At 73.7% G+C, this 43,910-nt stretch carries 38 protein-coding genes and 1 pseudogene (1 of these 39 only partly in view); 14 read left to right on the top strand and 25 right to left on the bottom strand.

Annotated elements, in window-relative coordinates; translation table 11 throughout:
• A pseudogene (locus ABZ793_RS15780) lies at positions 1–1,440 on the top strand (transposase); the annotation flags it as partial.
• A gap of 129 nt (positions 1,441–1,569) precedes the next feature.
• Positions 1,570–2,793, top strand: coding sequence for an ABC transporter substrate-binding protein (locus tag ABZ793_RS15775; RefSeq protein ID WP_357457340.1), 1,224 nt, complete (start codon positions 1,570–1,572; stop codon positions 2,791–2,793).
• An 88-nt stretch (positions 2,794–2,881) separates the two neighbouring features.
• Here the strand turns inward: ABZ793_RS15775 and ABZ793_RS15770 are convergent, their stop codons facing one another.
• The 4 genes from ABZ793_RS15770 to ABZ793_RS15755 all read right to left on the bottom strand — a co-directional run bounded on the left by ABZ793_RS15770 (position 2,882) and on the right by ABZ793_RS15755 (position 7,963).
• Positions 2,882–3,475, bottom strand: a complete 594-nt coding sequence (locus tag ABZ793_RS15770; protein ID WP_242796714.1) for an ATP/GTP-binding protein — start codon at positions 3,473–3,475, stop codon at positions 2,882–2,884.
• Position 3,476: 1 nt separating this feature from the next.
• Complete coding sequence (locus ABZ793_RS15765; protein WP_030329021.1) at positions 3,477–3,854, bottom strand: DUF742 domain-containing protein; 378 nt, start codon at positions 3,852–3,854, stop codon at positions 3,477–3,479.
• Positions 3,855–3,947: 93 nt separating this feature from the next.
• Positions 3,948–4,352, bottom strand: coding sequence for a roadblock/LC7 domain-containing protein (locus ABZ793_RS15760; RefSeq protein ID WP_007455462.1), 405 nt, complete (start codon positions 4,350–4,352; stop codon positions 3,948–3,950).
• Positions 4,349–7,963 carry a nitrate- and nitrite sensing domain-containing protein gene (locus ABZ793_RS15755; RefSeq protein ID WP_357457338.1) on the bottom strand — a complete coding sequence of 1,205 codons (3,615 nt, stop codon included), beginning with the start codon at positions 7,961–7,963 and terminating at the stop codon, positions 4,349–4,351. Before ABZ793_RS15755 ends, ABZ793_RS15760 begins: the two co-directional genes overlap by 4 nt.
• Positions 7,964–8,155: 192 nt before the next feature.
• On the opposite strand from ABZ793_RS15755, the gene ABZ793_RS15750 reads away from it, so the two are divergent.
• Entirely contained in the window at positions 8,156–8,761 is a 606-nt protein-coding gene (locus tag ABZ793_RS15750) for an ATP-binding protein (protein ID WP_357457336.1), read from the top strand.
• Positions 8,762–8,782: 21 nt separating this feature from the next.
• Here ABZ793_RS15750 and ABZ793_RS15745 read toward each other — a convergent pair whose 3' ends face one another.
• Both ABZ793_RS15745 and ABZ793_RS15740 read right to left on the bottom strand, forming a co-directional pair.
• Positions 8,783–9,862 carry an adenosine deaminase gene (locus ABZ793_RS15745; RefSeq protein ID WP_357457334.1) on the bottom strand — a complete coding sequence of 360 codons (1,080 nt, stop codon included), beginning with the start codon at positions 9,860–9,862 and terminating at the stop codon, positions 8,783–8,785.
• A 110-nt stretch (positions 9,863–9,972) separates the two neighbouring features.
• Positions 9,973–10,386, bottom strand: a complete 414-nt coding sequence (locus ABZ793_RS15740; protein ID WP_357457332.1) for a PPOX class F420-dependent oxidoreductase — start codon at positions 10,384–10,386, stop codon at positions 9,973–9,975.
• 143 nt (positions 10,387–10,529) lie between these two features.
• Between ABZ793_RS15740 and ABZ793_RS15735 the strand changes: the two genes are divergently transcribed.
• The 5 genes from ABZ793_RS15735 to ABZ793_RS15715 all read left to right on the top strand — a co-directional run bounded on the left by ABZ793_RS15735 (position 10,530) and on the right by ABZ793_RS15715 (position 16,025).
• The gene (locus tag ABZ793_RS15735) at positions 10,530–11,003 is read left to right on the top strand and encodes a MarR family transcriptional regulator (RefSeq protein WP_357457330.1); all 474 of its coding nucleotides are present in this window, start codon (positions 10,530–10,532) and stop codon (positions 11,001–11,003) included.
• A gap of 115 nt (positions 11,004–11,118) precedes the next feature.
• Positions 11,119–13,302, top strand: coding sequence for an MMPL family transporter (locus ABZ793_RS15730; RefSeq protein WP_357457328.1), 2,184 nt, complete (start codon positions 11,119–11,121; stop codon positions 13,300–13,302).
• Positions 13,299–14,516: a sensor domain-containing protein gene (locus ABZ793_RS15725; protein WP_357457326.1), complete on the top strand. Its 1,218-nt coding sequence runs from the start codon at positions 13,299–13,301 to the stop codon at positions 14,514–14,516. The genes ABZ793_RS15730 and ABZ793_RS15725 overlap by 4 nt, the downstream gene beginning before the upstream one ends.
• Positions 14,504–15,148 (top strand): response regulator transcription factor, encoded by a 645-nt coding sequence (locus tag ABZ793_RS15720; protein ID WP_350712079.1) that lies wholly within the window; start codon positions 14,504–14,506, stop codon positions 15,146–15,148. The genes ABZ793_RS15725 and ABZ793_RS15720 overlap by 13 nt, the downstream gene beginning before the upstream one ends.
• A 1-nt stretch (position 15,149) precedes the next feature.
• Positions 15,150–16,025 carry a putative RNA methyltransferase gene (locus ABZ793_RS15715; protein WP_357457324.1) on the top strand — a complete coding sequence of 292 codons (876 nt, stop codon included), beginning with the start codon at positions 15,150–15,152 and terminating at the stop codon, positions 16,023–16,025.
• A 42-nt stretch (positions 16,026–16,067) separates the two neighbouring features.
• Here the strand turns inward: ABZ793_RS15715 and ABZ793_RS15710 are convergent, their stop codons facing one another.
• The 9 genes from ABZ793_RS15710 to ABZ793_RS15670 form a co-directional block, all read right to left on the bottom strand.
• Positions 16,068–16,748: a DUF4272 domain-containing protein gene (locus ABZ793_RS15710; protein WP_357457322.1), complete on the bottom strand. Its 681-nt coding sequence runs from the start codon at positions 16,746–16,748 to the stop codon at positions 16,068–16,070.
• A 110-nt stretch (positions 16,749–16,858) separates the two neighbouring features.
• Positions 16,859–18,139: a thymidine phosphorylase gene (locus tag ABZ793_RS15705; protein WP_357457320.1), complete on the bottom strand. Its 1,281-nt coding sequence runs from the start codon at positions 18,137–18,139 to the stop codon at positions 16,859–16,861.
• A gap of 139 nt (positions 18,140–18,278) precedes the next feature.
• A complete protein-coding gene (locus ABZ793_RS15700; RefSeq protein ID WP_357457317.1) occupies positions 18,279–18,983 on the bottom strand; it encodes a cytidine deaminase in 705 nt (234 codons plus the stop codon).
• Between the two features lie 14 nt (positions 18,984–18,997).
• Entirely contained in the window at positions 18,998–20,278 is a 1,281-nt protein-coding gene (locus tag ABZ793_RS15695; protein WP_357457315.1) for an ABC transporter permease, read from the bottom strand.
• Between the two features lie 3 nt (positions 20,279–20,281).
• Positions 20,282–21,613 carry an ABC transporter permease gene (locus tag ABZ793_RS15690; protein ID WP_357457313.1) on the bottom strand — a complete coding sequence of 444 codons (1,332 nt, stop codon included), beginning with the start codon at positions 21,611–21,613 and terminating at the stop codon, positions 20,282–20,284.
• 76 nt (positions 21,614–21,689) lie between these two features.
• Positions 21,690–23,180 carry an ABC transporter ATP-binding protein gene (locus ABZ793_RS15685; protein ID WP_357457355.1) on the bottom strand — a complete coding sequence of 497 codons (1,491 nt, stop codon included), beginning with the start codon at positions 23,178–23,180 and terminating at the stop codon, positions 21,690–21,692.
• A 265-nt stretch (positions 23,181–23,445) separates the two neighbouring features.
• The gene (locus ABZ793_RS15680) at positions 23,446–24,510 is read right to left on the bottom strand and encodes a BMP family ABC transporter substrate-binding protein (protein WP_357457311.1); all 1,065 of its coding nucleotides are present in this window, start codon (positions 24,508–24,510) and stop codon (positions 23,446–23,448) included.
• Between the two features lie 277 nt (positions 24,511–24,787).
• Positions 24,788–25,129 (bottom strand): hypothetical protein, encoded by a 342-nt coding sequence (locus ABZ793_RS15675; protein WP_350712072.1) that lies wholly within the window; start codon positions 25,127–25,129, stop codon positions 24,788–24,790.
• Between the two features lie 46 nt (positions 25,130–25,175).
• Entirely contained in the window at positions 25,176–26,228 is a 1,053-nt protein-coding gene (locus ABZ793_RS15670) for a hypothetical protein (RefSeq protein WP_357457308.1), read from the bottom strand.
• 89 nt (positions 26,229–26,317) lie between these two features.
• Here ABZ793_RS15670 and ABZ793_RS15665 point away from each other — a divergent pair, with 89 nt between their 5' ends.
• Positions 26,318–26,917, top strand: a complete 600-nt coding sequence (locus tag ABZ793_RS15665; RefSeq protein ID WP_357457306.1) for a TetR/AcrR family transcriptional regulator — start codon at positions 26,318–26,320, stop codon at positions 26,915–26,917.
• Positions 26,918–26,987: 70 nt separating this feature from the next.
• Here the strand turns inward: ABZ793_RS15665 and ABZ793_RS15660 are convergent, their stop codons facing one another.
• The 4 genes from ABZ793_RS15660 to ABZ793_RS15645 form a co-directional block, all read right to left on the bottom strand.
• Positions 26,988–28,799 carry a glycoside hydrolase family 13 protein gene (locus ABZ793_RS15660; RefSeq protein WP_357457304.1) on the bottom strand — a complete coding sequence of 604 codons (1,812 nt, stop codon included), beginning with the start codon at positions 28,797–28,799 and terminating at the stop codon, positions 26,988–26,990.
• A 215-nt stretch (positions 28,800–29,014) separates the two neighbouring features.
• Positions 29,015–29,926: a sugar ABC transporter permease gene (locus ABZ793_RS15655; RefSeq protein ID WP_357457353.1), complete on the bottom strand. Its 912-nt coding sequence runs from the start codon at positions 29,924–29,926 to the stop codon at positions 29,015–29,017.
• A 5-nt stretch (positions 29,927–29,931) separates the two neighbouring features.
• Positions 29,932–31,572 (bottom strand): ABC transporter permease subunit, encoded by a 1,641-nt coding sequence (locus ABZ793_RS15650; protein ID WP_357457302.1) that lies wholly within the window; start codon positions 31,570–31,572, stop codon positions 29,932–29,934.
• On the bottom strand, positions 31,572–32,825 hold the full coding sequence (locus ABZ793_RS15645; protein WP_357457300.1) for a maltose ABC transporter substrate-binding protein: 1,254 nt from the start codon (positions 32,823–32,825) through the stop codon (positions 31,572–31,574). The genes ABZ793_RS15650 and ABZ793_RS15645 overlap by 1 nt, the downstream gene beginning before the upstream one ends.
• 201 nt (positions 32,826–33,026) lie before the next feature.
• Between ABZ793_RS15645 and ABZ793_RS15640 the strand changes: the two genes are divergently transcribed.
• Positions 33,027–34,118 carry a LacI family DNA-binding transcriptional regulator gene (locus ABZ793_RS15640; RefSeq protein ID WP_357457298.1) on the top strand — a complete coding sequence of 364 codons (1,092 nt, stop codon included), beginning with the start codon at positions 33,027–33,029 and terminating at the stop codon, positions 34,116–34,118.
• A 199-nt stretch (positions 34,119–34,317) separates the two neighbouring features.
• On the top strand, positions 34,318–35,952 hold the full coding sequence (locus ABZ793_RS15635; protein WP_357457296.1) for a glycoside hydrolase family 13 protein: 1,635 nt from the start codon (positions 34,318–34,320) through the stop codon (positions 35,950–35,952).
• Between the two features lie 181 nt (positions 35,953–36,133).
• On the opposite strand, the gene ABZ793_RS15630 is transcribed toward ABZ793_RS15635, so the two are convergent.
• From ABZ793_RS15630 to ABZ793_RS15605, 6 genes are all read right to left on the bottom strand, one after another.
• Positions 36,134–36,577, bottom strand: coding sequence for a hypothetical protein (locus ABZ793_RS15630; protein ID WP_357457294.1), 444 nt, complete (start codon positions 36,575–36,577; stop codon positions 36,134–36,136).
• Positions 36,578–36,690: 113 nt separating this feature from the next.
• Positions 36,691–37,077, bottom strand: coding sequence for a GntR family transcriptional regulator (locus ABZ793_RS15625; protein WP_357457292.1), 387 nt, complete (start codon positions 37,075–37,077; stop codon positions 36,691–36,693).
• Positions 37,074–37,997 carry a YhjD/YihY/BrkB family envelope integrity protein gene (locus tag ABZ793_RS15620; RefSeq protein WP_357457290.1) on the bottom strand — a complete coding sequence of 308 codons (924 nt, stop codon included), beginning with the start codon at positions 37,995–37,997 and terminating at the stop codon, positions 37,074–37,076. The genes ABZ793_RS15625 and ABZ793_RS15620 overlap by 4 nt, the downstream gene beginning before the upstream one ends.
• A gap of 121 nt (positions 37,998–38,118) precedes the next feature.
• Positions 38,119–38,676: a 2'-5' RNA ligase family protein gene (locus tag ABZ793_RS15615; protein ID WP_357457351.1), complete on the bottom strand. Its 558-nt coding sequence runs from the start codon at positions 38,674–38,676 to the stop codon at positions 38,119–38,121.
• A gap of 46 nt (positions 38,677–38,722) precedes the next feature.
• Positions 38,723–39,748 carry a tryptophan--tRNA ligase gene (gene trpS, locus ABZ793_RS15610; protein WP_357457288.1) on the bottom strand — a complete coding sequence of 342 codons (1,026 nt, stop codon included), beginning with the start codon at positions 39,746–39,748 and terminating at the stop codon, positions 38,723–38,725.
• Positions 39,749–39,781: 33 nt separating this feature from the next.
• A complete protein-coding gene (locus tag ABZ793_RS15605; RefSeq protein ID WP_357457286.1) occupies positions 39,782–40,789 on the bottom strand; it encodes a hemolysin family protein in 1,008 nt (335 codons plus the stop codon).
• 173 nt (positions 40,790–40,962) lie between these two features.
• Here ABZ793_RS15605 and galE point away from each other — a divergent pair, with 173 nt between their 5' ends.
• From galE to ABZ793_RS15590, 3 genes are all read left to right on the top strand, one after another.
• A complete protein-coding gene (gene galE, locus ABZ793_RS15600; protein WP_357457283.1) occupies positions 40,963–41,946 on the top strand; it encodes a UDP-glucose 4-epimerase GalE in 984 nt (327 codons plus the stop codon).
• On the top strand, positions 41,943–43,103 hold the full coding sequence (gene galK, locus ABZ793_RS15595; RefSeq protein WP_357457281.1) for a galactokinase: 1,161 nt from the start codon (positions 41,943–41,945) through the stop codon (positions 43,101–43,103). The genes galE and galK overlap by 4 nt, the downstream gene beginning before the upstream one ends.
• A 77-nt stretch (positions 43,104–43,180) precedes the next feature.
• On the top strand, positions 43,181–43,910 hold the 5' portion of the coding sequence (locus ABZ793_RS15590) for a tetratricopeptide repeat protein (protein ID WP_357457279.1). It continues 485 nt past the right edge of the window; the window shows 730 of its 1,215 coding nt (coding positions 1–730); it begins with the start codon at positions 43,181–43,183; the stop codon falls past the right edge of the window.

Here is a 43,910-nt window from a genome sequence, read left to right as displayed (position 1 = left end):
GCCCCCCCCGCCCGACGGTGCGCGCCCCGACGCGGCGAGCCGGTCGGCGACCTTCCCGGCCTCGCCCCCACCGGAGCGGGCCTGCGTCCCGTCCGGGTGACGGAGCCCGAGCCGGCCCCGTCCGGCGGTCGCCGGAGCCGGCCGGAACCCGTTTCCGGCGCGACTCCGCCCCCGGCGCCGCGGCCACTCGGCCCGCCGCCGGTCGCCCCGGCGCCCGTCGCGCCGCCACCGGTCGCCCCGGCGCCGGTGACCCCGGCCGCGGTGGCCGGTCCGCCCGTCTCCGCGCCGCCCGCACGGCCGGCCTCGACGCCGAGCCGGATCGACGGCCCGACCAACCGCCCGGTCTCCGCGCCGCCGCCCCCGCCGCCCGGCATCACCCCGATCGCCCCGGCACAGCGCGGCACCGTGCCCCCGGCCGAGGCCGGGGAGCCGTTCCGGCCCACGCTGACCACCGCGGCGATCCAGAGCGCCCGCGCCGAGCGGCAGCGCACAGTGATCCCACCCCGGCCCAAGACCACCGGCGAGCCCCCCGCACCCACGGGCGGCTTCAGCGCCACCGACCACAGCGTGCCCGTGCCCACGCCGCGGCCCGACCAGGAGTCCGCTCCCCCCGGTTCCCGGGCCAACTGGCCACTGGTCAACAACCCGGAGGACCCGTCCGACAGCCCGGCCAAGAACCCGGTCGCCGGCTCCTACCGCGACCGGGGCGGGAGCGGCGTCGACGCGCCGACCGACCCGGGCGCCGAGCGTCGGGTCACCCCGCCCTGGCTCGCCGACGACCTGCCCCAGGAACCGCCGATGCTGCGCCTGGTCGAGCCGCCGCCGCTGGCCGACCGCGCGCTGCGCGGCGGGCCGGGCCAGGCCGCGGAGCCGGAGACGCCGCCGCTGCGGCTGGTCGACCGCGAGGAGCCCGGACGCAACGCTCGACCGGCCCCCCGCGCCGAACGCCCGGTGGCCGAGCATCGACCGGCGCCGCCCGTGGAGCGGCGGCCTCCGCCGGTCTCGGACGAGGGCGACGGCGACCTGCTGATCTTCGCCCAGGCGAAGTCCGCCTGGTTCGTCGGGCACGCCGAGGAGTCCGACCTGGACTGGTCCACCACGGCCGACACCGGCTGGCAGGCCGCCGAGCAGGCCGCCCGCCCGGCGGTCGGCGCGGAGACCGCGGCCGGCCTGCCCAGGCGGGTCCCGCAGGCCAACCTCGTCCCCGGGTCCCCGCTGCGGGACGAGCGTCCGCTGCGGATCGTCCGGGACGCGGCGAGCCTCGCCGAGAACACCACCGGATACTTCCGCGGCTGGCGCCGCGGGCAGGAGATCGGCGGGTTCGCGGTCGGCGGCCGACCCGGCCGGGAGGCCGCCGGGGGCTGGGACTTCAGCCGCGACACCGGCGACCGCGACGACGACCGGGAATACGAGTACCGCTCCGCCGGCTACCGCTCCTGAGTGGACAAACCGCCTTCCACCTGCGTGTTCCTGCCCACACCCGGATAATTTGACGCCGGGTCGCGGCGGCCGGGAGCATACCCGGCGGAACAGCCGGCGGCAGGGGTCGCCGGGGTGGGAAGGCGACTCGTGGCGACATCGGCAACCAACCCCTCCGTGCTCACCCGTCGCGGCCTGCTGGCCGCGGCGGCGGGCAGCCTGCTGCTCAGCGCCTGCGGGCGCGGCGATGCGGGCGAGCAGGATCCCGTCAGGACGGCCGCGCCGGGCGGTCACGAGCTGCTGATCGGGGCCAGCCTGGAGCTGACCGGGCCCGGTGCGGCACTCGGCGTACTTCAGCAGCGGGCGCTGGACATCACCGCCGAGGCGCTCAACGACAAGGGCGTGCCGGTCGGCAACCTGCGCCGCACCGTACGGCTGGAGGTGCGGGACAACGCCGGCGATCCCCGGCTGGCGGCCCGGCAGGCCACCGAGCTGGCCCGCGACACCGGCGTACACGCCCTGCTCGGCGGCACCATGGCCGAGACCTCGATCGCCCTCGCCGAGGTGGCGCAGCAGCAGCGGGTGCCGTTCCTCTCGCTCGGCTTCGGCGACGGCATCGTGCTGCCGCTGCCGCAGCGGACGTACGTCTACAAGCTCACCCCGGACGCCGGTGACATGGCCCGGCGGCTGGCCCGGTTGGTCGCCTCGCAGCGGCTGCGCCGGGTGGCGGTGCTGGCCGCGCACGGGCTGCACGGCGACTCCGGCGTACGGGCCATGACGGGGGCCCTGCGGACGGCCGGGATGGAGCCGGCGGCCAGCGTCCGGCTGCCCCGCACCGGCGAGGAATTCCGTCGCGCCGCCCGCTCGACGGCCGCCGCCCGCCCGGACGGCGTGGTGGTCTGGGCGACCGCCCCGGACTCGGCCGCCGCCGTCGGGGCGCTGCGCCGGGCCGGTTACGACGGGCCGGTGTTCCTCGACGCGGGCGCGGTCGCCGAGGAGACCCTGGAGGGCACCAACGCCTCCCTGATGGAGGGTGCGTACGCGGTCCACCCGGTCTCGCTGGGCGGCGCCATGCTCGCCAACACCACCATGTCGGCGCTGCAGCGCAAGGACTTCGTCTACCGCTACGTGCAGCTGCACGGCGGCTTCAGCGGCTTCGCCCCGTACGCGTCCGACGCCGTGCAGCTGATCGCCGACGCGGCCCGGCTCTCCACCAGCGTCGACCGTGGACGGCTGCGGGCGTTCCTGCAGAACCAGGTCACCGAGGGGATGGTGGGGATGTACTCCTTCACCCCCATCCGGCACGGTGGCATGGACCAGGGGTCGCTGGGCCTCTACACCGTCAGCTCGGGCGCCTGGACCCGGGTGTCCTGACGTCCGCCCGCGCCGGCCCGACCCGGACGCGGGCAACGACGAGCGCCCGGTGACGGCCGGAGCCGCCGCCGGGCGCTCGTCGAGGCGATCAGGCCGGGGCGACGGCGCGCGAGCGCCGCATGGTGAGCACGTACTCGACCAGCGAGATCAGCACGTGCTTCGTCGACTCCCGGTTCCGGGCGTCACAGGCCACCACCGGCACCTCGCTCGAGATCGCGAGCGCGTCCCGGACGTCCTGCGGGTCGTGGTACTGCATCCCGTCGAAGCAGTTGATGGCCACCAGGTACGGCAGCCGCCGGTGCTCGAAGAAGTCGATCGCCGCGAAGCAGTCGGCCAGCCGGCGGGTGTCCACCAGCACGACCGCGCCGATCGCGCCGCGCACCAGTTCGTCCCACATGAACCAGAACCGGGTCTGACCCGGCGTACCGAACAGGTACAGGATCAGATCGCGGTCGATCGAGATACGACCGAAGTCCATCGCCACCGTGGTCGTCGTCTTGCCCGGCACCTGCCGGGTGTCGTCGACGCCCACGCCGGCGGAGGTCATGATCGCCTCGGTCGTCAGCGGCGTGATCTCCGAGACCGAGCCGACCAGCGTCGTCTTGCCGACGCCGAATCCACCGGCGATAACGATCTTCGCCGACGTCACGCGCCCGCTCGGGGCCGGCGGCCGGTGCGACATGTCAGAGCCTGCGAAGTCCACTCAGCACCCTCTCCAGCAGTTCAGTGCCCACCGCGTCGTCCGAGTCGTCCAGAATGGTCGGCTCGTGGACCGCGACCAGGCCGTCCGTCGCCATGTCGGCGATGAGCACCCGGGCCACACCGAGCGGGAGCTGCATCCGCGCCGCGATCTCGGCGAGCGACTGCACACGTCCGTCACACAGCGCGGCGATGTACTGGTGCTCGCGACCCTGGCCGCCGTTGCCATTGGCAGCGGCCCGGCCGCGCACCGTCGTCTCGACGAGCGCCTCCAACGCGATGTCGAGACGGGGGCGGGTACGACCGCGGGTCACGGCGTATGGACGGACCAACGCTCCGGTCGGTTCGTCACGATCGGCCATGTCGCCGCTCACCTCCTTCGCACCCGGCACCGGCTCCGGATGGAGCCCGTCGTTGTCGTTGTCGCCCCGCCGACCTCACCGGCCAGCAGGTCGTCAGCCCAGCATGCCCGCGGCCGCACGCGGCTGCGGGGTCAACGCGTCGCCCACCCGGTCGACCAGCAGGGCCATCTCGTAGCCGACCTGCCCGACGTCGCTGCTGCGGGCGGCGAGCACCGCGAACGACGAGCCGTCCGAGATGGACATCAGGAACAGGAAGCCGTTGTCCATCTCGACCACCGTCTGCAGCACCGCGCCTCCCTCGAAGCAGCGGGCCGCGCCCTGGGTGAGGCTGACCAGGCCGGACGCGATCGCGGCCAACTGGTCGGCCCGGTCACGCGGGAGGTCCCGAGACGACGCGAGGAGCAGGCCGTCCGCGGAGACGGCGACCGCGTGCGCGACGCCGGGCACCCGGTCCGCGAAGTTGGCCAGCAGCCAACCGAGATCCTGCGTAGTTGTCATCCTTCTTGCTCCTTCTGCCTGCTCCCGGCCACCGGGCCTGAGCCAGACTGCGAGGATTGCTGCCCTCCCGGAGTCGCCTCCGGGTTGGTCGGGTTGCTGTCCGACGGATGCGTACGCCCCCGCTGCACGCCCCGGTGGTATGCCGAGAGCAGGCCACGGACCCCCTCCGGCGTGCGCCGCTGCACGGAGGTGGCGGGCTTCTCCACCGCGCCCGGCACCAACTGTGCCATGGGGGTGCGCTTGGGCAGCCCCGTCGAGGTGGTAGCCGCCACCGGCACCTCGGTCGCCGCCGAAGCCGCCCGCCACCCGTCGTCGGCGGCGGTCTGCCAGCCGCTGCCCTGTTGCTGCGAGGACCGGCGATAACCGAAGCTGTCGGCGACACCGGGGCGGGCAGCCCCGTTGACCGATCCGTTCTCGCGCGGCGCTCCTCCGGCCGTCGGCTTCTCTGCCATCGGTGCGTTACCTGTCCCGAGTGGTGTCTGCTGCGGGCCCGGACCGCCGGCGTCGACCCGGGCGAACTGCTGGGTCGCGGCGCCGTTGGCCGCCGTCTTCGCGGCGGGCGCTGCCGCCTCCTCCGGGCCCGGCCGACGGGTCCGGAACCAGGCCGACTCGAGCTCCCGGAAGATCGGCAGCTCCATCGTCTCGTCCGCGTACCGCTGCCGGTTCTGGGCCTGCTGCGGGGCGGTCGGCCGGGCCGGCGCGGCAGCCGGCTCCGGCGCCGGGGCGGCCGGGTGCTCCGCGCCGGGGCGCGGCACCCGCGGCAGCTCGGTGGTCATGTCCAGCGCGGCGGCGAGGCGCTCGGGCACCGGCGGGGTCACGGCGTCACGCTCCGCCCCGGCGACCGGCGGCCAGGCCGGCGGTGCCGGCGTGGCCGGGCCCTGCGCGCCGGGGACCGGGCGCTGCGGCAGCGGGCCGCTCGGCGGCGCCGAGACCGGCGGGCCGGAGAACGGCGCGGCGGAGACCGGGTGGCCGGAGACCGGCGACGCCGAGACAGGATGGCCGGAGACCGGCGACGCCGAGACCGGCATGCCGGAGACCGGCGGGCTGGACACCGGGGGCGCGGAGTAGGGAATCGGCGGGGTCGACACCGGCGGTCCCGCGTAGGGCGCCGGCGGCGCGGAGATCGGCGGGACCGGCGGAGCCGAGTAGGGCCGGGCCTCGGGGCTGCTGGGCAGCTGCCGCGGGACGGCGGACTGCTGGCCGGTCGCGTCCGGGTCGTCGCTGGACCGCCGCTGCGGCAGCGGGTCGATCGGCTGGCCGTTGGAGGTACGCGGCCGGAATGCCTCGCCGTTGGTGGTGCCGCTGGCGCCGGTCAGGTCGGACCAGGCCGGCATGGACCGCGTCCCACCCGTCGAGGCCGACGTGCCGGCCCCGTTACGCGGCGCCGGGTCGAACGGCCGACCGCCCAGGGTGACCTGGTTGCCGGACTCGCCGGGGCGTTGGGTCGGCGTCGGGTTGGCCGGGCGGCTGCCGAGCGCCGGCAGCGCGCCGAAGGCCGGGGCGGGGCCGGACGACGGCCCGCCGAACGCCGGGGCGGGACCGGAGGACGGCCCGCCGAATGCCGGGCCGGACGACGGGGCGCCGGAGGCGGGCAGGGCGGGCGACGACTGCACGCGGCCGGAGAGGGCCCGGGGCACGAGCACCGACGTGGGCATGACCACCTCGGCGACGGTGCCCCGGTCGGTGCCGGGACGCAGCTCGACCTTGACGCCGTGGCGGGACGCCAGCCGGGCGACCACGACCAGGCCCATCATCCGCGAAACCGCCACGTCCACCTGCGGCGGCGTGGCGAGACGCTCGTTGAGCTCGTTGAGCTGCTCGGGGCTGATGCCGATGCCCCGGTCCTCGACGTAGAGCGACGCGCGGTCGCCGACCCGGCGGGCCTCGACCATGACGTGCGAGTCCGGCGGCGAGAACGCGGTGGCATTGTCGAACAGCTCGGCGACCAGGTGCACCATGTCGTTGACGGCGTGCGCGGCGACCTCGATGTCCCGGTCGATCACCCCGAACTCGATCCGGGTGTAGTGCTCGACCTCGGACTGGGCGGCCCGGAGCACGTCGATCAGCGCGGCCGGCTCGCGCTGCACGCGGGTGGAGTCGGCGCCGGCGAGCACCAGCAGGTTCTCGTCGTTGCGGCGCATCCGGGTGGCCAGGTGGTCGAGCTGGAACAGCTCGGCCAGCCGGTCCGGGTCCTCCTCGCCGCGCTCCAGCCGGTCCAGGTGACCGATCAGGCGGTCGACCAGGATCTGCGACCGGCGGGCCAGGTTGACGAACATCGTGGCGACGGACGCGCGCAGCGCGGCCTGCTCGGCGGCGGTGCGGACGGCCTCCAGGTGGACCGCGTTGAACGCCTCCGTTACCTGGCCGAACTCGTCCTTGCTGCGCACCGGCAGCGGCTCGGCGATCTGGTTGGCGAGCTGCACCGGGGAGAGCTGGCCGGTGACCTGGGGGTCGCGCAGCCGGGCCACCGCCTGGGGCAGGCCGTACTGGGCGATCGAGAGGGCGCCCTGCCGCAGGTCGCGCAGCGAGCGGGCCATCGAGCGGGCGACGAGGTAGGCGAAGAGGATGGCCAGCAGCAGCATGCTGAGCAGCAGGCCGGTCTCCAGGAACACCTGGCGCTGCACGTCCGAGCGCAGGTCGTCGGCGACCGCGACGACGTCGCCGTCGATCTTCGACTCGACCGTGCGGATGAGCTTGGCGTTGGCCACCATGGCCGCGTCCCACTCGTCCGCGTCGAACGGCGCGCCGGTCAGGGTGTCGGCGGTGGTGATGCCGTTGAGCCAGCTGTTGTAGGTGTTCGCCTCGCGCAGGTCGGGGCCGGCGACCACCTGCGCGTAGTACTCCTGCTCGGACTGGGAGGCCACCACCCGGAAGCTCTGCAGCCACTGGCTGGAGCCGGTGCTGGCGGCGATGTACTCGTTGCGCAGGTTCGGCGTGAGCCGCTGCTGGATGAACGCGCGGTGCACCACGTCCCGGCGGCGGGACAGGAACTCCTTGTTCCGGGCGGTGGCGGTCGCGGCGCGCATCTGGTCGCTCAGCTCGTTGTCGCCGGCGAGCTGGGTGGCCGAGTCGCGGACGCTCAGCAGGTTGTCGATCAGGCCGTCGTACGCCTGCATCGCGGGGACGAGCCCGAGCTTGCCGTTGAAGACCTGGCTGCGGGTGCCGGAAAGGTCGGTCAGGGTCTGGTCGATCTCGCGCAGCAGGGTCTCGAGGTTGGCCGGGAGGTCCTCGACCTTGCCCCGCTGCTGGGAGTACGGCCCCCATGCCTTGTCGACCCGGCCGTTGGCCTCCTCGTACGCCTGCTTGAAGCGGGCCGCGTCCTGCCCCTTCGGCACGCCCAGCAGGCGCAGCGCGTTGGTCCGTTCGTCCTGGAGCGTGTCGACCAGGTCACCCGAGTAGCCGACGAGATTGGCCAGGTCACCGGCGCGGTTGGCATTGTTGAGGGTCTCCAGGTGGTCCACCAGACCGCTGGTGCCCACGACGACCGTGGCGATGGTCGGCACGATCATGATGAGACCGAGCTTGGACCAGATCGGCATGTCGCGGAGCCGACCGGCCGGCCGGCGCAGCCGCGACAGGAAGGAGCCCGCCGTCTTTGGCCGTTTGCTCACGTCACCGCCCTCGCGATTATGCGTCGGCGTCGCCCTCGGGCAACGCCCAGCGGCCGACCCGGCGGGTCGGACCATCCGAGATTCCATCACGCTACCCCTGAAAGAGAAAGCCCAGGTTGGCCGTCACTCGAGGTGTGATGAGATGTTGATGCAATTTGATCGCAGACCGTCTGGCCGGAGTCACTGAAGGTAATGGATCACCCCCACCGCGTTGTCCTGCTCGCCGGCCCTTCCGGCTCGGGAAAGTCGTACATAGCGCAGCGAACTGGCCTCCCGGTGCTCTGCCTGGACGACTTCTACAAGGACGGCGACGACCCTACATTGCCGCGACGCGACGGCCTGGTCGACTGGGAGTCACCCCGGTCCTGGGACGCCGAAGCGGCCGTGGAAACGATTGCCCGACTGGCCAGGGAGGGCAAGGCCGATGTGCCGGTTTATGCGATCGGTGAGGACCGCCGCGTGTCCACCCGGCCATTCGACATAGCTGGTTCGCCACTTTTCGTTGCCGAAGGGATTTTCGCTGCCGACATCGTCGAGGAGTGCCGCCGGCGGGGACTGCTCGCCGGGGCGTACGCCCTGCGCCGGCCGCGCGGCGCGACCTTCGTGCGCCGGCTGGCCCGCGACCTCGCCGAGCAGCGCAAGGCACCCCGGGTGCTGGTGCGCCGGGGGCTGACGCTGCTGCGCAGCGAGCCGGCCGTGCTGCGCCGGCAGACCGGCCTGGGCGCGGAGGCCGCCCGGGCGGGCGAGGTGTTGCGCCGGGTGGCCGGCCTGCTCGCCGGCCACCCGCACCGCCCGTGACGCCGGCCGCGCGGCCCGCGCTCAGCCCAGCAGCTTGGCGTACGCCGGCTTGATCACCTCGTCGATGATCTTCAGCCGCTCGTCGAACGGGATGAAGGCGCTCTTCATCGCGTTGATGGTGAACCACTGGAGTTCCTTCCAGCCGTAGCCGAAGGCGTCCGCCAGCAGGGCCATCTCCCGCGACATCGAGGTGCCGCTCATCAGCCGGTTGTCGGTGTTGACCGTCACCCGGAAGCGCAGGTCCCGCAGCAGCCCGATCGGGTGGTCGGCGATCGAGGCGGCGGCGCCGGTCTGCACGTTCGACGACGGGCACAGCTCCAGCGGGATGCGCTTGTCCCGCACATACGCGGCCAGCCGGCCGAGCACCGGCTCCGGGCCGGGGGTGATGTCGTCCACGATCCGCACCCCGTGACCGAGCCGGTCCGCCCCGCACCACTGGATCGCCTGCCAGATCGACGGCAGGCCGAACGCCTCGCCGGCGTGGATGGTGAAGTGGAAGTTCTCCCGCTGGAGGTACTCGAAGGCGTCCAGGTGCCGGGTGGGCGGGAAGCCGGCCTCGGCGCCGGCGATGTCGAAGCCGACCACCCCGGCGTCCCGGTGCCGGACGGCCAACTCGGCGATCTCCTGCGACCGGGCGGCGTGCCGCATGGCGGTGAGCAGGGTGCCGACCCGGATGGGGGTGCCCGCCTCGGCGGCCAGCGCGCTGCCCTCGGCGAAGCCGGCCAGCACCGCCTCCACCACCTCGTCCAGGGTCAGGTCCCGTTCCAGGTGCTGCTCGGGGGCGAACCGCACCTCGGCGTAGACGACCCCGTCGGCGGCCAGGTCCTGCGCGCACTCCCGGGCCACCCGGCGCAGCGCCGGCGCGGTCTGCATGACGGCGACGGTGTGCGCGAACGTCTCCAGGTAGCGCTCCAGGGAGCCGGAGTTGGCCGCCTCGACGAACCACCGGCCGAGCGCCTCGGGGTCGGCGGTGGGCAGCTCGTGGCCTGCCTCGGCGGCCAGCTCGACGATTGTCGCCGGCCGCAGGCCGCCGTCGAGGTGATCGTGCAGCAGCGCCTTCGGGACCTTGACGATGTCCTCGTACCGGATTGTCGCGACCATGCCCAGACCCTAGTCGGCCCCGCCCTCCCGGCCCACACGACCGGCGGGGGCCGGGGTCACGCCCCGGGAGGCCGCCGGTGCCACGGCCGGACCGGGCGACGCCGCGTCGGTCAGGGGCGCCAGCCGTAGAGCCGGTCGACGGTGAGCCGGAGCACCAGCCGGCCGTCGGCGACCATCGCCGCCCGGTAGTCGGCCCAGTCGGGGTGCTCGCCGCGGATCCGCCGGTAGACCTCGACCAGTTCCTCGACGGTGGCGTCGTCGGGCGCCGCCGCCGGCGGGGTGAGCGCGGCCGTCCCCTCCGCCACGGCGTACGCCCCGCCGTCGGCCGTGGTGACGTGGAAGCTGACCCGGGGGTCGCGGCGCAGGTTGCGCACCTTGGCCCGGCCGGCGGTGGTGGAGCACCGGATCAGGCCGGGCTCGGCCAGGTAGTCGACGTTGGAGAGCTGCGGTCGGCCGTCCCGGCGCAGGGTGACCAGCACGCCCCGGCCGCGTTCGCCGAACAACTCCCACAGGCGGGCGGTCACGCCGACACCCGCAGCGGGGCGCGGGCGGCTGTCAGCACGAGGCCGGTCAGCAGCCGGACCAGCCGGCCGGGCAATCTGGTTGACATGTCACGCACCCTAGGAGCGGGTTGGTGACATGTCAACCAGATGGCTACGATGACGGCATGGAGCAACCACGCTGGCTCGACGACCGGGAGCAGCGCGCCTGGCGGGGCTACCGGCGGATGCGCCGCCTGCTCGACCTGGAACTGGCCCGCGAGCTCGCGCGGGACGCGGGCCTGTCCGAGCCGGACTACGACGTCCTGTCCGACCTCTCGGAGACCCCCGACCAGCGGCTGCGGCTCAGCGAGCTGGCCGACCGGATGCTCTGGTCCCGCAGCCGGCTCTCCCACCACCTCACCCGGATGCAGCAGCGCGGCCTGGTCACCCGCGAGGAGTGCGCGACGGACGGCCGGGGCGCGGTCGTCGCGCTCACCCCCGAGGGCCGACGCGCGATCGAGGCCGCCGCCCCGGGCCACGTGGCGGCCGTCCGCCGGCACCTCATCGACCTGCTGACCCCCGACGAGGTCGCCGCGCTGGACGCGCTGACCCACCGCGTGGTCGACCACCTGACCGGGATGGACCGGGCCCGACGGTGAACCGATGGTGGTGCAGGCACCACCATCCGACCGGCGTGCGCGCACCATCGAAGTGACCCGTCCGGCTGCCTAGCGTCACTGGCGTCACCAGAAGCCGACGCGGGGAGAGTTGCACGTGTTCACGACATTGGCCACGGCGGTGGTCCGGCGTCCGGGGCGGGTGATCGCCGGCTGGCTGCTCGCCATCGCCGCGCTGACCGCCGCCACTTTCGTCGTCTACGGGCCGGAGGGACCTCGGCCCGCCGACAGCCAGGCCGAGTTCCTGCCCGACCGGTACGAGTCCGCGCGGGCCGCCGCGATCGGATCCCGGATCTTCCCCGAACCATCGGGCAGCAGCGCGGTGCTGGTCGTCCGACGGGCCGACGGGGCGGCACTGACCGCCGACGACAGCGCCCGGATCGACCGGCTGCCGCAGCAACTGCGGGTCGTCGGCGTCACCGGGGTGACCGCCGGCGCGACCGCCCCGGACGGGCGGCTCCGCCTGGCCGAGGCGCGCCTGCCCGACGCCGCGCACGCGGAGACGACCGTCCAGACGGTCAAGCGGCTGCGGGCGGCCACCGACGACGCGCTGGCGGGAACCGGCCTGGTCGGTGGCTGGACCGGGCAGGCCGCCGGCGCGGCCGACAGCTTCCTGCTCGACATGATCGTCCACGGCGCCATGATGCTGGTGATCCTGGTCCTGCTGCTGGTCGTCTTCCGCAGCCCGGCGATCGCGCTGCTCAACCTGTTCCTCGTGCTGCTGGTCGCGCAGGCCGCCGCCGGGCTGCTCGCCCTGGGCGGGAAGGTCTTCGGATACGCCCTGGACGCCTCCACCACGGGCCTGCTTCCGGTCGTGCTGCTCGGCATCGGCACCGACTACGCCGTCTTCCTGCTCTTCCGCTACCGGGAACGTCTCCGGGCCGGCGACGACCGCCGTACCGCGATGGTCCACGCGGCCAGCCGGATCGGCGGGGTGGTCACCGTGTCCGCGCTGGTCGTGGCGGTGGCGTTCGGCGCGCTGGTGCTCTCCCGGCTCGCCTCCTTCCAGGTGCTCGGCCCGGCGCTGGCCGTCGCCGTCCTGCTCATGGTGGCCGCCGCGCTGACCCTGTTCCCCGCGGTCTACTCACTGCTCGGCCGCCGGGGCTGGTGGCCGGCGAAGCTGGTCGCGCCGCGTGCCGGGTCGACGCCGGGCCACGGCGGCGACGAGGCGACCGGGCGGTCGGCCCGGACCGCCCGCCTGGTCGCCCGCCGGCCGGCCCGGGTCGCGCTGGCCACGGTCGCCGCCCTCCTACTGCTCGGTCTCGGCGCGCTCCAGCTCCGGCCCAGCTACGAACTCGACACGTTGCCACCCGGCTCCGAGTCGGCCCGGGCGCTGGAGTGGCTCCACTCGGGCCTGCCCGCCGGGACGCTCTCCCCGACGGTCGTGTACCTCACCGGCGCCGGGGTGGACGCGGCCACCACCGAACGGTTCGCCGCACGCCTCGCCGAGGTGCCGATCGTGGCGGCCCCGGGCGGGGTCGAGATCGAGGGGGACGTGGCCCGGGTGCGGCTGCTGCTCACCGAGCCGCCGTACTCGCAGCGGGCGATGGACGCGGTGGAGGACCAACTACGCCCGGCCGCGCACGCCGCCGCACCGCCCGGCACCCGGGCGTACGTCGGTGGGGAGACCGCCACCTTCGCCGACATCCGGACCGTGCTCGACGAGGACCTCCGGCTGATCCTCCCGGTGGCCGCCGGGCTGATCGGGCTGCTCCTGCTGCTGATGCTGCGCGGCCTGCTCGCCTCGCTGGGCCTGCTCGCGGCGGTCGCGCTCGGGTTCGCCGCCACCCTCGGCACCAGCGTGCTGGTGTTCCAGGTCCTCGGCGGCCAGTCGGGGCTCAACTTCCAACTGCCGCTGGTCGTGTTCCTCTTCGTCACCGCGATCGGGACCGACTACAACATCCTGATGATCGCCCGGTTCCGGGAGGAACTGCGCGCGGGACGGCCGCCCCGTCAGGCCGCCGCGGAGGCAGTACGCCGGGCCGGCCCGGCGGTCGCCGCCGCCGGGGTCATCCTGGCCGGCAGCTTCGGGGTGCTCGTGGCGTCGCCGATGCTGGCCCAGATCGGGCTCGCCGTCGCGGTCGGCGTGCTGATCTCGACGTTCGGGCTCTCCTGGCTCCTGGTGCCGGCGCTGGCCGCGCTCACCGGTCGGGCCGCCTTCTGGCCGGCCCGTACCCGCCCCCGCCCCGGCCCCGCTCCCCTGCCGGGCGTCGCGCCGGAGGCCGGACCGGTCCCCGCGCCGACGGGAGACGCCGCGCCGGCTGGGACAATGGCCCGATGAGTGGGGTGCGGCGGGCATGGCGGGAGCTGCACCAGTTGGCCGTCGCGGCGGGGCTGGCCGGGGCGGGCATCGGGTTCGCGCTGGCCACGCTCCTCACCGCCGGGCTCAGCCTGCTCGGCGTCGGCCTCCCCCTGCTCGACCGCACCCTCGCCGGCACCCGGACGCTGCTGGACCGGCAGCGCCGCCGGGTGCCGGGCCCACCGGTCCGGTCCCCGTACCGGCCGGTGACCGGCGGGCTGGCGGCCCGGTTGCGGACGGCGGCCGGGGATCCGGCCACCTATCGGGACCTGGCGTTCCTGTTCGCCCACTTCTGCCTCGCCCCGGTCGCCGTGGTGCTGTCCGTGGGGCTCTGGCTCGGCGTCGCGCAGGGCCTCGCCCTGCCGCTGATCCACACGGTGGCGCCCGGCGCGGTCGACAACTTCCTCGGCCTGCCGATCGACTCGCTGCGCAACGCCGCGCTGGCCGTGGTGCTCGCGCTGCTGGTGGGGGTCGGGGCGTACTGGCTGCCCCGGGGGCTGCTCCACCTGGAGCACCGGCTGACCCGGGCGCTGCTCGCGCCGACCGCCCGGGCGGCCCTCGCCGAGCGGGTGGAGGAACTGGCCGACACCCGCGCCCAAACCGTCGACGCCCAGGCGGCCGAGCTGCGCCGGATCGAGCGCGACCTGCACGACGGCGCGCAGGCGCGGCTGGTCGCGATGGCGATGAACCTCGGCCTCGCCGAGGAACTGCTGGCCCGGGACCCGGAGGCGGCCCGTGGGCTGGTCACCGAGGCCCGCTCCGCCGCCGGCACCGCCCTGTCCGAGCTGCGCGACGTCGTACGCGGCATCCACCCGCCGGTGCTGGCGGACCGGGGGCTCGCCGGGGGCGTCGCCGCCCTCGCCCTCGGCGCGGCCCTCCCGGTCGACCTGGACGTCGACCTGCCCGAGCGGCTGGCGCCCCCGCTGGAGTCGGCGCTCTACTTCACCGTCGCCGAGCTGATCACCAACGCCGCCCGGCACAGCGGCGCGGCCCGGGTGGCGGTGCGGCTGCACCGGGTCGACGGCACGGTCCGGCTGACCGTCTCCGACGACGGTCGGGGCGGCGCCGACCCGGCGCGGGGCACGGGCCTGGCCGGCATCCGGCGGCGGCTCGCGGTCTTCGACGGCCGGGTGCGGATCAGCTCCCCGGACGGTGGGCCTACCGTGGTCGACGTGGAGCTGCCGTGCGCATCGTGATCGCCGAGGACCTGGTGCTGCTGCGCGACGGGCTGATCCGGCTCTTCACCGCGTACGGCGACGAGGTGGTGGCCGCCGTGGAGACCGGCGACGACCTGCTCGCCGCCCTGCTGGAGCACCGCCCCGACGTCGCCGTGGTGGACGTCCGGCTGCCGCCCGGGCACACCGACGAGGGGCTGCGGGCGGCGCTGGCCGCCCGCGCCCGGGTGCCCGGCCTGCCGGTGCTGGTCCTCTCCCAGTACGTCGAGCAGCTCTACGCCCGGGAACTGCTCTCCGACGGCGCGGGCGCGGTGGGCTACCTGCTCAAGGACCGGGTGGCCGACGTGGCGCAGTTCGTCGCCGCGGTGCACCGGGTGGCCGGGGGCGGCATGGCGATGGACCCCGAGGTGGTCTCGCAGCTGCTCGCCCGGCCGGCCCACGCCGCGCCGCTGGGCCGGCTCACCCCGCGCGAGCACGAGGTGTTGGCGCTGATGGCCGAGGGACGCTCCAACGGCGCGATCGCGCAGCGCCTGGTGGTCACCGAGAAGGCGGTCAGCAAACACATCAACTCGATCTTCACGAAGCTCGACCTGCGCGACTGCGACGACGACCACCGGCGGGTACGCGCGGTGCTGACGTACCTGGACGCCTGACGTGGACACCCGCATCGTCGACCGGCTCCGCTGCCCGGTCTGCGCCGAGCCGCTGGCGGAGGCCGCCGCCGGCACCGCCACCGCGCTGCGCTGCCCGCGCCGGCACAGCTTCGACGTCGCCCGGCAGGGCTACGTCAACCTGCTCGCCGGCCGCGCCCCGCACGCCGGGGACACCGCCGAGATGGTGGCCGCCCGCGCCGACTTCCTGGCCGCCGGCCACTACGACCTGATCTCGACCGCGCTCGCCACCGCCGCGACGGAGGCCGCGGACCGGGTCCGCGCGGCGCGGCCCGAGGCGTACCCCCTGGTGGTGGACGCCGGTGCGGGGACCGGCCGGCACCTCGCGGCGGTGCTGGCGGCGCTGCCGGACGCGGTGGGCCTGGCCCTGGACGTGTCGAAGCCGGCACTGCGCCGGGCGGCGCGGGCGCATCCCCGCGCGGCGGCGGCGCTGGCCGACACCTGGCAGCGGCTGCCGCTGGCCGACGCCGGCACCGCCGTGCTGCTGAACGTCTTCGCCCCGCGCAACGGCGCGGAGTTCCACCGGGTCCTCGACCCGGCCGGCTCCCTGCTGGTGGTCACGCCGGCCGAGGACCACCTCGCCGAGCTGGTCGGCGCGCTCGGCCTGCTCCGGGTGGACCCGGCCAAGGCGGACCGGGTCGCCGAGAGTCTGGGCGGGCGCTTCGCGCAGGTGGCGTCGACCGGGCACCGGCGGGAGCTGGCGCTGACCGGGCCGGAGGTCGCGACGCTGGTCGGGATGGGCCCGAGCGCGTGGCACACCGACCCGGCCGGGCTCGCCGCCCGGGTCACCGCGCTGCCCGAGCCGGTCCGGGTGACCGTCGCGGTGGACCTCACCGTCTGGCGGCCGGCCCCGCGCTGACCCGGCAGGTCGGGGTGGCGAGGCCCCGGCCGACCCGGCGGGTCAGGTGGAGAGGTCGACCTCTTCCCAGCCGGGGGGCTCGTCGTGGTAGGGCCCCCGCAGGATCACCGCCCACTCCAGCGCCCACCGGCGCTGGCCGATGGCGTTGGCGTCGACCAGGCCGGGCGGCGTGCGGCCGGCCCGCTCCGTCTCCAGGTACGCCCAGTCCAGGCAGTAGTGCAGGTCGAGCAGCGCGGCCGCGTCGGCGGGGTGCTGCGGGGCCGCGAGGATCCGGGCACGCCACTGGCCGAAGGTCTCCCCGCCGGGGATGTGCGGCATCCGCTCCACCAGCCGCTCGTCCACCGGCAGGGTCGGGTCGAGCTGCTTGGTCAGGCCGAGCACCCAGGCCAGCGCGAAGAGCGCGTCGTGGTGCAGCACGAACGACCGGTGGTCGCCCTTGCCGCCGGTCACGAACTGGAACTCCGGCGGCGTGACCATCTCGACCAGGTGCGAGGTGAGCAGCCAGCTCATCGCGGCCTGTGGCGGCATCCCGAAGCAGCGCGCGAGGATCAGGTGCAGCACGGCGATCCGGGCCTCGATCTCCGCGGTGGGTCGCAGTTCGATCTGGTCGCCGGGCTCCCACACGAGCGGGAACTGGGGTGGCGGCAGCGGGAGACGCAGCCGGGACAACTCGTCCAGGCTCGCCTCACGCACCTCCCGTGGATCGGGGGCAGGTACGGTCACGGCGGAAATGTCCTGTCTCCTCGCGACGACTCGGCGCCGGTTGTCCCCCTGGCCAGGGAGGATAGCGCTCCGAGCCGGCCGGCACCATGCCGCCTCGGCGACCGCCCCGCTCAGCCGATGCGCTCGATGACCAACGGCGTCGCGGCGGGCGCGGTCGGCGAGATCCGCACCGCCCGCGCGGCGTCGTCCCGCGCCGCAGGGATCCGGGCGGCGTGCTCCGCGCGCAGCTCGTAGAGGGGGTCGCCGGCCCGCACCGGGTCGCCGGGCCGCTTGTGCAGCACCACCCCCGCCGGCACGCTGACCGGGTCCTCCTTGCGGGCCCGTCCGGCGCCGAGCCGCCAGGCGGCCACCCCCATGGCGTACGCGTCGACCGAGGCGACGAAGCCGTCCGCGTCCGCGCGGACCACCTCGACCTCGTTCGCGGTCGGCATCGGGGCGTCCGGGTCGCCGCCCTGGGCGCGGATCATCGCGCGCCAGGAGTCCATCGCCCGGCCGTCGCGCAGCGCGGCCTCCGGGTCGGCGTCCGGCAGCCCGGCCGCGTCGAGCATCTCGCGGGCCAGCGCCAGGGTCAGCTCGACCACGTCGGCGGGGCCGCCCCCGGCCAGCACCTCGACCGACTCGGTCACCTCGACGGCGTTGCCGATGGCCAGGCCGAGCGGGGTCGACATGTCGGTGAGCAGGGCGACGGTCCGCACGCCGTGCGCGCCGCCCAGCTCCACCATCGTCCGGGCCAGCTCGCGGGCGTGCTCGACGGACTTCATGAACGCGCCGGAGCCGACCTTCACGTCGAGCACCAGCGCCCCGGTGCCCTCGGCGATCTTCTTGCTCATGATCGAGCTGGCGATCAGCGGGATGGCCTCGACGGTGCCGGTCACGTCACGCAGCGCGTACAGCTTGCGGTCGGCCGGGGCGAGCCCCGCGCCGGCCGCGCAGATCACCGCCCCCACGTCCCGGAGCTGGGCGATGAACTCCTCGTTGCGCAGCGCCGCCCGCCAGCCGGGGATGGACTCCAGCTTGTCGAGCGTGCCGCCGGTGTGGCCGAGGCCACGACCGCTGAGCTGCGGCACGGCCGCGCCGCACGCCGCCACCAACGGGGTCAGCGGGAGGGTGATCTTGTCGCCGACGCCGCCGGTGGAGTGCTTGTCGACGGTCGGCCGGTCGACGGCGGAGAGGTCGAGCCGCTCCCCGCTGGCGATCATCGCGGCGGTCCACCGGGCGATCTCCGGCGCGGTCATGCCACGCAGCAGGATCGCCATGGCCAACGCCGACATCTGCTCGTCGGCGACCAGCCCCCGGGTGTACGCATCCACCACCCAGTCGATCTGCGCGTCGGAGAGCACACCCCCGTCCCGCTTGACCCGGATGACGTCAACCGCCGCAAAACCACTCATCACAAAAGATCTTCCCTAGTCGTGTGCAGATACCGATCCGCGGACCGCGACCACCGACGGCTGGGGCCTGCCGTGCCCGGCGGAGGGATCAAGCCTGACCGCCCGGAGCCGGGTACGGCAGGCCCCAGCCGCTCCGAGCTCAACCACCCCAGCGGACAGGGATCTCCATCGGCGGCTCGCCCTCGCCGGCCCAGAAGATCGTGCCCGAGGCGTCCACGACCACGACCCGGGGCGTGCGGGCGTGCCCCCAGGCGATCGCCTCCGCCGGGTCGTCCCAGCTCGGGCCCTCCTCGAGCACGCCGGTCTCGGCGCCCTCGCTGTCCCCCGCGGACCGCTCCCAGTAGGCCGTCCAGACCTGCTGGCCGGCGGACAGGTCGGGGTGCACGAAGACCGTGCCCCGGCCGCGCCAGGCCGCCAGCCGCTCCGGCACCACCGGCACCGGCGCCTCCCCGGTGACCGCCTCGAGGTCGGCCACGTCGAAGGCGTGCGGCAGCAGCTCGGCCATCCGCAGCGGGCCGCCCTTGGCCTCGATCAGGCACTCCGGGCCGCCCTGCTCCCACAGCAGCTGGCGGCACCGGCCGCACGGCATCAGCGGCTCGCCGGTGGCGTCGACGCAGGACAGGGCGACGATCCGGCCGCCGCCGGTGGCGTGCAGCGAGGAGACCACGCCGCACTCGGCGCAGAGCACCACGCCGTACGCGGCGTTCTCCACGTTGCAGCCGACCACCACGCGGCCGTCGTCGACCAGGGCGGCCGCCCCGACGGGGAACTTCGAGTACGGCACGTACGCGTGCCGCATCACGTCCGTGGCGGCGGCCCGCAGCCGCTCCCAGTCGATCTCCATGTCGTGCTCCCCCGTCAGCCCTTGATGTACGGCTTGCCGTCGGCGGCCGGCGCCCGGACCCGGCCGACCAGACCGGCCACCGCCAGGATCGTCGCCAGGTAGGGCAGCATGGCCAGGAACTGGCTCGGGATGGCGCTGTTGATCGCGCCCAGGTAGGTGGCGAGCTGGTCGGCGAAGCCGAAGAAGAGCGCCGCAAGCAGCGCCCCCGTCGGGCTCCACCGGCCGAAGATCAGTGCGGCCAGGGCGATGAAGCCCTTGCCGCCGATCATGTTCTTGGTGAACGAGTAGAGCGCCAGCGTGTACGAGGCGCCGCCGATGCCGGCGACCACCCCGGCGAGCAGCACGTTGCGGTAGCGCAGCCCGAGCACGCGGACGCCCAGCGTGTCGGCGGCGGTCGGGTGCTCGCCGACCGAGCGGGTCCGCAGGCCCCACCGGGTGCGGAACAGTGCGATGTGGATGACCAGCACCAGCAGCAGGCCGAGGTAGAGGAAGATGTTGCCCCGGAACAGCGCCGGCCCGATCAGCGGGATGTCCGACAACAGCGGGATCTCCCAGTTGCTGAACCGGGGCGCGCTGTTGTACTTCTGCGCGTTGGGCTGCATCAGCCGCTCGTAGAGGAAGCCGGTGACGCCGACCGCCAGCAGGTTGAGCACGATGCCCATGACCACCTGGTCGACCAGGTAGCGGATCGAGAAGACGGCCAGCAGCAGGGAGATGAACGCGCCGCCGAGCGCCGCCGCGACCAGGCCCACCCAGACGTTGCCGGAGAGGCTGCCGAAGAGCGCCCCGCTGAAGGCGCCCATCAGCAACTGCCCCTCGATGGCCACGTTGACCACGCCGGAGCGCTCGCACAGCACGCCGGCCAGGGCGCCGAAGATCAGCGGCAGGGCCAGGATGAACGTGCCCCGGACGATGTTGACCAGCGGCATGAAGTTCTGCCCGTTCGGCGCGGCCGAGACCTGCCAGCAGAGGAACGACAGCACGAAGCCGACCAGGCCGACGCCGAGCACGAGGGTGAACCAGCGCTTCGGCAGCCCGGCGAGCATCGCGACGCCGGCGGCCACGGCGACGATCCCGAACCCGATCGCGCCGAGCGTGCCGTCGATCTTCAGGGCGGCGCCGGCGGCGTCCTCGCTGAGGGTGAAGCGGGCCTGCTCGCCGGTGGCGAGCGCCCCGAACAGCACCGTCGCCAGCAGGCCGAGCCCGAGCAGCACGGCGCCGACCTTGCGGGTGCGGGTCCAGAACCCCAGGTCGACGGGGGCGACGGCGACGTCTTCGACAGCCATGGTGGACATGAGTTACCAGCCCTTCGCCAGGCTCGTCTGCAACCGGGCGGCGCGGGCGGCCCGGAGCTGGAAGATCGCCTTCACCAGGGCCGGCGCGGCGATGAAGATGACGATCAGCGCCTGGAGCACGGTGACCAGCTCCAGCGAGATCCCCGAGTACGACTGCATCCGGTTGCCGCCGGCCTGGAGCGCGCCGAAGAGCAGCGCGGCCAGCGCCACGCCCCACGGCTTCACCCGGCCGAGCAGCGCCACCAGGATGCCGTCGAAGCCGATCTGCGCGACCACCAGCGGGGTCAGCGCGCTGGCGGTGGTGCCGAGCACCATGTTCGAGCCGCCGAGGCCGGCCAGGATCCCGGCGAAGACCATGATCAGGACGTACGTCCGGGTGACGCTGATGCCGGCGGTCCGGGCGGCGTCCGGGTTGGCGCCCACCGCGCGCAGCTCGAAGCCGAGCGTGGAGCGGTTCAGCAGCCACCAGACGGCCCAGGTGGCCAGCACCGCCAGGATGATGCCGGCGTGCACCCGCAGCCCGTCGCCGAGCAGCCGGGGCAGCTGGGCCGACGGGTCGACCGGCTTGCTGATCGCGTCCGTACGGTTCGGGTCCTGGATGCCGTTCTGCACGATGATCCAGGTCAGGAAGTACGTGGCGATGTAGTTGAGCATGATCGTGTTGATCACCTCGTGGGCGCCGGCGCGCGCCTTGAGGATGCCCGGGATGAAGCCCCAGATCGCACCGCCGAGCGCGCCGGCGAGCACCGCGACGAGCAGGTGCAGGCCGGGCGGCAGCGGCAGCAGGAAGCCGGCCAGCGCGGCCAGGATCACGCCCATCGTGGCCTGGCCCTGGGCGCCGATGTTGAACAGGCCGCCCCGGAACGCCAGCGCCACCGACAGGCCGGTGAAGACCAGCGGCGCGGTGTAGGTGAGCGTCTCGGAGATCGGGCTCATCACGGCCTGGAAGCCGACCGCCTCGGGGTCGAAGACGGCGCCCTTGAACAGGTTGCCGTACGCCTCGCTGACCAGCGCCCAGCTCGCGTTGAGCGCGTCGGACGGCCGGGCGGTGATGTAGCTGTAGGTGGCCAGCACCTCGGGGTCGGAGACGATCATCAACACGGCGCCGACGAGCATCGCCAGGACCAGCGACAGCAGGGTCACCGTGAAGGTGTTGGCGGCCCAGAGGTTGTCCAGGAACAGCCGCCCCAGCGAGGGCTTCGCCTCCGGGGCCGGCTGCTTCGGGGAGGTGGCCGCCTCGGCGCGCTCGGTGTTGCCGAGCGCGGTCTGCGCGGCCTGCGCCTCGGTCGCCGGCTCCTTGTCCGGGGAGCCCGACGGGGGGTTCGGGTTGCTCATGCCGGCACTCCGCTTCGCTCCGTGCCGCCATGAGGCATCACCGCACAGAGCCTGATGATTCGCTCGCTTCGCTCGCTCATGCCTCGTCCTCGCTACCAGGGCCCTCGGCAGCCGCGGCCGTGTCGGGGGTGATGCCGGCCATCAGCAGGCCGATCTCCTCGCGCGGGGTGTCCGGGCCGACGATGCCGATGATCCGGCCGCGGTACATCACGGCGATCCGGTCGGCCAGGCCGATCACCTCGTCGAGTTCGCTGGAGACCACCATGACGGCGGTGCCGACGTCCCGCTCGCGGATGACCCGGCTGTGGATGAACTCGATGGACCCGACGTCGACGCCCCGGGTCGGCTGGGCGGCGATGAAGAGCTTCAGCGGCCGGGACAGCTCCCGGGCCACGATCACCTTCTGCTGGTTGCCGCCGGAGAGAGTGCCGACCGGCGCGTCGGCCGAGGAGGTGCGGACGTCGAACTGCGCGATCCGCTCCTTCGCCGACTTCACGATGGCGTCCGGCTTGAGCGCCAGACCCTTGCCGAAGGGCGGCCGGTCGTAGATGTCGAGCACCAGGTTCTCCGCGACGGAGAACTCCTTGACCACGCCGTCGACGCTGCGGTCCTCCGGCACGTAGCCGACGCCGGCGCGGAGCACCTTCTTGGTCGACCAGCCGTTGACCTGCTGCCCGTCGAGCGTGATCGTGCCGGCGAGCGTCGGGCGCAGCCCCATGATCGCCTCGATCAGCTCGGTCTGGCCGTTGCCCTGCACGCCCGCCACGCCGAGCACCTCGCCCGCGCGTACGGTCAGGTCGATCCCGTCGACCGCCCGGATCTGCCGGTCGTCGTCGACGACCAGGCCGGCGACCTCCAGGATCGGCTTGCCGGGGGTGGCCGGCTCCTTCTCCACGGTGAGCCGGACGCTGCGGCCGACCATGAGGGCGGCCAGCTCGTCCCGGCTGGCCTCGGGCGAGGCGGTGCCGACGGTCTTCCCGCGCCGGATGACGGTGATCCGGTCGGCGATCGCCTTGACCTCGCCCAGCTTGTGCGTGATGAAGACGATCGACTTGCCGGCGGCCTTGAGCGACCGCATGACGGTGAGCAGTTCCTCGGTCTCCTGCGGGGTGAGCACCGCCGTCGGCTCGTCGAGGATGAGCAGGTCGACGTCGCGGGTGAGCGCCTTGACGATCTCCACCCGCTGCTGGATGCCGACCGGCAGGTCCTCGATCACCGCGTCCGGGTCGACCCGCAGGTTGTAGCGCTCCGAGACCTCGGCGACCTCGCGCCGGGCCCGCCGCCGGTCCAGGAAGCCGGCGATGCCGCCCCGGACCTGCTCGGCGCCGAGCATGATGTTCTCGGCGACGGTGAAGACCGGCACCAGCATGAAGTGCTGGTGCACCATGCCGATCCCCGCCGCGATCGCGTCGGAGGGCCCCCGCAGCTTCAACGGCTCGCCGTCGACCAGGATCTCGCCCTCGTCGGGCTGGTAGAGCCCGTAGAGCACGTTCATCAGGGTCGACTTGCCCGCGCCGTTCTCGCCGAGCAGGGCGTGGATCTCTCCAGGCTCCACCGTCAGGTCGATGTGGTCGTTGGCGACCAGATCACCGAACCGCTTGGTGATGCCGCGCAGTTCGAGTCTCAGCGCAACCTCCTGGAGTGCGAAGCGATGGTGCAGCGTAGCTGCCGGGGGACCGCTCGCGGCGCGGGGCCGCCGTCGGGGGTGGAGCGGATCGGCCGCCCCGGCGCCGTGGGGGTTCCCCGCGACGCCGGGACGGCCGGAACGTCGTGCTGTACCGCTCGCCGGCCCTACCCGGGTGATCGTCTCACCGGGGTGGGCCGGCGGTGCCTCACTTCGGCTGGGCTGCGGAGGTGACGGTGACGGTGCCGGCGGCGATGTCCGCCTTCAGCTTGTCGATCTCCGCCTTCAGCTCGGCCGGGACCTTGCTGTCGAACTCGTGGTACGGGGCGAGCCCGACGCCGTTGTTGGCGAGGTTGCCCAGGTAGCCCGGGTCGTGCGAGAGCTTCTCGCCGTTGGCGGCCTTGACGACGGCCTCCTTGACGGCCTCCGGGATGTTCTTCTCGACGGTGGTGATGATGGCCGAGCAGTCCGGGGTGCTCTCGCAGCCGTCGACGTCCACCCAGATGGTGTTGTACTTGCCGCCCGACGCCTTGGCCGCGCCGGTGGTGCCGAGGCCAGAGCCGCCGGCGACCGGCATGATGATGTCGGCCTGCTGGGCGACCAGCGCGTCGCTGACCTTCTTGCCCTCGTCCTGCTTGACGAAGTCGTTGGTGAAGGAGCCGTTCTGGGTGGCCTTGTCCCAGCCGATGACCTTGACGGTCTTGCTCTTCGTCTTGTTGTAGTGGGCGACGCCGTCGACGTACCCGTCCATGAAGATGGTGACCGGCGGGATCTTCATGCCGCCGTAGGTGCCCACCGTGCCGGTCTTGGTCATGCCGGCGGCCAGGTAACCGGCGAGGAAGCCGGCCTGGGCGGTGTCGAACTGCATCGGGTAGACGTTGCTCTCCGGCAGCTTCGCGTCGACGATGCCGAACTGCTGGTTCGGGTTCGCCTTGGCGATCTTGGAGGTGGCGTCACCCATCAGGCCGCCGACGGCCAGGATGAAGTCGCACTTCTGGTTGACGTACTGGGTCAGGTTGACCTCGTAGTCGGCCTCGGCCTTCGACGCGACATACTTGATGTCGATGTTGTCGTTGGCCTTCTTGGCCGCCTCGAGGCCCTGCCACGCCGAGGTGTTGAACGACTTGTCGTCGATGCCGCCGACGTCGGTCACCATGCAGGCGCTGTACTTCTTGTCGCCGCTGCCGGCGTTGTTGCTGTCCTCGGGAGCCTCACCGCACGCGGCGGCGCTCAGCACGAGCCCACCCACCGCGAAGACCGAGGCAATCCGCATCCCACGCACCGAGCGCAAGACGTCTCCTTCCCATTGCACACCGCGTCCTGCACGGTGGCAGCCCTATGAGCCGGCTGCGCTGCGCCGCCGGCGTCCCACGTTACGGACGGGAGCGTACGCCCGCGCCCACCCACCGGCCGACAATCGTGCACGAACGTTGAGCGCCTGTTACCCCTACGTAACCCTTAGGTGGGGCAGATCACTCTGAGTGCTGGTAGGTGAGCACCGGGGCGTCGCGGAAACGTCCGTTTTTCCGGGGCGGCCCCTGGCGGAGACGTTACCGCCAGAAGACCGCCACTGCCGCGTTGACCAGGGTCAACCCGACGATCGCAAGGAAATGGCCGCGGTTGACCACGTCGCGCTTCCGGGAAAAGAAGACCATGACGAAGATCAGCAGGGCGAGCACCAACTTGGTAACAAGTTTGGCCGGGTCCGGCTCGTTGCCGTCGCGCAGCGGCGCGGAGAGGCCGATGCCGGTCAGCAGCATGATCACGGACCCCCAGAGCATGGCCGGGTTGATCCGCAGCTTTCCGCTGATGTACTGGACGATCGCGCCGCCGAGCAGCAGGGCGAAACCGATCAGATGGACGTAGCGCAGTATCAGTCTGAGAGCTTCCACGCGCACATCCTCCCCCACCAACGACGGACCGTAGTAGCGGGGCGGTTCAGGGCGTGTCAGCCACCGCCCGGGGGCCGACCGGGCGCGGCGACCCGGCGGCGACCGGGCGCGGCGATCCGGCGGCGACCGGGCGCGGCGATCCGGCCGCGGTGGCGCCGGAGGGCCGGCGGCCCACCAGGACCAGCACCAGCCCGACCAGCGCGTACCCGGCGAGGACGGCGAGCGACCGGGCGGACCCGGCGCCGTCGAAGAAGGCCACCGAGCGCAGCAGGGTGCCGCCGGCGCCCACCGGCAGGAACTGACCGACCGCGCCCCACGGCTGCGGCAGCAGCTCGGGCGCCCCGCTGACCGCCGAGAGCGGGTTGCCGACCAGGAAGACCAGCAGTGCGCCCAGGCCGAGGCCCGGCCGGCCGAGCAGCGCCCCGAGACCCGCCACCGTGGCCGCGGCGGCCAGCGCGAAGAGCCCGACCGCCGCCGCCTCGGCGAGCGGGTCGCCGTCGAGCACGCCGAGCCAGCCGTGCAGCACGGCCACGCCGGCGCCCCCGGCGAGGACGCCGAAGACCACCAGGCCGAGCAGTCGGGCACCCCGGCCGGCGACCAGGAGGGTCAGCAGCGCTCCGGCCAGCATGCTCGCCATCGCGAACGGCAGGAAACCGGCGGCGAACCCGGCGCCCCGGGGGTCGTCCGGGGCGGCGGGGACCACCTCGACCACCGACACCGGGCGGCCGGCGGCGAGTTGGGCGGCCGCCTCGGTGAGCAGCGCGGCGACCGTCGGGCTCGCGGCCGGCGCGGTGTGCAGGGCGACGCCCTCGGGGCCGGCGACGAACGCCGCGTACACCTGTCGGTCGCGCAGGGCCCGGTCGGCTGCCGCGGCGTCCGGGAGGGTGGTCACGTCGAAGGCTCCCGGCCGCGCGGCGGCGAGCCGGGCGGCGAGGTCGCCGGTGACGGGCGCCGGGCCCGCGACCGCCACGGGCAGGTCGCGCGGCGCCAGGTTGACGGCCGGAGCCGCGAAGAGGGGTACGAGCAGCGCCAGCAGGACCGCCGCCAGGGCGGCGACACCGAGGGCGGCCGGCAGGGGCGGCGGGGTGCGGGTCGACATGGGAGCCTCCTAAAACGAACGCTCATTCTTTTAGGATTCCAGGCTGCCGCCGTGGTGCGCGACTGTCAAGAACGAACGTTCGATTTACGATGTGTCCCGTGCCCCGCGTCTCCCCGGAACACCTCGCCGCCCGTCGCCGCCAGATCGTCGACGCGGCCCGCCGGTGCTTCCTGCGGGAGGGCTTCCACCGCACGACGATGCAGGACGTGATCGCCGAGGCCGGTCTCTCCGTGGGCGCCGTCTACCGCTACTTCCCGAGCAAGGCGGATCTGATCAACGCGATCGCCGAGGAGGCGGTCGGCGGCGCCGGAGTCGTCCTCGACGACCTGCTCCGGCGGGAGCCACCACTCCCCCTGGTCGAGGCGCTCGACCGCGCGCTGGCGTACGTGGAGACGCAGACCGGCGACGACGGCGCCCTACGGATCGCGATCCAGGTCTGGGGCGAGGCGCAGCGGGACCCGGTGCTGGCCGAGTTCGTGGCCGGCAAGTACGACGGCATCCGCCGCCACTTCGAGGCGCTCGTCCGGCGCGCCCAGGGCACCGGCGAGGTGGCCGCCGACGCCGACCCGGAGGCGGTCGCCGCCGGCCTCTTCGCCCTGGTCATCGGCTGGTTCCTCCAGCGGCTCCTCACCGGCCGCCCGGACCGCGCCACCTACCTCGCCGGCGTCCGCGCCCTCCTCGCCCCCTGACCGACCCCTACCCACCCCGCCCCGGCGCGGCGGCGCGCACGGGGCAGGGCGGGGCGCGGGCGGCCCCGCGTCAGGAGAGGCGCCAGGCCTGGAAGGTGGGGCCGTCGGCGGGCAGGGTGACCGTGCCGTCCGGGTCGGGGCGGAGCGCGGGGGCACCCCCGTAGACGTTCTCCGCCGCCCGCAGCCCGGCCAGGCGGACCGGAGCGCCGGCGGCCCGGCGGGCCAGCACCAGCACGCTGCCGGCCGCCGCCTCCCGCAGGAAGACCAGGGTGTCCGCGTCGTGGTGCAGCCAGCGCAGGCCGCCGTGGCGCAGCGCGGGCTCGGCGCGGCGCAGCGCGACCAGCGCCCGGTAGCCGGCGAACGTCGATTCGTCCCAGGTCTCGGGCCGGTGCCACGGCATCGGGGTCCGGGAGCCCTCCCCGTTGGTGCCGGTCAGGCCCAGCTCGTCGCCGGCGAAGATCACCGGGGTGCCCGGCATGGTGGCGAGCAGACCGGCGGCGACCTCCTGCCGCGCGGCGTCGCCGACCACGGTGCGGATCCGGGCCGAGTCGTGCGAGCCGAGCAGCTGCCACGAGTGCGTGTACGACCGCCACGAGACCAGCGACCGGTAGGCGTTCATGGTGGCCAGCACGGCGCCGGCGTCCCGCCGCAGCACGCCGCCGGGGGTGCCGAGGAAGTTCGGCAGCGGGTCGTCGCCGTGCCGCAGCCAGGACCAGACGGGGTCGGTGAAGCCGACGTAGTTCATCGTCCCGTGCCAGCCGTCGCGGTCCAGGTCGCCGGTGTGGTCGTGGCCGTGCTCGGCCAGCAGCAGGCCGTCGGCGCGGGTCTCGGCGACCACCCGGCGCAGCAGCGCCGCCACCTCGTGGGTGTACGCGTCGGCGCCCCGCCGCCCCGTCATGTTCGCCACGTCCACCCGCCAGCCGTCCAGCCCGTACGGTGGGCGCAGCCAGCGGCGCAGCAGCGAGCCCTCGGCGGTGGCGAAGCGCCGGCGCAGCTCGGCGCTGCCCCAGTTCAGCTTCGGCAGCGACTTGACCCCGTTCCAGGACTCGTAGTCGCCGGTCACCTCGTCGAAGTAGTACAGCTCCCGCTCCGGCGCGGACACGTCCGAGGCGGCCCGGGTGAACCACTCGTGCGCGTCGCCGGTGTGGTTGCTGGTGATGTCGCCGAGCAGCCGCCAGCCGCGGGCGCGTACGGCGTCGGCGAGCCGGGCCAGCGCGGCGTTCCCGCCGAGCAGCGGATCGACGGTGTCGAAGCTGGACGCGTCGTAGCGGTGGTTGGAGCGGGCCGGGAAGATCGGCGTCAGGTAGACGGTGTTCACGCCGAGCCGGTCCAGGTGGTCCAGCCGCCCGGTGACGCCGTCCAGGTCGCCGCCGTAGAACTGGTAGGGGGTCTCCGGGCCGCGCCCGATCACCGGGGTGTCCCAGTCGCACGGGATCGCCCAGTCCGGCAGGTCGCGCCCGTCGGCGGCGGCGGAGCGGGCGAACCGGTCCGGGAAGATCTGGTAGATCACCGCGTCCCGGGCCCAGGCCGGCGGCGGAGCGTACGTGACCAGCTTGAAGTCGCCGTTGTCCGGCACGTCGTGGTGCGCCACGCCGGCGGCGTTCAGCCAGCGGTAGCCACGGCGGCCGGTGAGCATGAACCGGTAGTTGCTGACCGGGTTGCGGGCCTCGACCGGCACCCGCCACCAGACGTCGTCGCCGTCGGTGCGGTCGACGACCGCCTCGGTGAACCGGGGCTCACCGTCGCCGGTGGTGCGCACGTGCACCTGGCGGACGTCGGCGCCGGCCGGCACCCGGACGAAGACGTCGACGGTGTCGCCGAGCGAGGGCTCCTGCTCGGGGACGTACAGGGCGGATCCGTCGTGGTGCGGCAACAGGGACATGGCGGTGCCTTTCGCGTCGATCGGACGGGGAGAGAAAGGGGGCACCCGCCGCGGCCGGTTTCCCGACCGCGGCGGTCGACCCGCGACTGCTCCGGTGTACGTCGGACGCCGACGCCCTTGCCGCAGCGAACGGGAGATCGGGTGGGGGGATCAGGCGGCCGACGGGGTCGGCACGCTGACCTTGCCCTCCGCGGGAGGGCGGCCACCCATCCGATTCATCCCTTGACAGCTCCGGCGGTGAGGCCGGAGACGATGTAGCGCTGGACCAGTTGGAAGACCAGCACCGTGGGAATGGCGGTGAGCAGGGTGCCCGCCGCGAAGATGCCGAAGTTGTTGTTCCGCTCCCCGGCCACCAGACCGAACATGCCGACCGCGAGGGTCTTGGACTCGCTGTTGGTCAGGAAGACGTTCGCCATCAGGAACTCGTTGATGGTGCCGATGAAGGCGAGCAGGCCGGTCACCGCCAGGATCGGCGCCACCAGCGGCAGCATGATCCGGAAGAAGACCTGGGCGTGCGTGGCGCCGTCCATCGTGGCCGACTCGTCCAGCTCCCGGGGGAGCGTGTCGAAGAAGCCCTTCATCAGCCAGGTGTTCACGCCGAGCGCGCCGCCCAGGTAGAGCAGCAGCAGACCCCACGGCGTGTTGAAGCCGATCGCCGGCCAGAGGTCGGTGATCGTGGTGAAGATCAGGAAGATCGCCACGATCGCCAGGAACTGCGGGAACATCTGGATCAGCAGGAGCGACAGCAGCCCGACGCGCCGCCCGGAGAACCGCATCCGCGAGAAGGCGTACGCCGCCAGCGCCGACAGGAAGACCGACGCGAACGAGGCCACCCCGGCGATCAGCAGCGAGTTGACGAACCACCACCCGAACGCGGTGCGGTCGAACAGGTCCACGAAGTTGTCGAAGGACGCGCCGGTCGGCACCAGCTCGGTCGAGGAGAGCGTGCCGAGCGGGTTGAGCGCGGCCGAGAGCACGAAAAGGATCGGGAAGAGGCTGAACACGACCGCCAGCACGCCGACGAGGTGGCGCCAGCCGACCTGGGCGAACCACCGGTTGCGGCCCGCGTTGCGGTTGGCGGCCGGGGCGGCGCCGGTGCCGCCGCCCGCGACCGAATTGCCGTGCAGCGAGGTCACGAGTACACCTCCTCCTGCTTGCGGGTGCGCCGGAAGCTCACCGCCGAGACCACCGCGACGATGGTGAAGATGAAGATCGACACCGCGGCCGCCAGGCCGAACTGGGCTCCCTGGGCGCCGAAGGCCAGCCGGTAGGTGTACGTGATGAGCAGGTCGGTCGCCCCCGCGGTCGGGTTGTCCGCCGGGAAGGGGCCACCCTCGGTGGTCAGGTAGATCGCGTTGAAGTTGTTGAAGTTGTACGCGAACGACGCGATCAGCAGCGGGGAGAGCGCGACCAGCAGCAGCGGCAGGGTGACCGACCGGAACGACTGCCAGGGCGACGCGCCGTCGACCGACGTCGCCTCGGTCAACTCCTTCGGGATGGCCTGCAACGCGCCTGTGGCGACCAGGAACATGTACGGGTAGCCCAGCCAGAGCTGCACCAGGATCACCGCGATCCGGGCCGACCACTCCTGGCCGAACCAGTCCACCCCGATCCCGAACAGGTTGTTGATCAGGCCGAAGTCCGTGTTGAACATGTCCCGCCAGACCAGCAGCATCGCGAAGGACGGCATGGCGTACGGCAGGATCAGCAGGACCCGGTAGAGGTTGGTGCCCCGCATCCGGGGCGAGTGCAGCGCCAGGGCGATGAACATGCCCAGCAGGAACGTGCCGCCGGTCGAGCCGATCGCGAAGGCGAAGTTCCACAGCAGGGTGCCGAAGAACGGCCCGGAGATGGCCGGGTCGGTGAGCACCCGGGAGAAGTTCTTGAGCCCGACGGTGACCTTCCAGCCCTGGGCCAGCCGCTCGCCGTCGGCGGCGACGAAGGCGCCGGTCTCCTCGTCCGCTGTCCAGGTCCGGCCGGTCTCGGTGTCCCTGATGCAGTCGCAGCCGGCGTCGTACGCCCGGACCGCCTTGCCCTCGTAGGCGCGGGACAGGCCGGCGGAGCGCAGCGCGCCCCCGGAGGTCGGCACCACCAGGTCGGTGATCTCCTGGCTGCGCGCGCTGGCCTGACCGAAGTTGAGCACGGTGTAGCCCTCGGCGGCGGTGACTCTGCCGCCGGGCGCGACGGTGACCTGGCCGGCGTCGAGCTGGCGCAGCCCCCCGCCGTCGCCGGCCGAGACCACGCCGGTGGCCGGGTCGGAGACCAGGAAGACGAGCGGCCCGGTCGCCGGGTCGCCCTTGGTGGCGATCGACAGGGCGTACTCGGCGGAGCCGGGCACCTGCTTGACCGAGGCGGTCTGGATGGCGACGACGGCCTCGTCCTTGGTGCCGCGGTGACCGTCGCCGAAGTTCGTGAAGGCGGTGCTCGCCGTGTAGAGCACCGGGACCACCTGGAACGCGATCAGGAAGAGCGTGCCGGGGACCAGGTACTTCGCCGGGATGTGCCGCCGGGTCAGGTAGAGGTAGAACAGCCCGGCGGTGGTGGCGGCCAGAACTGCCAGCCCGATCCACTTCTCCGCCTCGACGAGCGGGAAGGCCGCCCAGATCGCGATCCCGGCGGTCAGGCCGAGCAGGATCACCTTGACGAGCAGACCGGTCGCGGTGATCGGCGCGTGGTGCCGCGCGGTGCGGGACGGGCGCGGGAGCCCGGAGCCGACGGGCTCCCGGCCCGGGTCCTGTGTGGCAGGTCCCGGGCCGGACAGCGACGTGCTCATTACTTGATCTGGCCGGAGATGGTCTTGCCGGCCGCGGTGATCGTCTTGGTCGGGTCGGCGCCGCCGATGATGGCGGCCTCGGCCTTACCGAACGGGTCCCAGATGGTGGCCATGGCGGGGATCGCCGGGAGCACCTGACCGTTCTTGCCGGCCTCCTGGAACTTGGCCAGGTCCGGGTCGGTGCCCTTGACCTGGTCCAGCGCGGCGGTCAGCGCCGGCGGGCGGGGCTCGGCGTTGTAGAGCACCACGGCCAGCTCGGGGGTGGTGACGTGGTTGGCCACGAACTCCTGGGCCAGGGCCTTGTTCTTGCCCTTCGACGCCACGTAGAACGCCTGGACGCCCACGAACGGCTGGGCCTCCTTGCCACCGGCGAAGCCGGGGACCGGGGAGATGTCGTACTTGATGTTGGCCTTCTTGGCGTCCGCGACGGCCCACGGGCCGGAGACCAGGAACGCGCACTTCTTGCCGGTGAAGGTGGCGATCGAGTTCTCGGGGGTGATCGACCGCTTCAGCGCGCCCTCGCCCTTCTCACCGAGCGCGGCGATCTTCTTGAACGCCTCGATCGACTCCGGCTTGCCGACGCCCAGGTCCTTCGGGTCGTAGTCGCCGTTGGCGGCGGTGCCGAAGAGGTACCCGCCACCGGAGGTGTAGAGCGGGTAGATGTGGTACGCGTCGCCGTTCTGGCCGGACTGGAGGCAGAGGATCTCGCTGGCCTTCTTCTCGGCCTTGAGCTTCTTGCCGGCGGCGACCAGGTCCTCGATCGTCTTCGGCGCCTCGGGGGCCAGCTCGGTGTTGCGGATCAGCGCCAGGTTCTCCATGGCGTAGGGCACGCCGTAGAGCTGGCCGTTGAAGGTCACGGCCTTGACGGCGGTCTCGTTGAAGCCGCTCTTCTGCTCGGCGGCGAGCTGCACCGGGTCGATGGCGCCGTTCTGGACGAGGTTGCCGATCCAGTCGTGCGCGCCGACCACGACGTCCGGGCCGCTGCCCTGCTGCGAGGCGGTGACGAAGTTGGTCTGGAGGTCCTTGGAGACGGCCTGGACCTCGACCGTGACGCCGTTCTCCTGGCCGAACTTCTCGGCGAACGGCTTGAGGGCGGCGGTGCGCTTGTCGTCGGCCCAGATCACCAGCTTGCCGCCGGTGGCGGCCTTGGTGGATTCCTTCGCGGCCGGCTCGTCGCTGCTGTCGCTGCCGCAGCCGGAGGCGGCGAGCGCCAGGCCGAGGACGGCGACCACACCCGCGGTACGGATGCGCATCGGTACTCCTGTCGTCATGGCGGCCCGCCGGGGGAAGGGCGACCCACCAGTGGAAACCTCTGTAAATTCTTGCCAAACCGGCGCCCGATGTGCTGCGCCGCTGCTCTCGCGTGTTGCGGGGACGTTAGCAAGGGGTTTCAGAGAATGGAAGGGCTTGCAGGAGTGTACGCAAGATCTTGCTCGTGAGCTAAAGTGCGGGCCATGCGCGCTCGACTGTCCGACATCGCCCAGCAGGCCGAAGTCAGCGAGGCCACGGTGTCGCGGGTGCTCAACGACCGCCCAGGCGTGGCCCCCGAGACCCGGCAGGCCGTCCTGACCGCCCTCGACGTGCTCGGCTACGAGCGCCCCGCCCGGCTGCGCAAGCGCAGCGCCGGCCTGGTGGGCCTGGTGGTGCCCGAACTGGACAATCCGATCTTCCCCGCGTTCGCCCAGGTGATCGAGTCGACGCTGGCGCAGAGCGGGTTCACCCCGGTGCTGTGCACCCAGACGCCGGGCGGAGTCACCGAGGACGAGTACGTCGAGATGCTGCTGGACCGGCAGGTCTCCGGGATCGTCTTCGTCTCCGGCCTGCACGCCGACACCGCCGCCAACCACGACAGGTACCGCGCCCTGATCGCCCGTCCGCTGCCCATCGTCATGATCAACGGGTACGCGCCGGGCATCCCCGCCCCCTTCGTCTCCTGCGACGACGGCGAGGCCACCGAACTGGCCGTGGCCCACCTGGTGGCGCTCGGGCACCGCCGCATCGGCCTGATCACCGGCCCGGACCGGTTCGTGCCGGTGCAGCGGCGGGTGGCCGGCTTCCGGGCCGCGATGGGCCGGCTGGCCGGCGCGGCCGAGGCGGACCTCGGCGAACTGGCCGAGCTCTCCCTGTTCGGTGTGGAGGGTGGCGAGGCGGCCGCCGCGCGACTGCTGGACCGGGGCGTCACCGGCATCGTCTGCGGCTCGGACCTGATGGCGCTCGGCGCGATCCGGGCCGCCCGGCAGCGCGGCCTGTCCGTGCCGACCGACCTCTCGGTGGTCGGCTACGACGACTCCCCGCTGATGGCCTTCACGGACCCGCCGCTGACCACCATGCGCCAGCCGGTGGCCGCGATGGCGGTCGCCGCCGTCCGGGCCCTGGTCGACGAGATCAACGGGCACGCCGCCCCGCACTCGGAGTACGTGTTCCGGCCCGAGCTGGTGGTGCGCGGCTCCACCGCGGTCGCCCCGGCCGACGGCACCCGCCCGGCCAGCGGCGGCGCCCCGGGCCGCCAGCGCCCCGCGCCGCCCGCGCTCGCCGTCCCCGCCTGACCGCCCGCCTCGGCTGCCGCCCGCCCGGGACCCGGGCGGACCGGCCGTGGGCGCCCGCCCGGCGTGACCGGGGCCATCCCTTGCGCAAGAAATGCTTGACTCTTGCAGCACCGGGCGGCATCCTGCTCAGACCGCGCCTTCCACCCGCACCGCACCGGGTGTGCTGTCCCGCGCGTCACAGAACGGGGAACCGCCTCCGATGACCGTCAGCAACCCCACGCCGCTGACCTCCGACGACGACTGGTGGCGTTCCGCGGTCGTCTACCAGGTCTACGTCCGCAGCTTCGCCGACTCCAACGGTGACGGGATCGGCGACCTGCAGGGCATCCGCGAGCGCCTGCCGTACCTGCGCGACCTCGGCGTGGACGCGCTCTGGCTGACCCCCTTCTACACCTCCCCGATGGTCGACGGCGGCTACGACGTCGCCGACTACCGCGACGTCGACCCGATGTTCGGCACCCTCGCCGACTTCGACGCGATGATCACCGACGCGCACGCGCTCGGCCTGCGGATCATCGTCGACCTGGTGCCCAATCACACCTCCGACCGGCACCCGTGGTTCCAGGCCGCCCTGGCCGCCGGCCCGGGCTCCGCCGAGCGCGAGCGCTACCTCTTCGCCGACGGCAGGGGCGCGGACGGCGAGCTGCCCCCGAACGACTGGGAGAGCATCTTCGGCGGCCCCGCCTGGACGCGGGTGGCCGACGGCCAGTGGTACCTGCACCTGTTCGACCCGGCGCAGCCGGACCTGAACTGGCGCCACCCGGAGGTCCGCGCCGAGTTCGAGGACATCCTGCGCTTCTGGCTGGACCGGGGCGTGGACGGCTTCCGGATCGACGTGGCGCACGGCATGATCAAGGCCGAGGGCCTGCCCGACGTCGGCTTCAGCACGATGACCACGGGGCAGCGCCAGGTGGAGCTGCTCGGCAAGGGCCGGCTCCCCTACTTCGACCAGGACGAGGTGCACGAGATCTACCGCGCCTGGCGGCCGATCCTGGACAGCTACCCCGGCGGCCGGATGGCCGTCGCCGAGGCGTGGGCAGAGACCCCGCAGCGGCTGGCCCGCTACATCGGCCCCGACGAGCTGCACCAGGCGTTCAGCTTCGACTTCCTCGACGCGACGTGGTCGGCCGAATCGTTCCGCAAGGTGATCGACACCGCGCTCGCCGAGTCGGCCATCGTCGGCGCGCCGACGACCTGGGTGCTCTCGAACCACGACAAGCAGCGGCACGTCACCCGCTACGGCGACGGCGCCGAGGGGCTGCGCCGGGCGCGGGCCGCCACCCTGCTGATGCTCGCCCTGCCCGGCTGTGCCTACGTCTACCAGGGCGAGGAGCTGGGGCTGCCGGAGGTGCTCGACCTGCCGGACGAACTGCGCCAGGACCCGGCGTTCCTGCGCACCGGCGAGAGCCGGGACGGCTGCCGGGTGCCGATCCCGTGGAGCGGCGAGCTCGCCCCGTACGGCTTCGGGCCGGAGGGCAGCGAGCTGAGCTGGCTGCCGGCCCCGGCGACCTGGCGTGCCCTCTCGGTCGCCGCCCAGTCCGGCGTGCCCGGCTCGACGCTGGAGCTCTACCGCACCGCCCTGCGGATCCGCCACGCGCACCCGGCGCTGGCCGCCGACGCGGGCGGGGTCACCTGGCTGGAGACCGGGCCGGGTGTGCTCGCCTTCAGCCGCGCCGCCGGCGACACCGTGCTGACCTGCGTGGTCAACATCAGCGGTGCCCCGGCCCTGATCGACGGGTACGGCGAGCCGATCGCCGCCAGCGAGGCGCTCACCGGCCAGGGCACGGGTCACCTGCTCCCGGTCGACGCGGCTGCCTGGTTCGAACGGCGCTGAGCGGGTAACCCGTCATCGACCTGGTCGTCCGTTGTGCCCCGCGCCGACGGGCGGCTGGGCCACCGACCCCTTGTGGTGGGGGGTGAGGTGGCGCCGGCGCCTCGTGGAGTCCGCTCCCCGGGGCGCCGGCGTCCATCCCGGACAGGTGTCGCCCCGGCCGCCCGGGTCTCCGCCGGTCGGCTCAGGCGGCGCCGCCGGTGAGCTTCGCGGCGATGCGGCTGAAGCCGGCCCGCAGCTCGGCCTCGCTGGGCGGGGCGAGCGGCTCGGTGCGGTGCTCCTCCGCAGCCGCCGCCTCGAGTTCCTCGTCGATGGTGTCCTCGAATTCGCCGTAGAGGTCGGCCTCCTCGATCCGCGCCGACTCGTCCTCGGCGGCGACCTGCGCGGCGGCGATCTCGCCCCGGATCTCCTCCGCCGACACCGCCGGCAGCAGCGGCTCGACCACCGCCATCAGCTGCTCCTCGGCGACCACCGCCTCGGCCAGCGCGAGGGCGTGCGGTCGCTCGTAGGGGCCGCAGACCACCGGCTCCCACTCGTCGGCGTCGCCGAGCGGGCCGAAGGTGATGATCCACGGCAGGCCGAGCATCGGGGAGTCTTCCGGCAGGTCCAGTGTCACGAGTGCGCCCACGCGCCCATCATCGTCCGTCCCACCGGAAACGCGGGTGGCATTCGGCTCAATCGCCGTCACCGTGACGGCCGGATCCTCGTCCGGCGCGGCCACCCGCCTCCGCCGTCGCGCCGTCAGCCCGGCCGCGCCGCGTCCAGGGCCGCGCGGACCAGGGCGAGCGCCGCCGACGGCGGCACCCCCAACCGGGCGGCCTCGGCGGCGTAGTCGGCCGCCACCCGCTGCAACCGGTCCAGCGCATCATCGCGGCCAGGTGCGACGAAAGTGCCGTGCCGGCCCCGGGTCTCCAGCAGGCCGGCCGCCTCCAGCTCCCGGTAGGCCCGGGCCACCGTGTTGACCGCCAGCCCGAGGTCCGCCGCGAACTGCCGCACCGTCGGCAGCCGGGTGCCGACCGCCAGCCGGCCCGTCCCGATCAGCTCCGCGAGCTGCCCGCGCACCTGCTCGTACGGCGGCACCGCCGAGCCCGGGTCCACCGAGATCCGCACGCCCGCTCCCCCGTTCATCCGGCCCCGCCGGGGGCGCCGGGATCCGTGTCCGCGTCGAGGTCGGCCGGCGGCGGGCTCTCCGCCAGGTCCACCACCCGGCCGCGCCGGCTCGTCGCGGCGAGCGCCGCGCCGAAGAGCACCAGTTGGTTGAGCAGGTAGAGGTAGAGCAACAGCCCCACCGCGCCCGCCACCACCGTGTACGCCGGATTGCGCTCGGTGCGCACGACGTAGTAGCGCCCGACGGTGTTCAGCAGCGTGATGCCGACCGCGACGAGCAGCACCACCGGGCGCAGCCGGACCCGGCTCATCCGCAACCTCGGCACCGCCACCAGCAGCAGGGTGGCCAGCACCGCGTTGACCAGCACGCTGAGCACCGCGCTGACCGTGGTCAGGCCGACCGAGCCGGTGCTGCGCAGCAGGAAGCGCAGCAGCGACTCCAGCGCGTCCACCGCCGCCACCGAGACGCCGAGCAGCACGAAGACGACGAGCAGCACGCCCAGGTCGACCAGGCGGCGCACCACCAGGTTGCCGGGCTGCTGGTTGAGCCCGTACATCAGCCGCTGTGAGGAGCGGATGGCCTCCACCCAGCCGATGCCGGTCAGGACGAGGATGATCAGGCCGACCACCCCGACCGTGCCGCTGCTCTCGGCGATCTGCACCGGGTCGAGGAACGGCAGGTTCTCCCGCAGGAAGCCGGCGGCGGCGGCGCTGACCTCGTCGTTGTCCTCCAGGATGGCCCCGAAGATCGAGTACGCGACCAGCGCGAGCGCGAACACCGCGAAGAAGCCGTAGTAGGCGATCGCCGCGGCCAGCCGCCCGCCCAGCACCTCGGCGTAGAGCGCGCCGGCCCGCCACAGGTGGTCGACGACACCGGACCGGCGGCGCGCGGCGCTGATCCGGCGGTCGACGCCCGCCTCGATGCGGCCCCACACGTTCACGCCGTCATCCTCGCCGATCTATCGCCGTCACGGGGGCAACCTGCCGCCGGCCCTAGCCCGCCGGCGCGTCACCCGGTCGGCGTCGTCGCCCCGGCCGCCCCGACGCGCCGGCCGGACGGGGTCAGCCGCCCAGCCGGAAGTCCCGGCGCGGCTGCCACCGGGTCTGCCCGCTGTGCGAGAAGAGGGTGAACGCCTCCACCTCGAACATCGCGGAGAAGTCGGCCAGGTCCTCGTACGCCTTGTCCAGCGCCTCCGGCGCGACGTCCTGCGCGACGGTGACGTGCGGGTGGTACGGGAAGCGCGCCTCGCGGCGCAGCTCCGGGGCGGCGCTGATCGCGGCGGCGAGCAGCTCGCACTCGCTGATCCCGGCCGCCACCGCCACGAAGACCACCTGGGTCACCGGCCGGAACGTGCCGGTGCCCCGCAGGTGCAGCGTGAAGGGCAGGTGGGCGGCGGCGACCGTGGTGAGGTGCCGCTCCACCGTCGGCAGCGCCGCCACCGGGATCTCGGTCGGCCCGAGCAGGGTCACGTGCGCGGGCACGACCTGGGGGTCGCCGGCCTCGACCCGGCGTCGGGTGAGCGTGCCGCCCCACGGCTCCGGGATGTCCACCGCGATGCCGATCTGGATGGTGTCACCGGCGTCCGGCGCCCCGTCCCTGCGATCCACGCTCCGCGCCATCCCTCCGGCCACCGACCCGTCCACCCTCACCCGTCGCGCCGCGGCGCTACTCGCCGCGCACCGGCGGGAAGAAGCCCACCCGCTCGTACGCGGTTCGCAGCGTCGCCGCGGCGACCGCCCGGGCCTTCTCCGCGCCGGCGGCGAGCAGCTTGTCCAGCTGCGCCGGGTCGTCGAGGTAGGTCCGGGTGCGCTCCTGGATCGGCGTGACGAACTCCCGCACCACCTCGGCGAGGTCCTTCTTCAGGTCGCCGTAGCCCTTGCCGGCGTACGCGGCCACCAGGTCGTCGATGCTCCGCCCGGTGAGGGCGGAGTAGATGGTGAGCAGGTTGGAGACGCCCGGCTTGGTCTCGGCGTCGAAGACGATCTCCCGGCCGGTGTCGGTGACCGCCGAGCGGATCTTCTTGGCCGAGCGGGCCGGGTCCTCCAGCAGGTCGATGATGCCGGCGGGCGAGGACGACGACTTCGACATCTTCGCCGTCGGGTCCTGCAGGTCGGTGATCTTCGCGGTGTCCTTGACGATGTGCGGCGCGGGAACGGTGAAGGTCTGCCCGAACAGCGAGTTGAACCGCTGGGCCAGGTCGCGGGAGAGTTCCAGGTGCTGGCGCTGGTCCTCGCCCACCGGCACGGCGTGGGCCTGGTAGAGCAGGATGTCGGCGGCCTGGAGGATCGGGTAGGTGAACAGGCCGACGCTGGCCCGCTCGCCGCCCTGCTTCTGCGACTTGTCCTTGAACTGGGTCATCCGGCTCGCCTCGCCGAACCCGGTGATGCAGCCCAGGACCCAGGCGAGCATCGGGTGCTCGGGCACCTGCGACTGCACGAACAGCGTGCTGCGCTCCGGGTCGAGACCCACGGCGAACAACTGCGCGGCGGCCAGCCGGGAACGCTGCGTGAGCACCTTCGGGTCGTGGCCGGCGGTGATCGCGTGCAGGTCGACCACGCAGTAGTACGCGTCGTGGGTGTCCTGCAGGGCCACCCAGTGCCGCACCGCGCCCAGGTAGTTGCCGAGGTGGAACGAGTCGGCCGTCGGCTGGATGCCGGAGAAGACGCGGGGGCGGGCGGGAACGTCGGACATGCCGGCAATTCTGTCAGCAACGCCTGGCGTACGTCATGACGGGCCGGCGGGTCGGCTCGGACCCACCGGCGCCGGAGCGGTGACCTCGCGCCGGGGTTCCGGCACGCGCACGGCAGCGACGGTGAGCCGGGCCACCCGGCGGCCCTCCAGCGTGTGTACCCGCAGCAGCCAGCCGCCGGGCGGGTCGTCGGCTGCCGGGCCGCCGGCCACCGGCACCTCGTCACCGACGACCGGGAGCCGGCCGAGCGCCGCCATCACGAAGCCGCCCACCGTCTCGTACGGCCCCGGGGGCAGGGTCACCCCGGTGCGCTCGGCGAAGTCGGCGAGGTTGAGCCGGCCGTCCACCACGGCGGGCAGGCCGGCGTGCACCGGGTCGGGGGCGGTGTCGTACTCGTCGTGGATCTCCCCGATCAGCTCCTCGATCAGGTCCTCCAGGGTGACGATGCCGGCGGTGCCGCCGTACTCGTCGACCACCACGGCGAGGTGGTGGCGCTCCCGGCGCATCTCGCTGAGCGCGGCGAGCACCCGCTTGCTGCCGGGCAGCCGCTTCACCTCCCGGGTCAGCTCGCCGACGGTGGTGCAGGGGTCGAGGTCGGGGCGTAGCAGCACGTCGCGCAGGTGCACGAAGCCGACCACGTCGTCGTGGGTGCCGTCGACGACCGGGTAGCGGGTGTGCGTCTCGGCCCGGACCAGCCGCTCCGCCTCGGCGATGGTCAGCCGGGCGGAGAGGAAGACCACCTCGGTGCGGGGCATCATCACCTCGCGGACCAGGCTCGCGCCGGCGACCAGCACCTCGTCGATGATCCGGCGCTCGACCGGGTCGAGCAGGGTGTTGGCGGCGACCAGGTCGCGCAGCTCCGCCTCGCTGATCCGCTCCCGGCCGGCCGCGGGGCTGGCGCCGAGCAGGGCCGTCACCGCGCGGGTGGCGCCGTCGGCGGCGCGGACCACGATCCGGGCGACGGCCCGGGCCAGCGGGCCCGGCTCGCGGCGCGGTCGCGTCCGGGCGCGTCGACGCGGCCCGGGACCACCCGCTTCCCGCATGACAGTGATGGTAGACAGCGCCGGGCCGTCGGGTGCGCCATGTTCGCCTCTGTTCGAACATGAGAGTTCGTGGTGGAATGGCGGGGCGTCGATGGAGCGCGGAAGCACGGCGACCGGCCGTAGGGTGATCACGACATGGCCGCGACGCGGCGGCCGGGCGGGAGGAGACCGACGTGAAACTGCTCGTCACCGGGGGCGCCGGCTTCATCGGCAGCGTGGTGACCCGGATGCTGCTCGACGCCGGCCACCAGGTGGTCGTCCTCGACGACCTGCGCACCGGCCACCGGGAGGCGCTCGCCCCCGACGCCACCCACGTCGACGCCGGCCTCCACGACGCCGCCCGGGTGCTCACCCCGGAGGCGGGCTTCGACGGCGTGCTGCACTTCGCCGCCCTCATCGCCGCCGGCGAGTCGATGGTGAGGCCGGAGCTCTACTGGCACACCAACACCGTCGGTTCGCTCGCCCTGATCGACGCCGCCCGGGCCGCACGCGTGCCCCGGCTGGTCTTCTCCTCCACCGCCGCCGTCTACGGCAACCCCACCGAGCTGCCGATCCCGGAGACCGCGGTCAAGGCCCCCACCAACACCTACGGGGCCACCAAGCTCGCCGTCGACATGGCGCTCACCTCCGAGGCGGTCGCGCACGGCCTGGCCGCCGTGTCGCTGCGCTACTTCAACGTGGCCGGGGCGCACCTCGACGGCGACGTCGCGCTCGGCGAGCGGCACGACCCGGAGACCCACCTGATCCCGATCGCGCTCGAGGTGGCCGCCGGGCGCCGGGAGAAGCTCCAGCTCTTCGGCGACGACTACCCCACCGTCGACGGCACCTGCGTGCGCGACTACATCCACGTCGCCGACCTGGCCCGCGCCCACCTGCTCGCGCTCGGCGCGGCCACCGCCGGCCAGCACCGGATCTACAACCTGGGCAACGGCAACGGCTTCACCAACCGCCAGGTCGTCGACGTGGTCCGCGAGGTCACCGGGCACCCGGTGCCCGTCGAGGTGGCCCCCCGCCGCGAGGGCGACCCCGCCGAGCTGGTCGCCTCGTCCGCGCTGGCCCGCGAGGAGCTGGGCTGGGTGCCGCAGAAGCCGACCCTGCACGACATGGTGGGCGACGCCTGGGCCTTCTACCGCACGCACCTCGTGGCGCCGCGGTGACCGACGACGTCGCGGCCCGCGCCACCGCCGGCTTCCGTTCGGCGTACGCCGAGCCGCCCGCCGGCCGCTGGGCGGCTCCCGGCCGGGCCAACCTGATCGGCGAGCACACCGACTACAACGACGGCTTCGTGCTGCCCTTCGCCCTGCCGCTGCGCACGGTGGCCGCCGCCGCGCCGCAGCCCGGCGAACGCTGGACGGTCTGGTCCGAGCTGTCCGGCGAGACGATCGCCTTCGACGCCGACGAGGTCGCCGGGCCGGGCCGGGTCACCGGCTGGGGCGCGTACGTGGCCGGGGTGGTCTGGGCGCTGCGGGAGGCGGGGCACGCCGTGCCCGGCGCCCGGCTGGCGATCGCCTCCGACGTGCCGCTGGGCTCGGGGCTCTCCTCCTCGGCGGCGCTGGAGGCCGCCGTGCTGGCCGCCCTGGTCGACCTGGGCGGGCTGGACCTGCCCGCCGACCGGCAGCCCCGGCTGGCCCAGCGCGCCGAGAACGGCTACGTCGGCGCGCCGACCGGGATCATGGACCAGTCGGCGGTGATCCGCTGCCGCGCCGGGCACGCGCTCTTCCTGGACTGCCGCGACGAGTCCGTCGAACACATCCCGTTCGACCTGGACACGTCCGGCCTGGCCCTGCTGGTGGTCGACAGCCGGGCCCCGCACCGGCACGCCGACGGCGAGTACGCCGCCCGCCGCAGGTCCTGCGAGGCGGCGGCCGGGCTGCTCGGCGTCGCGGCGCTGCGGGACGTCCCCACCGACGGGCTGGCCGACGCGCTGGCCCGGCTCGACGACGCCGAGACCCGCCGCCGGGTGCGGCATGTGGTGACCGAGGACCAGCGTGTCCTCGACACCGTCGCCCTGCTGCGCGCCGGCAAGGTACGCGAGATCGGCCCGCTGCTGACCGCCTCGCACGCCTCGATGCGCGACGACTTCAAGATCACGGTGCCGGAGGTCGACACGGCGGTCGAGGCGGCCCTGTCGGCCGGCGCCCTGGGGGCACGGATGACCGGCGGCGGCTTCGGCGGCTGCGTCCTCGCCCTGGTCGACGCGGAGCGTGCCGACGCGGTCGCCGCCGCCGTCACGGCCGCGTACGGCGAACGCGGCTTCGCCGCGCCCGGCCACGTCACCGTGCTGCCCGGGCCGGGAGCGACCCGGCTGGACTGACTGCGCGGCTCGACCATCCGGTCAGGACGATCGGTAGGGTGTGGCGTCGACCGGATCGTCCCGGAACGGGAGGCGACGTGAGCGATGCCGGAACGGTCGCGCAGGAGCGCGCCCAGGCGCTGAGCCGCGTCGGACGGCACGCCGAGGCGGCGCAGGTGCTGCGCGGCGCGCTGGCCGAGCAACCCCAGCACGCCGGGTTGCTGCTCCACCTGGCCCGCTGTCACCGGTCGACGGGCCAGCTGGCGGAGGCCATGCGCCTGGTGGACCAGGCCCTCGGCGTCGCCCGCGCCCAGGAGCACCTGCTCGCGGAGAAGGCCCGGATCCTGCTGGCGGCCGGGCACCCCGGCCACGCGGCGGCCGCCGCCCGACGCGCCCTGGAGCTGGCGCCGCGGTCCTGGGAGGCCCACGCGCTGTTCGCGGAGGCGCTGCTGGCCCTCGGCAACCCCACCCGCGTCGTGGTCGCCCGCCGGCACGCCGACACCGCGCGGGAGATCCGCCACGACATCCCCGACGTCCACCTGCTGGACGCCCGGATCCACCTGCGGATGGGCCGGCTCCGGGCGGCCCGGGAGGCATGCCGGCAGGCCCTCGTCCTGGACCCGGCGTACGAGCCGGCGCTGGCCCTGCTGGCGCGGATGGAAGCCTCGCGGGACCGGGTCGGCCGGGCCGCCCGGGGGTTCACCGACGCCCTGGCCGCCAACCCGCACGCGCGGGGGGCCGCCGCGGCGCACGAGGCCGTCGCGGTGGCCCTGTGCTGGCGCCTGTTCGACGCGGCGGCACTGGCCGGCATCGGCCACTGGGCGCTCT

This window comes from Micromonospora sp. NPDC047465 (assembly GCF_040643125.1).
GTDB lineage: Bacteria > Actinomycetota > Actinomycetes > Mycobacteriales > Micromonosporaceae > Micromonospora.
The sequence above is the reverse complement of the archived record's forward strand: the minus strand, read 5'-3'. Positions and strand labels throughout refer to the sequence as shown.

Excerpts from the sequence above, each read along its gene's own strand:
- ABZ793_RS15770 (WP_242796714.1), bottom strand. The coding sequence starts at position 3,475 with ATGTCGCACCGGCCGCCGGCCCCGAGCGGGCGCGTGACGTCGGCGAAG.
- ABZ793_RS15765 (WP_030329021.1), bottom strand. The coding sequence starts at position 3,854 with ATGGCCGATCGTGACGAACCGACCGGAGCGTTGGTCCGTCCATACGCC.
- ABZ793_RS15760 (WP_007455462.1), bottom strand. The coding sequence starts at position 4,352 with ATGACAACTACGCAGGATCTCGGTTGGCTGCTGGCCAACTTCGCGGAC.
- ABZ793_RS15750 (WP_357457336.1), top strand. The coding sequence starts at position 8,156 with ATGGATCACCCCCACCGCGTTGTCCTGCTCGCCGGCCCTTCCGGCTCG.
- ABZ793_RS15745 (WP_357457334.1), bottom strand. The coding sequence starts at position 9,862 with ATGGTCGCGACAATCCGGTACGAGGACATCGTCAAGGTCCCGAAGGCG.
- ABZ793_RS15735 (WP_357457330.1), top strand. The coding sequence starts at position 10,530 with ATGGAGCAACCACGCTGGCTCGACGACCGGGAGCAGCGCGCCTGGCGG.
- ABZ793_RS15725 (WP_357457326.1), top strand. The coding sequence starts at position 13,299 with ATGAGTGGGGTGCGGCGGGCATGGCGGGAGCTGCACCAGTTGGCCGTC.
- ABZ793_RS15705 (WP_357457320.1), bottom strand. The coding sequence starts at position 18,139 with ATGAGTGGTTTTGCGGCGGTTGACGTCATCCGGGTCAAGCGGGACGGG.
- ABZ793_RS15700 (WP_357457317.1), bottom strand. The coding sequence starts at position 18,983 with ATGGAGATCGACTGGGAGCGGCTGCGGGCCGCCGCCACGGACGTGATG.
- ABZ793_RS15695 (WP_357457315.1), bottom strand. The coding sequence starts at position 20,278 with ATGTCCACCATGGCTGTCGAAGACGTCGCCGTCGCCCCCGTCGACCTG.
- ABZ793_RS15690 (WP_357457313.1), bottom strand. The coding sequence starts at position 21,613 with ATGAGCAACCCGAACCCCCCGTCGGGCTCCCCGGACAAGGAGCCGGCG.
- ABZ793_RS15680 (WP_357457311.1), bottom strand. The coding sequence starts at position 24,510 with ATGCGGATTGCCTCGGTCTTCGCGGTGGGTGGGCTCGTGCTGAGCGCC.
- ABZ793_RS15670 (WP_357457308.1), bottom strand. The coding sequence starts at position 26,228 with ATGTCGACCCGCACCCCGCCGCCCCTGCCGGCCGCCCTCGGTGTCGCC.
- ABZ793_RS15665 (WP_357457306.1), top strand. The coding sequence starts at position 26,318 with ATGTGTCCCGTGCCCCGCGTCTCCCCGGAACACCTCGCCGCCCGTCGC.
- ABZ793_RS15660 (WP_357457304.1), bottom strand. The coding sequence starts at position 28,799 with ATGTCCCTGTTGCCGCACCACGACGGATCCGCCCTGTACGTCCCCGAG.
- ABZ793_RS15650 (WP_357457302.1), bottom strand. The coding sequence starts at position 31,572 with ATGAGCACGTCGCTGTCCGGCCCGGGACCTGCCACACAGGACCCGGGC.
- ABZ793_RS15645 (WP_357457300.1), bottom strand. The coding sequence starts at position 32,825 with ATGCGCATCCGTACCGCGGGTGTGGTCGCCGTCCTCGGCCTGGCGCTC.
- ABZ793_RS15640 (WP_357457298.1), top strand. The coding sequence starts at position 33,027 with ATGCGCGCTCGACTGTCCGACATCGCCCAGCAGGCCGAAGTCAGCGAG.
- ABZ793_RS15635 (WP_357457296.1), top strand. The coding sequence starts at position 34,318 with ATGACCGTCAGCAACCCCACGCCGCTGACCTCCGACGACGACTGGTGG.
- ABZ793_RS15625 (WP_357457292.1), bottom strand. The coding sequence starts at position 37,077 with ATGAACGGGGGAGCGGGCGTGCGGATCTCGGTGGACCCGGGCTCGGCG.
- ABZ793_RS15615 (WP_357457351.1), bottom strand. The coding sequence starts at position 38,676 with ATGGCGCGGAGCGTGGATCGCAGGGACGGGGCGCCGGACGCCGGTGAC.
- trpS (WP_357457288.1), bottom strand. The coding sequence starts at position 39,748 with ATGTCCGACGTTCCCGCCCGCCCCCGCGTCTTCTCCGGCATCCAGCCG.
- ABZ793_RS15605 (WP_357457286.1), bottom strand. The coding sequence starts at position 40,789 with ATGCGGGAAGCGGGTGGTCCCGGGCCGCGTCGACGCGCCCGGACGCGA.